The sequence below is a fragment of the Thalassotalea agariperforans genome (assembly GCF_053470345.1).
Map to the genome: position 1 here is coordinate 1 of NZ_JBQMWH010000018.1, position 57,671 is coordinate 57,671.

Consider the following 57,671-nt stretch of genomic DNA (forward strand, 5'->3'; position numbering starts at 1 on the left):
TAAATCGCATTCGTTTAACTTGTTGCTTCGACTGACTTGAAAGCCTTGCCCGAAGCGAGATGCGCATTCTACGCAACTCAGTTTTGTTGTCAACAAGTTTTTGAATCTTTTTTGAAAGAATTTTTTAACAACCTTTCAAAACGTTTTCTAAACTTATCTCTCAGTTAAATCTCTTATTCAGACAACTTAACTGTTCAAAACCGACCTTTCGTCATCCTGACTCGGTCTAATTGGTATTTCCTATACTTAAACCTCTTGGGCTTGTCCCGAAGAAGTGGAGCGCATTTTAGGGAGTTTTCAAAAAGGATCAAGCTTTATTTGTAATTAATTTGAAATAATCGCTCATTTGCTGCTTTTTTACTCAAAACGTTGCTTTATCGAGCTTTTCGAGCAAATAAGATAGTATTATTGTCGATCTATTACGGTAAAGATTGAGTATTTCTTTCAGTAAACGGTATTTTTAAGATCATATATTATCTTTTATGATCTAATCGTTATAATTTATTAAGTACATATAGTAGAGATCTGTTTGTTCAAAGATTTATTTCTTAATATCACACTAAAGTGTTGCACAATGTTGAAAGCTGGGTAACATAGAATTTGCGATTTCTTTATGTAATAAAATAATAATTAGGTTAAATAAATATGAATTCTTCTCAAATATCCAAAGTTGTTATCGTTTCTGCCGTGTTAGCGGCAATTGGCTTTGCTTTAACGTCGACAGTTATTTCTGCTAGTCCTTTAATTGTCGCAATTATGATCTTTGTTTCAAGTTTTGTTGCCGCCAATACAAGCAGCAATACTACTGAAACAAGTGAAGCTGATGCGGATGTAAAAACATTATATGTGGGTAATTTACCTTACCGTGCAAATGAAGCTGCAATCCGTGAATTATTTTCTTCATACGGTAAAGTTCATTCTGTTCGATTAATGAAAGATAAACACACAGGTAAGCGCCGCGGTTTTGGTTTTGTTGAAATATCAGCAAAAGATGCAGACAGCGCCGTTACTGCATTAAACGATCAAGAGTTTCAACAACGTACCTTAAAAGTTCGTGAAGCGAAAGAGCGTCCAGAAAAAACCGACGAAAACTAAACTTTAGTTAATAAATAACTTTATTTTAAAACCGCTAACTAGCGGTTTTTTTTCATTTAAATACTGACGGTTAAATTAGCAAAGTAAATTATTGATTAATATTGCCAGTAAACACTAGACAAATAGAGTACCCGCGCTAAAATCTGCCCCCTTTATTGTTCTTATAATAGGTAAAACCATGTTTAGTCATATTGATCCCACTGTTTATGATCAACAATTACACGAAAAACAACAGGCAATGGTTTCTCTATTTGAGCAATTTAACGGTCCTGATTTTGAACTTTTTAGCTCAGAGCCATTAAACTACCGACAAAGAGCTGAGTTTCGCGTATGGCATCAAGATGATGACCTTTATTACATAATGTTTAATAGTGAAACCAAGCAAAAATTTCGTGTTGATGACTTTCCTGTTGCCAGCCTTCTTATCAACCAAGCTATGAAAGCATTAATTCTCGCGATTAAAGATAATCAAATACTAAGAGAACGTTTATTCCAAGTTGATTTTTTAACGTCATTAAGTGGTGAGTTATTGATTAGCTTGCTTTACCACAAGCAATTAGATGATGTTTGGCAAGCACAAGCGCTGCAATTAAAAACAGCCCTGTCAACAATTGCCCCCGTAGATATTATCGGCCGGGCACGTAAACAAAAAGTGATCCTTGATAAAGACTTTATTACTGAAAATCTTAATGTTGGGAATAACAGTTATATTTATCAACAAGTAGAAAACAGCTTTACGCAACCAAATGCAAAAGTTAATGAAAAAATGTTGTTATGGGCGCAACAAGTTACCCAAGGTATAGGAGGGGATTTAATCGAGCTCTATTGTGGTAACGGTAACTTTAGTATTGCTTTAGCCGAAAACTTTGAGCGTGTTTTAGGAACTGAAATTTCAAAAACCTCAGTTAATTCAGCGCAAGTAAATATCAAAGCGAATAACATAAAAAATATTGATATTGTCCGTATGTCGAGTGAAGAATTTAGCCAAGCAATGAACGGAGAAAGAAAGTTTAGACGTTTAGCTGATTTTGATTTAACTGCTTATAATTACGATACGGTATTAGTAGACCCACCAAGAGCCGGTTTAGATCCTGACAGTGAAGAGTTAGTTAGTCGATTTGAGCGTATTGTTTATATTTCGTGTAACCCTGAAACATTAAAAGATAATTTAGTTACTTTAACTAAAACCCATAAGATTGAAAAGTTTGCTCTTTTTGATCAATTTCCATATACCCATCATGTAGAAACGGGTGTTTATTTAACGCGAAAGTAACCAGTCAGCCAATACTATAAAATACGCGCTAAGATGATTAGCGCTTTTTATGATTAATTCGAGCACTAAATTCAGCGGCACCGCGGGCAATAAACCTAAGTTGCTGAATAATACTTTCAACTAATTGTTCCCTTTCATTACTCTCTATATCAAGAGCGTCTGCCCCAGCATTAAATACAATAGTTACAGCAGCATTGGCTTGTAAATAAGCGATCTCTGGCTCTAATTGATTCGCACGTTGTAAATAATCGGTTAGTTCAAGCGTAAAATAACGGATCTCTCGGCTAACGGCTGCACGAAAATCAGCGGATGTTCCTGAGCGCTCACGTAATAACAAACGAAAAATATTGGCATTATTTTCAATGAATTCCATAAACGTAATCACTGAAATTTTAATAACAGAGCCGCCTTTTTCAATGCGTTGTCGTGCTTGTCGCATTAGTTGTCGAAGCGTTAAACCTGCTTCGTCAACCAGTGTTAAGCCTAGTTCATCCATATCAGAAAAATGACGATAGAATGAAGTAGGTGCAAGGCCGGCTTCTTTAGCAACTTCTCGTAAACTTAAACTCGAAAAACTTCGTTCAGCACTTAGCTGACCTAAGGCAGCATCAATAAGTTGACGACGTGTTTTTTCTTTTTGTTGGGCGCGAATACCACTCATGAGTTAACACTATCCTGAAAATAAAACTAACATTATCAAACGACTTAAATTATTTATAACGTCGATAAGCAGATGATTCAGCAAGTATCATACTCAATCAATGTGCGTTTGTCAGGTTAAGCTAAAACTAAATTAACTGATGAATATTTCACAATGCTGCTTGACTGAATTATTTGGCCAGCTAAAATAGCGAACAAGTGTACACTGAAATTATTATCGTAGAATGAAATGAACAAACCCAAAATATTATGGTTAAACGTGAGTGTTTTTATTATTACCTTTGCCGTTGCGGCTATTGCCGTTCCTTACCGAGCCATTACCCATGGGTTTGAAACCAATGAATTAATAGCTGCCCTGATCTGTTTTATTTATTGTGGTATGTCAATTACCGTTGGTTATCATAGATTATGGTCCCATAAAACCTATCAAGCGCATTGGAGCTTACGTTTAATTTGTGCTTTAGGCGGCGCTTTTGCATTACAAAACAGCGCTTTGCATTGGTCTTCAGATCATCGTATTCATCATAAACATGTTGATAAAAATGGCGTTGACCCTTATTCAGCAAAACGCGGTTTTTGGTTTTCACATATCGGTTGGATGCTAAGAAACTATCAACCCGAGCGTTATAACAACTATGATAATGTTCGTGATTTACAAAAAGATGGTATTGTTATGTGGCAGCATAAACATTATTTATTACTATCTATCGCAATGAATTTTGGCGTACCTATTCTTTTTGGTTTATATACTGGTGATGTAATCAGCAGTTTAATTTTATTAGGCTTTATGCGCTTAGTATTAAATCATCACACCACGTTTTTTATTAACTCACTAGCGCATATTTGGGGTAAACAAACCTATACCGATAAAAATACCGCGCGTGACAATGGCCTATTAGCCTTTTTAACCTTTGGCGAAGGTTATCATAATTATCACCATATCTTTGAAAACGACTATCGTAATGGTATTCGCTGGTATCAATTTGATCCGAGTAAATGGCTAATTAAATTGTGCTCGTTGGTCAAGATCACCTCAAAATTAAGAACAGTGTCTGATGATAAAATTGAAAAAGCCAAATTAGCGATGCTCTTAAAAATTAGCCAAGAAAAATTGACTTCGCACCCTGACGCGGAAAAGCTCTCAGAAAAACTGCAATCGGAATACGATAAGTTGATCATCAAGCTCAATGATTATTATCTGGTAAAAAAAGAACTTTTACTTGCTAAAAAAGAGCAATTGTTAAGTGACGTAGAGCATTCTGAATTACTAAAACAATATAATGAATTGAAAGAAAAATTTAATTCTCAAAAACGCGACTGGCAACTATTAACACAACAGCTCGCTTAATCAGCTCTTTTATCTGACTTTAAACCCCAAATGCGATTGTTATTTATTAATAAAAATAAGAACAATCGCATTTTTTGCTATTCATCATCTAAATATCGATTATTCTAAGCGGATAAAAACTTACCTACACCTTTAAATCCTGCTAAGATTTCTGTCATCAACACGGACCTAAGGTGACACCATTGACTAAGCAAAAGAAAACACCAACTGATACTCCAAAAATTCAATATGATTACGATGCTATCGTCATAGGTACTGGCCCTGGTGGCGAAGGTACGGCGATGGAGCTAGCCAAAAAAGACAAAAACGTCGCGGTTATTGAACGTTATAAATCTGTTGGTGGTGGCTGTACCCATTGGGGCACCATCCCATCAAAAGCATTACGTCAATCAGTCAGCCGATTAATTGAATACAATTCAAACCCGTTATTTTGTGGTGACAATGATGCAAAGCATTTAACTTTTCCTGAAATATTAAACCACGCAGCCTCTGTTATTAGTAAACAAGTTAAGCTTCGTACGGGGTTTTATAATCGTAATCGTGTGACCAATTACACAGGTGAAGCTTCATTTGTTGATGCTCATACTATACAAATAACTAAGCCCGATGGTACCAGAGAACAAATTACAGCCGCACAAATTGTTATTGCAACCGGCTCTCATCCTTATCGCCCAAGTGATATCGATTTTAACCACAGTCGTGTGTATGACTCAGATACCATACTATCGCTAAAACATGATCCTCGACATATCATTATTTATGGTGCTGGTGTTATTGGGTCAGAATACGCCTGTATTTTTAAAGGGTTAGGGGTAAAAGTTGATCTAATTAACACCCGCGATCGCTTATTATCTTTCTTAGATGATGAAATGTCTGACTCACTCAGCTATCACTTATGGAATAATGGTGTAGTCATCCGTCACGGCGAACAAATAGACCATGTTGAAGCGTCTGATGATGCTGTAGTTGTGCATTTAGAATCAGGCAAAAAAATGCGTGCTGATTGTTTATTATTTGCTAATGGTAGAACCGGTAATACCGCTGATTTAAAACTTGAAAATGCCGGTTTAACTGCTGATGGCCGTGGTCAATTAAAAGTTAATAATAAATACCAAACCGAGGTTGACAATATTTATGCTGTTGGTGATGTGATTGGCTACCCGAGCCTTGCCAGTGCTGCTTATGATCAAGGTCGTTTAGCGGCTTCTGCGATGACAGATCACCAAAGTACCGCCAAACTAATCGTAGATATTCCAACCGGTATTTATACTATTCCTGAAATTAGCTCTGTTGGTAAAACCGAGCAAGAACTTACCGAAGCTAAAATTCCTTATGAAGTTGGACGATCACAGTTTAAACACTTAGCACGAGCGCAAATTGCTAATAGTTTAGTTGGCTCATTAAAAATATTGTTCCACCGCGAAACCAAAGAAATATTAGGTATTCACTGCTTTGGCGAAAATGCTGCTGAAATTATTCATATCGGCCAAGCGATTATGGAGCAAAAAAATGGCGGCAATACTATCGAATATTTCGTGCAAACCACCTTCAACTATCCAACCATGGCTGAAGCCTTCCGCGTAGCGGCACTTAATGGTTTAAATCGTTTATTTTAATTTATTATCATTAAAATAAACGAATAAAAAAGCCCTGTTGAAGTTATTTCAACAGGGCTTTATTGATTAGAATCGAAAGCAATAAAATTAATGCGTTGAATTTTTACTTTTGGCTTGTGCTATTAACTCTATCGCCAAAATAGTAACCGGCGTGCCCCATTGCTGAATGGTATTAACACTTGCATTTTCGGCTTTAAAACGAATTTTCGCTCCCGCTTGATAATAAGCTTCAGACAAATTTAACGGCAGTAACTTTTCACCAGTTGCTGAAATAATGCCATAAAATCCGCCTTCAAATTGCATAAAGACCAGTTCACCTTGCTGCCATTGATTTACTTCCCGCATGGGTTCTTTTGTAACTTCTATACTTTTTGTGATTTTTTTCTCAGCTGTAACCGTACTAGCTGTAGCTTCAACATTAGCATTGCTATCTGAAACATTATCGGTTTGGCAGGCGGTTAATAAACCAAGTGAACATAACAGGGTTAATCGTTTTAACATTATCATCTCCACTTTGGTTTTGCAGATTAAAAACTTACTTATGGTAAGGCTTACTTAAGCGATGCACTGACTCAATAAAATGGCCAGCATGTTCAGGATTAACATCAGGATGAATACCATGACCTAAGTTGAAAACATGGCCAGTACCATCCGAACCAAAACCTTTTAAGATAGTAGCAACTTCTTGTTCAATACGCTCAACTGGCGCATATAACATTGACGGGTCCATATTACCTTGAAGAGCCACTTTATCACCAATGCGAGCTTTAGCATCTTCAATATTTATAGTCCAATCAAGGCCAACGGCATCACAACCAGTCGCAGCAATACTTTCTAACCACATACCACCATTTTTAGTAAATAAGGTAACCGGCACTTTACGACCTTCATTTTCACGAGTTAAGCCATCAACAATTTTAGCCATGTATTGTAATGAAAAGTCTTTATAATCACGTGGTGATAACACACCACCCCAAGTATCAAATACCATCACAGATTGAGCACCGGCAGCAATTTGGGCATTTAAATAAGTGATCACAGAATCGGCTAACTTATCTAACAATAAATGAAGTGATTGCGGGTCTGCATACATCATTTTTTTAATTTTTGTGAATGCCTTAGTACTACCACCTTCAACCATGTAAGTGGCTAATGTCCACGGACTACCTGAAAAGCCAATTAACGGCACGCTACCATTAAGCTCTTTACGAATAGTTCGTACAGCATTCATCACGTAACCTAACTCATCTTCTGGATCAGGAATACCTATTTTTTCAATATCAGCTCTTGATTGAATAGGTCGCTGAAATTTAGGTCCTTCACCGGTTTCAAAATATAATCCCAAGCCCATCGCATCAGGAATAGTTAAAATATCGCTGAATAAAATTGCGGCATCTAAAGGAAAACGACGTAATGGTTGAATAGTTACTTCACAAGCAAGTTCAGCATTACGACAAACCGACATAAAATCGCCAGCATCTTTACGAACTTCACGATATTCAGGTAAATAACGCCCCGCTTGACGCATCATCCATACCGGCGTGTAATCAACAGGTTGGCGTAATAAGGCTCGTAGGTAAGTATCGTTTTTTAATTCAGTCATGCTTGCTAGGTCTCTAATAAATTCTGGCTGCATTCTATCACTGGCAAAAACTTTGATCTATGTTGAAGATCAAGTTATGCCCAGAATATTTCAGCGTTTTAATTTTTTGCATCTTAGCAATAAAAATAAGCTATATTAAAAAAGTTAATAAATACACATTATAAGAATAATAACAATATGAAAAGTAAATGGAATTTAGTGATCCACGACTGCTGCCAAAGCACCGTAAATATTTGGGTTGGCACCCTTTTCCCTGACTTACGTAAACCCGAACTTTGTTCGGTAGTATTGTTAGATAATAACCTTCAACAAGTCGCTTGCGCCGATATCACAAGACAAGATTGGTTACGCCCATTTAGCCGAGTGAATGACCGTTTTTATCAATTGATCAACTTTCCCCATTTAAATGCAAATACCACTTACCAAGTACAGTTTATTCGCCGAGCACAGCAAATAGGTAGCATTACTTTAAGCGAAAAAATATTAGCTTCCGGCAGTTTTAAAACCTTACCGGCACAACTGTCACAAACTCAACCTTTTGTTGTGGCAATGGGAAGTTGTTTTTATAACGAAGGTGACAATGGTGATGCCTCAGGTGCTTATACCGAACTTTATTTCAACGGTGATGCTATTAATAAACCTGACGTGAAATTTTTAACGGGTGATCAAGTTTATTTAGATATTGGTTTAGATTCATTATCACCTGTTCCGTGTGAAGTTAGAAAACGCATTGCCGATGATTATGCCGCAACTTGGCAAACACAACGACAAATGTTACGTCACGGCGCCACATGGTTTTTAGCCGACGACCATGAATATTGGAATAACTATCCTTATACTAGCGGGAAAAACCCGTATTTATGGATGTTAACCGCCTTTAACAATATTCGTAGCGCCTGGACTCAAACCGCTAGCAGTGCCGTTAAAAACGTACAACAAATACGTTTATTTCGCAGTTTCAATTTAGCGAATGATCTCTCGGTTTGTTTTGTTGATCTTAGAAGTCAGCGTGATAAAGGCAATAATCCGAAAAAGATGTTACCCAATAAAACCTTTAAACAACTTATTACTTGGGCAAAGTCGTTAACCTCTCCTGGTGTGATTGTATTACCACAGCCATTGTTAGTACATAAAGGTGGTGAATTAGACTGGAATTTAGCTAATTATAGCGAGCAATATCAAACCTTATTACAAGCATTAAGCTTCAGCGGTCATGATATTGTTTGCTTAACCGGCGATGTTCATTTTGGCCGTATTGCCAAAGTAGAGTTTGGTGAGCAAGGGGCAATATTGCATGAGATTATCGCCTCGCCAATGTCAAATTTAACCGGCTTAGATGGTAAAGTTGCGGCCAGCTCCCCTGAAAAGTTACTAAAATTTCCAACAAGCGCTATATCAGGAGTACCAATACGCAAAGTGCAATATGAAAAAAGCTGGGCTGTTGGCACCCAAAAGGTTAAATTTTTACGCTTTTTTTCATATAAAAAAACCAAAGAACATTTTATGACCTTAGCATTTAATAAAACGGCCGATAATAACGTAAAAATATTAGTGCAAGCTTGGCGTATCAGGGAACGTTATAAAAACACAGGTTTGCCAAAAGCCGAGTTTAAGCAACATCATGAAATTATCTTAAAGAAACAAGCTCAGCAATAACAAAAGCTGCTCGTAAATATTGACCACTGCCGCAGCTAACAGTATATTCTGTGTGCTGGCCAATCACTTAATTTCATTAACTTATTGAGCTAATTCTTTTTCTTCTATTGATTGTGGTATGGCTAAAAATGAAAGTCTTTTCAATACTATTACTGTTTATTTGTGCACTGTTAGGTTATTTATTGTTTGCCGACGAACAACTTGATGATGGCATTGCCGATTTAATTCAACAATATAATAACGAGCACCTAGTTGAGAATAACGGCAGTATTTTTCAATTAGGTATGTGGTCAGAGATCAGTGAAGATCCTATGCAAATTGGCTTATGGCGTTTATCACAATACCAAAACGCATTAAAAAAAATGGCCGACGGCTCCCAAGAGCTTGATTATCAAGACTATCCAGAAGAGTTATTAATTAATAACTTATATACGATAGAAAACATTCCCAATTTATTATGCGATTTAAAAGATCCGAACTGTCTCGAATATATTTACCTTAACAGCGAGCTGATCGCTGACATTGTTACGCCTAAAATCCTTTACATTGAACGTTATGATCAACAAATGACATTTAAGGATTTTAGTTTATACGAAAAACCGAGTTATTATTTACCCGTGCCAAGCTTTGGTCCAAGCGAAACTATTTTACAATTAAAACTACTGCAATTAATTGAAGAGTTTAAGGCTGAACAGTATCAATCAACCATACAAGCGCTCACTCAATTAGTTAATTTCCATAAACGTATTCTCGCTCAAACACCTTATATGGTGCCTAAAATTAAAAGCTTAGTGGAACTAGAAATGGTATTAAATACCACCGCTTTTTTAGTCAGCAAAACCCCTCAGCCACAATTAAAGTTATGGCAACCAACTTTAGCGGCATTTGCACCGCTAACAAAAGCACAGTTGTCGATGGATAAACAATTTTTCCATGAGTTTGTCGCTCAAGTAAATGCATTAGCAGACATTAATCTTGACGATTACAACCTTAATGAATACGACGAAAGTTTACCTAAATTTTTGAATTTATTGCCGACAAAAGTGCTCTATAAAAAAAATAAAACCATTAACATGCTGTACCAATGGATGACTTCAAATCAAGGCTTAATGTCATTAGAAAATAATCACATTACCACCAAAGCAAAAAGCAAAATGGAAGATATTTTGACATTTGATTATCAAAATCCAATGGGGTCAATGTTAGCAATTTCGATGGCGCCTAAATTATTAAACCTTGAGCCTTTTCTTTACCAACTTAATGTCAAACAACAAATGCTTAATTATTTATTTTTAGCAAAAATAAAAGCAGAACAACTAACCCCCTTTTTAAGCCCATTCACACAAGATCCCGCTTATTTTTCTGAGCAGCTATTTTGTATTACAACCAATAAAAATAGTGAAAGTGATATTTGTATTAGTCAGCTATAAATAAAATTAGCTGGCTAATTAAGAAAAGTATGATTCGGTAAAAATAAAAAATATTAATAACTTTTTTATCACTATGAACACCATAAAAACAGCTTAGTATTAACTCTCTCAATAGTTAATGCTTGTAATTTTATGATTATTTTTGACGCTAGCCCTTTTTTCTCTAACTATAAAATAGTCATGTCATAGCTAACCTTACTAATTGAAACAACTACCTTTTTATTTCGTTTGTTAAACAATCTTTTTTTATTGAAATTTTAATTAGTCAAACTTGGTCACATATTGATATATCACTCAAGTTATTCCATCGGAAAAACACATCAAAAACAAGCTATTATACGAATATTGTCGTGGTGTAATTGCTCTATTAAAGTTGTTGCTTCATTAAAATAGCTTTGTTATAAAATACCCGCGCTAGAAAAAAGACAACTAAAAAGAAGCTAGTTTTAACTAGACCATACAGCGAGCACTTCAAGCCTTAACTTCGGTTAAGGCTTTTTTATTACCTAAAAAATGGCAATAAAAAAGCAGACAATGCCAATGTAGACTTTGTCTGCTGTTGATATTTACGTTGATAGCCCGTAATAAGGCTAACCCTGCTAGTTGCTTATTCTGACGCTTCTTTTGTTTTTAAAGCTTCCGATAAACCTACAACAATATTATCACCCCATAACTGCATGGCATTTTTCATACCGCCGTACACTACGGTCAACTCTTTTTGCCCTAAACTTTTTTGATAAAAACTCATATACTCAGCCAGTTCCTCATCGCTAACGTCACGGTAAATGTAATACGACATTAACACCATTTGCTGGCTCATCGCTTGTGACATCATGGCACGTACTTGTTTTACTTGTTGCTGAATTTGTTCTTCGCTCACTTGTTTTTCCGGCATCGCTGCTTGCATACCTTTAAACATATTGGCAACAATGCTCACCGCAATATCCGTGGCATTTTCAGCCATTTTAGTTACAGAAACTAACTCTTTTATCGCAGCCATTCTAGCCGGTGTTGGTGGGTTAGACTGTAAACTTGCCATATAGAGCATGAGTTCTTGTTGTAAATCAGGGCTGGTTGCCGCTAATTCTGACGCTTTAATGCGTTTTATCAACGGGGTATTTAACCAAGATAAAATTTGTGTCATTTCTGCCGATGTCATATTGTTTTGAATATATGAGATAAGCTCCTGATTAACTTTTTCTTCTTGCCACGCCTCTAACAATACAGAGATAACGACACGATCTTTTTCAGGATCAGCAGAGGTTAATTGCATTTGTTGTGACATCATTTCGACCTGTGCTGGCATACCTTGAATCGATGCTTTTATGCCCGACAGTTCAAGATATGAATACACTTCACCATCACTTATTTTGCTATCTGCATAAATAAATGGGCTAAAGATCAAAGAAATAAAAAAGAAATATTTAATAAAAGATGAGTTTTTTTGCATTGTTATGTCCTTTAACATGATATTTAATCGGTATTGAATAATACTCAAAACGCAGTGTAATCTATCTAAAAAAATAAGTTGACTACTTTTTACACTTATTCGTAACCAAACATTTAAAAGTGACTAAATTGAAAAAATCCGCGGTAACATTCTCTCTATTTATAGCAATCTGTTGTTTATCATCCTATTCTTTTTCGGCGAATGCCCTTGATAAATTTGCTCACCAAGTCGTTTGCCAACTCGCCTATAATAATTTACCGTCGGCACAACAACAAAAAATTGAGCAGTTGTTAACGTTAATTCCTAATCTGCATCAAAAGTTGATTAATCGCTATAACCATCAAAAATCAAATGCTTCGATCAATTTTGCCAAAGCATGTACTTGGGCTGACGCCATTAAAAAGCTACCCGAATATAATAAATACAAATCGTGGCATTATTTAAACGCGGCAAGAACAGCTCAGCATATTAATCAAAACACCTGCGATAAAAATTGTATTACCCACGCTATCATTATTCATAGCCAACAACTACAACAAGCTCAGCAATGGTCAAAAACTCAGGCATTGATGTTTTTAGGCCATTGGCTTGGTGATATTCATCAACCTTTGCATGTTAGCTTTGCTAGCGATTTAGGAGGTAATAAAGTGAAAATTACCAGTACCAGCAAATGTAATAACTTACATTGGTATTGGGATGAATGTTTATTAAAAAATGAAGGTTTAACTTTTAATGACAAACTTAAGCAATTACAAAAACAGTGGCAACAAACGCCAGCGTTATTATTAAAGCAAACGGTTGACAAAAACGTAACGGCTAGCTGGGCGGACGAGTCTTTTCAAATAATACAACAAGCCAGCTTTCAATATTGTCGTAGCCACGGCATTAGTTGCCTCCCACTAAAGCAAAAGGTGGTGATAAATTCAGATTATGATCAGCACTATTTGCCAATTTATAATGTGCAATTATTAAAAGCGGCCCAGCGCTTACAGTCGCTATTGATGCAGTACCTGTAATAGCATTTATCTATGGACCGTAAATCTAAGGCTAATTTCATTAAATTATTGCTCACTTGTGCAGGTTAAAATATTTAGGCATAAAAAAAGCGAGTATTAAACTCGCTTTCATTAAGTAATTAACAATTAGCTAATTATTTAGCATCACCAACTTTTGCTGGCTCAGCTGCTTTTTGAATTTCTAACAATTCAATTTCAAATTGTAAAACTGAATTACCCGGGATGCGTGGTGGGTTACCATTTGGCCCGTATGCTAGATCTGATGGAATGGTAAATTTGTACTTAGAACCCACAGACATCAACTGTACACCTTCAGTCCAACCAGGAATAACACGGTTTAATGGAAATACAGCTGGCTGACCACGGTCATAAGAACTATCAAAAGTTTCACCATTTAAGAAAGTACCTTTATAGTGTACTGTTACTGTGTCTGTCGCTGCTGGCTTATCGCCTTCGGCTGCCGTTAACACTTGGTATTGAATACCTGATTCAGTTACTTGTACACCTTCAACTTTGGCATTATCTGCTAAAAACTTTTCACCTTCAGCTAATGCCGCTTGCGTTTTTTCTTCATTCAAAGCTTGTTGTTTTTCTTTTAATGACGCTTCCATTGCCATTAATACAGTACGCACTTCATCATCTGTCATTAACGATTTATCCGCTAAACTATCAGTAAAACCGCTGATGATATAAGCTGCATCTAAAGGTAAGCCTAATTCTGCTTGCTTTTCTAAGTTGCCTTTCATGTATGTGCCAATTGAAGAACCTAAACTATACGATTGCTTTTGTTGGTCTGATTCTAAGGTTAATGGCGCTGTTTCTTCTTTTTTAGCTGCTTCTTGACAACCAAAAACTGACACTAAGGCCACTGCTACTAATGTAGGCTTTAAAAAATTCATCTACTTCTCCATTCAAAATGCTTTACGACATTCATTATCAAGCATCTAATAAAATAATTATTGTTATATTGAATATAAAACGTCTTATACTAACCGACAAAGATGGTGATTAAAAAGTCTAAATACAATGTCTCTATGTAAAAAAATATGTCAGTTAATAACTTTATCTATATTTACCAGTCTGTTAACCGCTTGTAGCGATACCAGTTCAACACCAAAAAAACAATTAGTACATGCGATTGAAGGCGCTTATGCTGCCGACATTTCAAATGATGGCAAATTTAGTATCGTATCATCGATTCATCACGGTTTAAGTTATTGGGACATTGAAAACAACGCCTTACTGTATTCATGGTCATTAAAGCAAGATTCTGCCGATAACCTTGTCCTAGCAGCCGACATTAGCGACAATAATAGCCATGTTGTTACCGCAAACCGTGAAGCATTTGCCTTATGGAACACAACAACGGGTGAGTCAGAAGGTTTTTGGCAAGTCAGCGAATCGAACATTCGTGACATTAAAGTTTCAAATTTAGGTAATCATGTCTTAATTGGAAAATCTAACGGTAAAGTGGTTCATGTTACTATTGATACTGGTCGCCGCTTAGAATTTTTAGGGCATCAAGAAAAAATCAATTCCATTGATATGTTACCTAATGGGCGAGTAGCTATTTCAGGCTCAAATGATTTTGTCGCTTATGTTTGGGACACCGCATCAGGCCAAGTAATTTACCGCTTTAATCATCCTAGTAGAGTAACTAAGGTTGCGCTTGATCCCAAAGGACGCTACGCCTTTACTGCCGATAGCAAAAAAGCCGCCCATATTTGGAATTTAAAAACCGGTAAATTAATAAGTACTTTGCAATACCCTAATCGTCAAGAGATTTTTAGCTCGGTACAATTTTCACCTAAAGGTGACTATTTATTAACAGGTGCGCCAAGTAGAAAAGTGAGTTTATGGCAAATAGGTACCGGCCATAGAGTAAAAAGTTGGTTTGTAACCCCGAGAAAAGACATTCGCCCTGCCGGAGCTGTTGTGTACTCCGTCGCTTTTCGTGATAATAACCACATTCTCACGGAAAGCTCTGCTGGCTTTAACGAATTATGGCAAATTAATGACTAAACCAAAATCACCAAACACCGTTGAACTACAAGATATTTGGGCTGAAAAGCTTGAAACACTTGAGTCTCGCAATGCTTTTCAAGACGATGTTATTGAGCAACTTAATAATGAGCTCAGTCTACATCAAAAAGAAATTGCCGAATTAAAATATCAATTAAAGTTAATTGCAAACCGCTTAAAAGAAAATGGTAATGGCCAAGGCGCTTCGAAAGATGAAATAGAGCCGCCACCACCGCACTATTAAGTTATCCTTCAAAAACCCGAATTAATTCACCAAACAATTCGGGTTAACTATTCTGGTTTAAAAACACCAATCACTTGCTCATGCTGACGAACGCTTTTTTCAATGTGCTCTTCTGGCTGAGTCATTTGCTCACCACAGCTAACACAGGTTACTTTTTCAACATTCTGCTCTTTTGTCAGCGCCATGGTATCCATACTTTTACATTTTGGGCAAATTGCTCCAGCAATAAATCGTTTTTTCACGTTATTTCTTCAGTATCAATAATTTTACTTATTTTACCTTGAAACATAGTCCTTGGAAAAGCGACAATAGCGTCAATTACTGTATTGATGAGAAAACGTTGTGATCGCTGCCCAAGACCTCCGCTTAGATAGAGGGACAAAAACCCTAATTGAATCGGCTAACTTTACCATTCACCCTAACCATAAAGTAGGATTAGTCGGTGCCAACGGCTGTGGTAAATCGTCACTATTTGCAGCGCTACTCGGTAATTTACAACCTGATTTAGGCTCACTTACGGTTCCGTCAGGCTGGAAAATTGCTACCGTAAAACAAGAAACGCCAGCATTAAGTCAATCCGCATTAGATTATGTCATAGACGGCGATCAAGAATATCGTCAATTAGAGCAAAAGTTAGCCCTTGCCAGAGCAAATGACAATGGTAATGAAGAAGCGACGATTATTAATCAAATAGATACCATAGGTGGTTACAGCTTAGCGGCACGTGCTGGCGAATTATTGCATGGTTTGGGCTTTCAACAAGCACAACTCAGTTCACCGGTTAAAGATTTTTCAGGTGGTTGGCGTATGCGCTTAAACTTAGCGCAAGCTTTAATAAGTCGTGCTGATTTATTATTACTCGATGAACCTACTAACCATTTAGATTTAGATGCCGTACTTTGGTTGCAGCGTTGGTTAAATCGTTTTGACGGTACCTTAGTATTAATTTCTCATGACCGTGATTTTTTAGATGATGTTATCGGACAAATACTGCACATTGAACACCAACAAGCCAAGCTCTATTCAGGTAACTATACCGCCTTTGAACGCCAGCGTGCCGAACATTTAGCACAACAAGATGCCCAATACCAAAAGCAGCAAAAGGAAGTGGCGCATTTAACCGCCTTTGTTGATCGTTTTCGTGCTAAAGCCAGTAAAGCGAAACAAGCACAAAGCCGTTTAAAACGCTTACAAAAGTTACCTGACCTAGCCCCGGCTCATGTTGACAGCCAATTTACCTTTGCTTTTAAACAACCTGATACTATGCCTTATCCGCTATTGTCGGTAGAAGATGCCGATTGTGGTTATGGTGAAGATGCCGTTATTCTAAAAAATGCTAAATTAATGTTAGTGCCTGGTAGCCGCATTGGTTTATTAGGCCGAAATGGAGCTGGTAAATCAACCTTAATTAAAACCCTCGCTGGTGACATTCAGCCATTAACTGGTAAACGAGCCGCGGCACAAGAGTTAAAAATAGGCTACTTTTCCCAGCACCAACTAGAACAATTACATCCAGGCAGTAATGCCGTTGAGCATATTACTCGTCATCATAAAGAGATGACAGAACTACAAGCACGAAATTATCTCGGTAGTTTTGGCTTCAGTGGTGAACAAGCATTAAGCCAAGTTGACTTAATGTCTGGTGGTGAAAAAGCACGTTTAGTTCTTGCACTTATTGTTGCCGAAAAACCACAACTCTTATTATTAGATGAACCAACTAACCACCTTGATTTAGAAATGCGTCAAGCATTAGTGCTAGCACTACAAGCCTTTGAGGGAGCGATTATATTAATTGCTCATGATCGCTACTTATTAGAATCCTGCGTAGATGAATTCTATTTAGTCGGTAACGGCGAAGTGATAAGTTTTGATGGGGATATTGATGATTACCAACAATGGCTAACAAACGATAAAAAAACACAGTTAAATCCTTCGAAAGATAAAACTGACAGCCAAGTGGACAAAAAACAGCAACGCCAAGCACAAGCGCAGCTTCGACAACAAGCGGCACCACTAAAAAAACAAGCTGATAAATTAGAAAAACAGTTAACACAATGGCAAAGCGAACTTTCAGATATCGAAAATCAATTAGCAGATAACGATATTTACCAAGCGGAAAATAAAGCAAAATTAACCGAGCTATTAAAACAACAAGCCAGCTTAAAAGGCGAGATTGAAGAAATTGAAATGGAATGGTTAGAATTATCAGAAAAAATTGAAGAAATTATGAACTAAAAATTAACTTTTATAGTTAATTACAAAATTATTGCTAAACTTATTTTAACCGCCCTGACAGATAGAGATTTATTATGAAGAAATCAATTTTACTTTCATTAATATTGATAATTACTACGGCTTTTCAAAGTGTTGCTAACGACTTTAACCGAGGGATGTATGAATTAAATCGTGGTGAATTTCATGAAGCCATTAATCAATTCCAACCTTTAGTTGACGACAATTACGCGCCAGCACAATATCAAATGGCAAAAATTTATTTATACGGTTATGGCACCGTTAAAAATAATGACAAAGCCTTAGAGTTAATGAAAAAAGCGGCTGGCCAAAATTACCCTGATGCTTTATTCGCGTTATCGGTAATCTACACCGAAGGGGTTTTAGTTGAAAAAGACCTTAATAAAGCCTTTGAGCTAATGGAAAAAGCGGCAATGAAAGAATTGCCAAGCGCACAATTTAATTTAGGGGTTATGTACGCTCAAGGCGAAGGAACCAAACAAGACTATTACCAAGCAACCCGTTGGTACAAAAAGTCTGCCGATCAAAATTTTGCGTTGGCACAATTTAATCTTGCTTTAATGTATTTTGAAGGCAAAGGCGTAGAAAAAAGTAATTATTTATCTTATGTTTGGAACTCAGTCGCCGCCAAAGGTGGCTATAAAAATGCTGAAAAAAGTCGCGATATCGACGAACGTAACTTATCAGTAGAAGAAATTAAATCTGCCCGTGAAGAAGCAAATTTAATTTATAATAAACTGGTTCGAAAACAAGATTTAGAAGCAAAAATAGCCGCTGATAAACTAACTTTTTAAAAATTTAACCATAAAGTTGACCTAGATCAGAACCTCGCTATCACACCTTATTTATTATCTTAGTTAGAAGAAAATTTAATGATGACAATAAATAAGGTGCTTCCCTATGAACTTACTCAATATGTTATTAACCGATCCTGTGGTTATTTTTGCTTTTACTGGCCTTGCTATCGTATTAGGTATTTGCAGCTTTTATGTTTATTACTTCCTCAAAAATATTGATGAAAACAAATAACAAATGTACATTTTTTGAGCATAGCTTTGCCTTTTTTGTTATACTAACAAAACAGTTCAGTATTACGTAGGTGATCTCAGATGGAAGTTTCCCTCAATCAAGGTGTTACTCAAAGCACAGGTTCGGCAAGTTACATCGATCGTTTAAACGAAAAGCGTGATAAAGAAGAAGAAAAACTTGCCTCAGGTAAACGCATCAATGGTGCTGCGGATGATGCTGCCGGTTTACAAATAACTGAACGATTAACATCACAAATTAATAACGATGTTCAACTGGCCAATAATAATCAAGATCAGCTCAATATTAACAATGTGCAAGATGGCCAGTTATCCGCTATTCAAGAAGGCCTAGCACGAGCAAATACGTTATCCGTGCAATCTGGTACCCCATTGGCTGATCAATCAGCAATTCAAGCAGAGTTTAATCAAATAGCCGAACAAGTAAATACCGTTGCTGGTGAAGCACTAGGTGATGCTAATTTTTTATCGGGTTTAAATGCTGCAGATCCTCAAGCGACTCAAGCCGCATTAGAGAATGCTTATAACCAGCTTGCTGAAACATCTTCATCACTTGGAGCACAAAACAATAGTTTAAGTAGTCAAGTTTCAACTTATCAAACCGCGGTTGTCAATGTTTCCTCTTCTCGTTCCAATATACAAGATAGCGACTATAGCCAAACATCAACTCAACAACAGCAAGCGGGTGTTCAGCTCCAAGCATCAGTGATTAATGCCAAAGATGAAGAAGCGCGAAAAGGCTTATTGGTAAATCAATTAGTTTAGAGTTGTTACCGTAAAAAGATAAAGTTTGCCTATTAGCCAAATGAGTTGCAGACATCGACCACCTCGGTAGTATAAAATTCCTGCTAAATTATTTAATCAATGTTGTGTGTGTTTTACTCCAGTAACTTCAAGCCCGCTTGGTGGCTAAAAAATCCTCATGGTCAAACAATGTTCGCAAAACTGCTGCAAGATAAATCTTCGGCGGTTGAATTTAACGAAACACTGGAATTGCCTGATGGTGACTTTACTGAACTGTCGTGGACAGAATCACCTGAGCAAGCGCTAGAAAAACCTATTGTTGTTATTCTGCATGGCTTAGAAGGCTCTCAAAATAGCCACTATGCCAAAGGCATGCTAAAAGCCATTAAAAGCAGCGGTTACATTGGCGTGTTAATGCACTTCAGAGGTTGTGGTAGTCAACCAAACCGTCAAGCGCGTTCTTATCACTCCGGTGATACTAGAGATATAACCTATTTTACTCGTGAATTAGTTCAACGTTACCCTACGGCCTCACTCGCTTTGATCGGGTTCTCATTAGGCGGTAATGTTGCGGTTCAATATTTAGCACAACAGCCTGACAATCCTTATAAAGCCGCTTGTATTATTTGTGCGCCTCTTGATTTAGCCAGCTGTAGTAAAAAAATTAACCGTGGTGCTTCAAAAATCTATCAAAAGTATTTATTGGGTATGCTAAAAAACAGCACATTAAAAAAACATCAGCTACAACCTATTGCCAATATTTGCCCTCTCAAAGTTAAAAGTATTAACACCATGTGGCAATTTGACGATTATGTCACCGCACCATTAAACGGTTTTATTAACGCAGAAGATTATTATCAACAAGTCAGTGGCATTAAGGTATTAGCTGAAATAAAACAGCCTTGTTTGATTATTCATGCCCAAGACGACCCATTTCTTGACCATGAAAAAATAATCGCAACACCGCCACTGCCTAATAATATTACTTTCGAGATCAGCCAATATGGCGGTCATGTTGGCTTTATTGCTGGCAATAACCCTTTCAAACCAATATTTTGGTTAGAAACTAGAGTTCCAGAGTATTTAACAAAACACCTATGATCATTCCTATTAGCAGTTTATCCGCCGAGATTTTACACAATATTATTGCCAATTATGTTTTACAAGAAGGTACCGAATACGGTTTAGAAGATGTCAGCTTGGATGATAAAATTGCTCAAGTACATCAGCAATTGCTTAATGGTAGTGCGGTACTGGTTTATTCAGAACTTCATGAAACGGTGAATATTCTACCCGCCGAGCAATTTAAAGGGGCATAAACTAAATCATTTAGCCTGCCTTTACAGCAGGCTAAAGCTTATAACGGGTTATTGAGCAATAAAGCTTAGTTGAAAGGTTACCGGTACAGCAAAACTAATATTTGTTAAACTAGCCAATGATTTTAATTTTTCAATACCTGCCGTTAAGCCAAAAGTGCTGGCATTAATAATTACCGGTTGTAATGAATTAACTAATACTTTGCCATCACTTAATTTTGTCACTAACACTTCTGTCGAAACACTTTGGCTGACACCGTGAAGATTAATTTCGCCAGTTAACGCAACTTTTTTGCTTTCACCAAGCTTTAATGTCGCTAATGTTTTTTTATCAACTTCCGTTGAAAATGTTGCTTGGGCAAACTTATCTGTTTCAAACAAATATTGCGTCATACGCTCATTACGAATGGCAATATTAGTTTCAACACTCGCAAGATCAACAGCAAAAGTCACTTTTCCTTGCTCATTAATCTGACCTGATAACGCTTTAAAAGTGTGAACTTCGGCAATCGCTTCTTTTTTAATAGAAACAAAATTTAATTGCGAATTCTCATTATCAAGTTGCCAATGAGCAACACTAGGTAATGATAATAAACAAGTCACTAAAGTTAATAAAATACGCATGATTTTCCTTATATTGTACGTTTAGCACGATGGGGTTTAATAATTTTAGTCCAAGGAAAGTCTTGTGATCCTAAACTCATAAAGTCTGGATTCATCAAGGTTTCCCGCTCATTATAGGTTAATGGTTGAAACTCACTGTCGATAATACTGCCGCCAGCTTGTTCTAAAATACAATGGCTTGCGCCGGTATCCCATTCACCGGTTGGCCCAATACGTAAATAACAATCAGCAAGCCCTTCAGCAATTAAACAATTTTTTAATGAACAACTACCTAAAGGTACATATTCATACTCATAAGTATCGTCAAGGTATTGCCCCATGAGTTGTAATTTCTGTCGACGACTAACCGCGACTTTGACTGGCCGAATTCCATCAAATGGCGAAACAAAAATTTGCTCTATCGTACCATTTGCTTCTTTAAATGCGCCAAGTTCACTTTGTGCATAATAAGTCACTTGGTGATCTGGCGCATGAATAACACCAATAGACGGCCAGCCATTTTCAACCAGTGCAATATTAATTGCAAAATCACCACTTTTGAGAATAAATTCACCCGTCCCATCAATCGGATCGAGCAGCCAATAACGTGACCACTGGTTTCTGACGGCTAATTTAGTTGCCCCTACTTCTTCCGAAATCACCGGAATATCAGGTGTAAACTTAGCTAAATGCGCCATGATAATATCATTAGCAGCAATATCTGCACTGGTGACCGGGCTGTCGTCATCTTTGGTTTCTGCGGTAAAATCACCCGAATGATAAAACTGCATCACTTGTTGACCTGCTTTTTTTGCAGCTTCAAGCGCTATATTTAATAATATTTGCTCAGCCATTAACTACCTCTTAGCCTGTCGACAATTAACATTAAGGCCGCAACACTGCGGGCTTCATTAAAATCTGTTTGGGTTAATAATTGTTTATATTCACTGACCTTCCACGGTACTATTTCTAATGGTTCAGGCTCATCACCGACCAATTTTTCAGGGTACAACTGCTCAGCAATAAAAATATCCATCTTAGCACTGAAAAATGCCGGAGCCATATTAACCTGTTGAAGATGAATTAAATTATCTGCACCATAACCGATTTCTTCTTTTAATTCACGGTTTGCTGCTTGCTCAGCTTGTTCGCCAGCATCAATTAAACCTTTAGGAAAGCCTAACTCATAACTATGAGTACCAGCACAATACTCACGTACCAATAAAAAAGTTTCATCATCAAGCATAGGCACAATCATAACCGCGCCACGACCACTGCCTAACATACGCTCATACTGACGGGTTGCACCATTATTAAAAGCTAAATCAATTTGTTCTATTTTAAATAAACGACTTTGCGCAACTTGTTTATGATTGCTAATAATGGGTAAGATGTTTTTTATTGTCATTGTCTGGCCTTTTTTTAGGCTTGGCTCGATTACTTCGATATACTGCTATATTAAATTGTTTTCATAGGATAAATCTATGCTTGATTGGCAAGAAATCAAAACTGTTTTGCTAGATATGGATGGAACCACAACCGAAATATACCCCATAAAAACGTATGTTCACTCAAAAAATCAAAATAAAGAAGAATAAACTTAACAATTCAAGAGTGACAAAAAGGAAAAAACATATACTTTTATACATATTTACAAGAATAATATAGAGAAAAATCAGACTAATTTTTCGTTAATTATTAGAAAACTTCTAACATTATTCAATTTAAAATGTTAACTTTTAGTTAAGTACCAGCCATTCTCAAATTGACATTGATTGCTTTTCAAAATATGAAAACTAAAAACGTTTAGTTGATAAACGATTTAAATTCTTCAAGACAAATAACTTTCTAAAGCTATAAATATTAAACAAAACATCAAAGCGCTAATATGTCTTGTTAAAACGTAATACATTTTTGATATGATAACTTTCACTTCATAACTTATCGCACTGAAATATTAAATATGATTAATTGGACTGAGATAAACACTGTACTCCTAGACATGGATGGAACATTGCTTGATCTAAATTTTGATACAGAATTTTGGCTAGAACATGTTCCCTTATCGATAGCTAAAAAAAAGAACATCACCTTGGAAGACGCAAAAGACCTAATAATGTCAAAGTATCATTCTGTTTCGGGACAGATAGAATGGTATTGCTTAGACTATTGGCAGAAAGAATTAGACTTGCCAATCCTCGAACTAAAACAAGAGCTTAGTCATTTAATAAAAATTAGAGATGACGTAATTCCTTTTTTAGATGCGTTGAAAGCGGCAGGAAAAAGAATAGTTTTAGTAACGAATGCTCACCCTGATTCGCTTAGTTTAAAAATTGAAAAGACACAATTAGATTCATATATCAATGAATTAATATCATGTCATATTTTTGGTGTAACAAAAGAGAGTCAAAAATTGTGGCAGAAATTGCAAAATCACTTAAATTTCGAAAATGAGTCTACTTTATTTATTGATGATTCCAAACAAATCCTATTAGCCGCACAGGAATTCGGGATTAAATATATTATGGCCGTAGCTAACCCAGATAGTACAACTCCAGCTAAACAGGTTAATGGCTTTATAAATATTGAAGACTATAGAACTTTATTAAACGATATAGCTTAATTAAACTTTAACCGAAACGAGCCTTATTGTGGAAGTAATAGACCACCCACTCCAACAGCGATAAATGATCTCGATGAAATATATAACTCTTGATTTACCTGCGTAGTTCGAAGAAGTTTAAAAGTACCCATGCATTTATAAATGCATGGGTAGCAGTAATTAGGTTAATTTTTTATATTAAGATAAAAAGATTGCCGTATATGAAACAAGCACTCTTGTCCCAACAAAATAACCTATTGCTTTTATTTCATATTATATTTTTGTACAAGCTTTAACACTTCAGTTCCTGCCAATAAAAATGCGCCGGTACCATATAGTTGCGTTTCATTGGGTGATACTTTATCAGGAGCATAACCAACCTGTTGTACGTAACCTAACATGCCATCAGCTCGCTGAACGGCTAAAAGCGATTGCCATCCGAGCTTAACGGTAGCTAAATAGTCGTCTTGTAAAATGCCTTTTCTTATTCCCCAAGCTAAACCTGAAACAAAAAAGGCGGTTCCACTACTTTCTGGTACTGTGTATAACTCACCGGCGGCTAATGAAACTGGCCAGAAGCCGGTATCAAGCTGTAGTTTTTTCAAACTTACTGACATTTTTTGGAATAAGTCTATATACCAATCTCGACGTGGGTCATCATTAGGTAAAAAATCAATTATCTGGGTCAGTCCGGAATAAACCCAACCGTTTCCACGACTCCAAAATATTTTTGCACCATTTGTCTCTCTGCGCTCCAGAAATCTGCTATCACGGAAATACAAATTAAATTCAGTATCTAACAGATAGTCAGTCACTGCTTTGTATTCTCTATCGGCATATTCTGCATACTTATCATCACCCGTCACTTTGGAAAGGTGAAACCATACTGGAGGGGACATAAATAAAGCATCAGACCAACACCAACGTTTTTGACAGTCGTGATCGTAACCCTCCGCAAGTATTTTTCCTTTGGGTATAAAATCTAGCGAGGACGTTGGTGGTGTTTCTAAAATAGCATCCAATTCAGTGATCAAAGGTTTAATAATTGCTGCATCTTGATCTAATTCATGGATATGTAAATAATACTGAGCGATTACGTGATCATCAGCATGGTATCTGCGATCACCAAGCTTCCAGTCTTGTTTCGCACCGTGTTCACGTAAATAATTAAAATATACCGGGTTTTCAGTGATTTCAGCCCATCGTGCAAGTCCAAGAAAGAATGCCCCTTGCACCCAGCCCCGTTTCTCTTCGGTTCGATGAATAAAAGAAGGGATGTAAGATTCAAAATCATCCATATGTTGGAGTTGCCAATCGGCGACCGCATTCATTGAACTAATGATATTTTTTGGGTCATCAATATAAGTAGGTGGTTGTGTAACATCCATAGTTTTCTCTGTACACCCCCCTGCAAAAATTAAGCACGACGCACTGAGTGATAATAATAGTTTATTCATGTTGTATACTCTTTTAAAAATGATCGTTTTATTGGTTAAGAGTTAGATATCTCTTTTCTTTTTGTTTCAAATGTAAATGCAAAAACATGGGCCCCTGAATAAAACACCAGAGGTCGACTGCGCGATATACTGCCCACCAGTTAAAATTACTTATTACTTTCTTTTGCTAGCAATCAGTATTTTCCCCTAACTCTTTTTTAACAAGCTTACACATTTAATTTGGTAATACCACCTTGCCAATTTGCAAAGTATAAGTGAACAAATAATTAAATAAAAGGACTTTAATTCAAGATTTTTGATATAAAAAGAAGTTGAGCATTTGATCTCGTTAAGAGCTGACGCAATTGATTTTTATTAGCGTTAAAAGCGGCTGGTAAGGAGATTGTTTTAGTGACCAATGCCCATCCGGATAGTTTGTCATTAAAAATAGAAAAAACACAGTTAGATCAATATTTTGATGCGTTATATTCGACTCATCAATTTGGTATCACCAAAGAGTTTCAATTATTATGGCACAAGTTACAACAGCATCACGGGTTTGAACTTAACCGCACCTTGTTTGTTGATGATAGTTTGCCTATTTTGCAATCGGCACAAACTTTTGGTTTTAAACATTTATTAGCGGTTGCCAATCCAGATAGTAAAAAAGCCATCAATACTATTGATGGCTTTAATTCAATCACAGATTTTCGTAGCTTAATTCCTGCAATACAGGCGGCAAACTTATAAACTTAAACGATAACGTCCTTGGTTATCCGGTTTGCCAAGAAAGCCTAATGCGGGCTTTATTTTTTCAGGGAACTTATCACCCGGTGTTAAATAACCATTACCGGTCACTTTGCCAACTTGTCGCATGTAGGCGGTGTAACTTAGCCCTAAGTCATTTTTTTCATCTACCGTTAACGTCAGCGCGCCTTGTTCACAACCTAATCTCGCTTTTAAGGTTCCTAGGGTAATATCTTCATTAAAGGCATTTACTTTACCTTTTGGCCAATTAATATTGCCTTGTACCTCATGGCACATTGGCTTACCAAGCTGTAATGCGGCCAGTTCAATATCAACATAGCCTTTCGCGTCAACATCAATGGCTAAATTAGCATTTTTAATAATATCGTTAGCGGCAAGGCTTATTTTAGCATCTTCAACTCTCAGCTCATTATCCAGCACGATTAAGGTCAATTCACCAACGGGACCATGCTGCATTGGATCACCAAAATTAATGTCGACTGTTGGTGTTAAAGATAATAAAGACCAAGCACTTAAGTCGGCACGAACCTTGTTTAGCTGAATTTTATCATGACTAATTTGCTTAAATTGACTCTGCCAAATAGTGCCAGAAACGCCACTAATATTAACATTTTTGGGTAACGTCACTTGTCCTAAAACAAACTGCGCCGGAACTGTCGCGACTAAAAATGTTAAATAAACAACAATAAAAACAACAAAATACAAAAGTACTTTTTTCATTAACCTTTTCCTAAACTTAGTCGACGCACTTTCACCACACCGTTAATATCTGTGCTTGCTAAATCAATGGCCTTGATGATTACACCCTCAGTTATCGCCATTTGTTTTAACCAATCCATGACGTGGTCAAATGGCACTTCATCAATAGTTACCGAAATTTCACTGCCTTGCGGCTGAATACGTGAAATAGAAATCTTATGTTTAGTTGCTGAACGATTAACCACGCTAGACAAGCTAACGTTAGACGAGCTACCTTGGTTTACCTTGGCGTAACTATTATATTCGGCTTTCTTTTCATTCACCCAAACTAATAACTCTTGATAACGTTCGATCTTTTTTTGCTTATCAATAATGCTGTTATTTATTGGTTGCCAAATAAGTTGGTACAAAATAAAAATACCAACAAACGCGAGCATCGCAATAACTAAAGATTGCTCACGTTGATTGAGTGATTGCCACTTTTCTTTCATGATGGATCCTTAATACTAAATGAGCCAACAATTTGATCACCCTGATTATTTTGAGAGCCTTGTGAAACCGTTAATTGTGCTTTTTCTAAGGTTGTTTTGAATAATTCAAACTCTTGATATTTTTTAGCGCTCGCTTGCATTCTAATTTCATTATGTTTGTGATCATATTTTAACGTTTCTGGTTTTAGCCCTTTCACGGCAACAAATGCCGGTGTGATTTTATTCATCAAAGGAAAAAACTTTTCACTGTTGTCACCGCCACTTACCGCTCGTAATTTAAATTGAATAAGTGACTTTATTTTATTCATATTCACTTTTTTATTTTTATTTTCCGCGAAAGTCTTTTGATAACTGTCACTAACTTGGTTTTCCAAGGCAACTAATTGGTTATCAAGTTGATATAAATTCACCAGTTTAGCGGTAAAATTAATCACCAGCGCCGCAATTAAAAAACTAGCCGCTAAGCGCCAATGTTGCCAAAACATCGAGCTTTTTTCTTTTTTAGCGTATTTGTCTTGCAATAAATTAACCGGACAAGTATCGCTAAACTTTGCCATTAAAAATAATGGCAGCTCTTCTGCTTGAGGTTGTAATTCAATATTATCAGGCACTTCAGGCAAGGTTGAATAATTGGCAATAGCCACAGGCTCTACTGCCGACCATTGCTGACTGAGCAAGGGCCATAGATTATGCTCTAAGGTCAGCGCAGGCCATACGCCTTGACGTACTAAAAACTGCTCTCCTAACTGTATTGCAGAATAGGCATCATCATGTACCGGCAAAGTTAACGCATCCGGTAATAATTGACGAGTACTGATATCAGCCTCAGTTAACCATGACAGCCAAGTTTGCATTTGCTCGTCGTCAACCACAGCAACATAACAATTCGCATCATTACCTACGGGTTTATGCTGAGCATAAGCAAAAAATAAATTATCAACATCTTGTGCTAATTCATCTTCAAGCATGTAAGGAACCGCTTGTTTAATCGCTCGTGTTGATTTACTTGGCACATTCAGTTTTTTGAAGGCGACATCACACGCTGGCACTAACACGGTAACTTTGCGTGTTGCTGCTTTTTCAGTAAGCTCAGTTAATTGCGAAACATCGGCTATTTCGCCACTCGCAATGATGGTTTGTTTATCTGCTGAGGTTATCAGCCAATGAATAACATCGTTATATTGGCTACCTAGCCTAATTATTATAGATTCAGCCATTATTCTCTTCCTATGCTACGAGCAATTACTTGAATATGCTTATTGTTTGAAATCCAAATAATTGAATTTAAATTAACATAGCTATTATTAAAGCTCGCCATAGTTTTTAGTTTAAAATACTCACTATCAACAGCAAACTGTTGTTTATGTTTTTCAGTTAAGTTCTTATTTTGCACATTAGATAAAGCAAAAAAGTCGTCGATATTTGTAAAGCCATTTTCTTCTCTTGACGACATAATATCACTAGCATCGGTGCTATTAACATCTAATAACGCTTCCAGTAAAACTGTTTGCTCTTCTGCAAGGGTATTAATATTAATTTTATGTAAGTTGCTATTAGGAATAACACAAACATAATCTTTTAATGCATTAATAATCTCAGGGGTAAAATGCTCAACCATCCGCAGTTCATTCACACTCGCCATATAATGATTAGCTGTTAAATACGGAAACTCTCGACTAGAGTAGTCGCTATCTTCTGCACCTCCAGCACTGGCAATCATAGAGTCTTTATCAAGCCAATCACTTAACGCATCAGCTAAATATTCAGCGGTAAATTCATCAACACCTTCAATATTTAGCGCCCTTAACAAACGCTCAAACGATTGCCTTGCAATCGGTTTACCATTGTCATCTTTATCTGACGACGGTGATGGCGGGTTATTATCTGCCCCTTGATTCTCTCGACTACTATTGATATTTAATCGACCATCTGCATTTTTATCTGACGCTCTTAAGGCATTTAAATTAAAACACGCTTGTAAGTCGAATATTTGGCCGGTTATTTGTCCTTGCTCAACCGGATAACTGGTTTCACCCTGCGCCCAAAATTGGCCTAAATGAGTAACATCCGGTTCATTTTGAAATGTTTTAGATAATACGCTCGTTGCAAAGGCTTCAGCACCTAGCGCATACCAATAGGCTTGCTGGTTCGAGGTAACGTTAACAGTTCTTTGCATTTGCATAATTAACTTACCGGTCATTTTGGTAGCAAGAATTGACGCTAAGGCAACAATCAATAAGACACTGATCAAAGCGACACCATACTGACGTTTCATGACTTATCCACCTTGTGCTGACCCCGTATCATCACCGGCGACTAAAAATTGTCGTCTGATTTTGCCAAAATCCTCTGTTGTTATTTCAACCGCTAATCCTAAGGGCATTTTTCCGGAAATTAATTCTTGCTGCCATTTGTTTTCATAAAAAAACTCAAACACTAAATCAGTAACACCTGCCAATAATGGCCTTACTTTAGGTTCTTCCCCCTGCACAGGATCAACAAAATTATAATAAACCCGTTCTAGTATTTTATCGTTTAAACGGTAAGCAACAGCTTGTAAATCACTGCGTGGTAAAATCAAGCCTGGATTAGTCCAACCTGAACGAATAAAAGCAATGCCGTCAGCATTTGATGAAAAACCACCATTTTGGCTATGAATAAAGTTATTGCTGTTTTCATCACCCGCCATACGAACATGGCGGCGAGCAATTTGGGTTATATCTCGCTCTAATAAAATAAACGCAGTTTGTAATTTATTAAGTTTTGCTATTTTAGCGCGACTGCCTTTTTCGCTTTCAAATACGGTATTAAAAATGGTAAAGCCCGCTAAACTAATAACGGCAAAAATAGCCATGGCTAATAAAAGCTCTAATAAAGTAAAACCACGATTGTGCTGCATTAGTTAACCTTACTGACATAAGTTAATAAGGAAATAATCGCTTTTTCATCTTTTTCATTTTTTCGTACTTCAACCGACAAAGCACGTAAGTCATTATCTGTCGTTTTGATGACTTTTTGTTGCCAAAACCATGTTTGACCTGCCAACTCTTCTTCGCCTTTTTTATTATTTCTTGGCGGCCAACTTTCAGTAAGCTTTGCTTCAACTAATTGGTTAGAAGCAACCCAATTAGCCAACATTTTTTCTTCTAATAAAGACAAGTTAGTAAAGTTAGTGGTTGCTGTTGCTAACAAAGCCACACCGGCAATGGAGAATATTGCCATAGCTAACATCACCTCGATTAAGGTAAAGCCTCGATTAATCATTTGTGTTGATAACATCAAGATTGCCTCGTCATCATAAGCCTGCTTTTTCAGCTATCGCTGCCTCAATTTGTGCGGCGTCATATTCTTCACCATCATATAAGGGGCCGATTACTTTTAAAGGCAGGGTAAATAAACCTATCACTTGATATTCCGTTGCCCGCTCAAGCTCAAATTCTTCGCTAAAAGCAAAACGTAATTTAAACGAAGTAAAATCACCGCCTGACAATAAAAACACTTGCGGAATAATTACCTTTTCTTTTTCTTGGCCACGAAAGTCTTCATCGTCTTGAGCAAATAAACTCGACTCTTCAAGTAATACTTGTTCATTTTCAATTGGCAAGTCATCAAGTTCTAAAGTCAATTCGATCCCTTCAGGTAACGTTTTGCTTTGAAAAACTTCTTGCTCAGGTATAGGACGCCAACTAGTGCCGTCGTAGCCTAAAAATTGATAACTGTCTTTTTCAACAATTAAGCCGAGTTCAATGTTATTTAATAAACCGTATTCGGCGGCAATATTAAAAATGCCCGTAAAACGGGCACTGGCTTGTTCAAGCTGATCTTCAGGCCGGTTATTGAGTGGGTTAAAGGTTACTGCTGACACAATAACCCCAATTAACACCATCACCAGCATCACTTCGATTAACGTGAAGCCTGCTGATTTTTGGTTAAGCTTAACCCTAGCCTGAACGCTTGACTGGAATTTCATAAAGCCGGTGCTTATTGAAACTCTGCTAAATTCCAGTTACCAATATCATCTTCTGTGCCCGCTTCACCATCAGGACCCGGAGAAAAGATATCTAAACTGCTATTCTCGCCTGGGAATAATAAAATATATTCATTACCCCATGGGTCTTTAGGCAAACGTGGAATATAACCACCTTCAGGAAAACGTTTTGGTAACGGTTCAATATCAGTTTCTTCTACTAAAGCTTCTAAACCTTGCTCTGTTGATGGATATTTATAGTTATCCATTTTATAAAATTTTGCCGCGGTTTCTAAAGCAATGACATCAGAAACGGCTTTTTGCATATCCGCTTTGTCTTTATTACCCATTAAATTAGGCACTACCATACTGGCTAAAATGCCTAAAATAACAATAACTACCATCACTTCTAATAAGGTAAAACCTTGATTGTGTTTACTGCTTTTCATTAATACTTCCTATTATCTACAAAGTTTAAAAGTTCGCTGATTGCGATTAATTTATGGCTAGTCACTATATGACCATACAAGGTCGAAATCGTCTCAAATTTCTCGCCACAAATTGTTAGTATTTATTAACCAATCATATTATTTAATTGTAAGGTTGGCTCTAAAATGGCCATCACAATAAATAACACAATCCCCGCCATTACTACCATTAAAGCAGGTTCAAATGCTTTTAATGAAATACTCACTAAGGCTTCAAACTCACGATCTTGGTTATCTGCCGCTCGCCCTAACATATGCTCTAATTCACCACTTTTTTCACCACTGGCAATCATATGTAACATCATCGGCGGGAACAATTTTGTTTGCTCAAGCGAGTGTTTTAAACTTGCGCCCTCGCGCACTTTATCCGCCGCTTCTTTAACTCGCTGTTTAATGTATAAATTATCTAATACTTCACCGGCAATACGCATACTTTCTAAAAGCGGTACGGCACTGGCAGTTAAAATACTTAAGGTACGAGCAAAGCGCGCGGTATTAATGCCCCGAGCAACTTTACCTAGCCCTGGTACATTGAGAAACTTTTGATCATATTTAAAACGAAAATGCGGCTTTTTCAATAATTGCGCAAAACCAAAAATTAAGGCTGCGATCACTAACGCGAGTATCAAGCCGTAATTCTGTAAAAATTCACTACTCGCAATTAAAAATTGGGTAGTACCTGGCAGCTTTCCACCTAAATGCTCAAACTGAGCCACAATTTCGGGCACAACAGCCGTTAACAAAATAACAATCACTGAAACAGCAACAAAGGTCATAATACAAGGGTAAACTAAGGCTTGAATGAGCTGTGAACGTAACTGTTGGCGCTGTTCGGTATAATCCGCTAAACGATTTAAAACGTTATCTAAATGACCTGATTTTTCACCAGCAGCCACCATTGAACGATAAAGATTATTAAACACTTGTGGAAACTCGGCCAAACTTTCTGATAAACCATAACCTTCGGTTACTTTAGTTCGAACAGCCATCACCATGCTTTTTAAATTACTTTTTTCGCATTGCTCGGCAACTGCGGTTAAAGACTCTTCTAACGGTAAACCTGACTCAACTAAGGTAGCTAATTGACGAGTTAACAACGCTAATTCGGTAGTAGATACTTTCGCACGACCAAAACGTTTACTGTTGGCTGCTTTACTTTTTTTCGCTAAACAAGGTGTAACCGCTGTTGGCATTAAACCTTGTTCTCGTAATATGCCTCGAACTTGTCTGGCGGTATCACCTTCGATAATACCTTTTACGTTTTTACCACGGGCATTTACCGCTTGATAATCAAAAGCTGGCATAACAGATTAATCCTCTCGGGTGACACGAAGCACTTCTTCAAGTGTCGTTTTACCGAGCAATACTTTATCAAAACCATCTTTACGAATACTAGGTGTATTAGTGCGAATGTACTTTTCAATTACTTGCTCACCCTGCCCGTTATGAATAAGCTCTCGCACTTTGTCGTCAACCACTAATAACTCATGAATGCCTGTTCGGCCTTTGTAGCCTTTGAAGTTACATTTTTCACAGCCAACGGCGCGATAAATCACCTGCGTATTATCACTTGGCAATGCCATAATGTGACATTCTTCTTCGTCAGGTAAATGGCTTTCACGACAATGTGGACATAAAGTTCGCACTAAGCGCTGAGCTAAAACCCCTAATAAACTCGACGATAATAAAAACGGTTCAACCCCCATATCTTCCATACGAGTAATAGCACCCGCTGCGGTATTGGTATGTAAGGTAGATAATACCAAGTGACCCGTTAAACTGGCTTGGACACCAATTTGAGCCGTTTCTAAATCTCGAATTTCCCCAACCATAACCACATCAGGATCTTGACGAAGTATCGCACGTAAGCCACGGGCAAAAGTCATATCCACCTTGGTATTCACTTGAGTTTGGCCGATACCTTCAATAGCAAATTCGATCGGATCTTCAACCGTTAAAATATTACGTTCTTTACTGTCTATTTGCGTTAAACCCGCATATAACGTGGTACTTTTACCTGAACCTGTTGGACCAGTTACCAATATAATACCGTGCGGTTTATCAATAAGCGCTGAGAAAAGTTGGCGGTTATTATCTGTCATTCCGAGGTCTTGCAAATCAAGACGGGCAGCATTTTTATCTAATAAACGTAACACAACACGTTCGCCATGCCCTGTTGGCATAGTAGAAACACGAACATCTACCGCGCGACCACCAATTTTTAATGAAATACGACCATCTTGAGGAATACGTTTTTCAGCAATGTCTAATTTCGCCATGACTTTAATACGAGAGACTAATAGTGAAGCCAATTTACGATGTGGTTTTAAGACTTCTCGCAAAACACCATCAACACGGAATCGGATTAATAACGCATTTTCAAAGGTTTCAATATGAATATCGGAAGCATTTTCTTTGATAGCTTCACTTAACATCGCATTAATTAACTTGATGATCGGCGCATCATCTTCGTTTTCAAGCAAGTCTTCGGTTTCGGTCATTTCATCAGCTAACGAATACAAATCAACTTCGTTGCCAATATCTTCCATCATTTGCTGTGCTTCAGATGAATCACGTTGATACGCTTGGGTTAGAAGTTTTTCAAACTCCGCCAACGGTTGAATATCAAGTTCAAACGGTGCTTTTAAAATACGGCGTACTTCTAATAATGCGGTTGCAGACACATCCGCCAAACAATGCAATAAAAAACCATCATCCGTAGCTGAAACCGCCACATTAAAACGCTTAGCAAAACTAAATGGCAACCGGAACACACTGGTGTCTTCTAATGATATTTCATCTTCCAACAAATCACTTTCAGCAGCAATGGCTGAAAGTTCAGGAATAGTTTGTGTGTTATCTGTTGTCATTATTCTTGTTCTTTTTGCTGATTTTCGGCTTTTTTCTTAGCATTTTCTTGCATATATTCATCAAACGTCGGTGGTAATGATAAAGCATCATTCCATTCCGGTAATAACGGTAAGTCGTCATCAGGTAGCAATGCTAAGCCTTCTTCTTGACGTAAAATTTCATTGGCGCGCATGTAGTTATATTTATTTTTAGTCAGCTCATTCATCATTTTGCCATCACGTACTATGGTAGCTCGCAAGAACACCATTAAGTTACGCTTACGGGTGGTATTAGAGGTTGATTTAAATAAATGACCTAAAAATGGGATATCACCTAATAATGGCACCTTTTGCACACTTTCTTGTACATCTTCATCAATTAAGCCACCTAAAACAACGGTACCGCCATCGTCTGCCATTACCGTAGTTTTAATTTCACGTTTATTAATAGCAATATCAACACCTGTAGCACCACTTACCGAAGACACTTCCTGCTCAATAGTTAACTGAACTCCTGAACCTTCATTCACTTGTGGGGTAACTTTTAGTTTAATACCTACTTCTTGGCGATCAACCGTTTGAAATGGGTTGGAATTATTACTTGATGACGTTGAGCCAGTAATAATTGGAATTTCTTGACCAACAATAAAATAAGCTTCTTCATTATCTAAGGTAGTGATACTAGGTGTTGCTAGAATGTTTGAATTGGTATCAGCACTGACTGCTTGTACAATTGCACCCCAATCATCTTTCATCACCCCAAACATCATGCCGTTAACACTGCCTAATACTTGTGCAAGAAGACTATAATCACCTTTGGTATCATTTTGATAAAAGCCTTCTTTTATTAAGACATTATCACTATTGTATTCCGCTGGAACATAATCACCTTTAGTAGATTTCGCCGCTTCGGCTCCTGCAGCAACACTACCAATTGAGGCTGGTCCATTATTAAACTGGGTAAAACCGCCTTTTTCTGAAAACCATTGAATACCTAAGTTAACACCGTCAGATTCAAATACTTCAACAATAATCGCTTCAACTAACACTTGCGCACGACGAATATCTAATTGACGAATAACTGCTTCTAATGAACGCAACATATCTGGTTCAGCAGTGATCACTAAGGTATTGGTATCATCATGAGCATCAATGCTGATATCACGTTTTGACGAACCCTTGCGAGAACTAGACGATTTACTGCTGTTTTCTTCGGCAGCAATGGATTCACTCACGCCTTTTAAAACCGGCACTAACTCTTCAGCTTTAGAATATTTAAGATAATAAACTCGGGTATTTCCGCTGGTTTCTAATTCGCTGTCTAAGCGTTCAATTAATGAAGCTACACGTTCTCTAGCTTGACGTTCACCGCTAACAATCACACTGTTGGTACGATCATCAGCAACAATTTTAGGAATTAAAAATCCGGGTGTACTTGACCCTTTAGCATTGCCTGAAGAGCTGTTCATCGCCTCAACAATGCGCACCATTTCACTGGCAGAAGCATATTTTAACTTAATAATTTGTACGGCTTGATCACCAGCGCGATCAACACGTTCAATAATTTGTACTAAGCGATTAACGACCGCCGCGGTACCTGTGATCATAATCACGTTGGCCGGATCATAGTTAACTACGTTACCACCGCCACCATTATCAGAAAGCTGACGTAATAAAGGTACTAACTCACGCACAGTAACATTTTTAACTTCCACTACGCGGGTAACCATCATGTCACCAACACCAGGGTTTTCTTCATTCACTACCGGTATAGCGGCGGTTTTGGCATCTTTATTACGAACAATTTTAATTACATTGTTGTCCATTTCTACGGCAGCAAAACCATACACGTCTAACACGTTTAAGAAAAATTGATAATACTGCTCTTGTGTTAAAACGTCGTAACTACGCACATTAATTTTTCCACGTACGTTGGGATCAACGATCATGGTTTTACGTAAACTTTTACCTACCGTGGTAACAAACTCACTAATTTCAGTATTTTTAAATTGAGGTTGAAATTCAGCCGCTAATAACTGCGCACTAAATAAGCTCGCGGAAAGAGGTAATGCGCTGGCAGCCGCAATGATTGTTTTTTTAGTGATTATTTTTCTAAGATACAAAGCGCGAATAAATGGGCGCATGAAAAAATTCCTCATTACTAATTCTCAATACTAAAAAGTATTTCTGTTACTTCACCATCTCGGTCAACCCATAAGGCAACCTCAGGTTCAGTTTTTAATGCTTGTAACGCTTGAGCGGCATCAAGTGGTGACGTTAAATCAAAACCATTCATTTGAACAGCAACATCGCCTGATTTCAAACCAGACGCTTTAAAAAACTCAGGATTTTTCCCTGGCATTAATAAGTAACCAACGGTTTCACCATTTTGCATCTTAGGTGTAATACGTAAATAGTCTATGATTTTACCGGGGTCACCAACGATAGTCGCTTTAAGATCACTTACTCGCTCACTTAATGCTTGGTTATTGCGATTATCAACAACACTGCTCGATTGACTTGTGGTTTTTACTTTTGCCTGACTTGGTGACGTAGCAACATTTTTATTATATTTAATGCCATCTAACATTAAGGTTTCTAATTTACCCGCATGTTTTATGATCACGCGATCAAAATAAACCTGCTCTAATATCGCTCTTGTGCCTTCAATTTTATCGCCAATACCTAAGGTATTTTGTTTACCGCTATTTTCAATAACGGCGACGGCAATATCTTTATCATTACTAGCGACAACACCCGACAAAGTTAAATTCAATTTAGTTTCAGGCGCATCTTTTACTTCATCGCTTACTTGGTTAACCGGTCGCGCTGATTTTTCAGTGTAATTTCCAAACAAATTTAACGCTTTCAATTCTGCAATATCAACCGTATTTTTAGCTTCTGTTCGGGGTTGATTTGTTGTTGACGAAAAAGTTTGCTGAGTAGGATTTTCAGGTGCCGCAATTAACCAAGTCAACTCGGCTGATAAATACGCAATATAACCTAACAAAATAATTGCGACCATTTGGGCAATTTTTTGTTGGGGAAGTTTGGCAACAAAAGCTAAACTGGATGAGATGTTATTAGGTAACTGCATGTTTTAAAATTATAATTATAGAAAGCATTATTATTAGCCTACAGATAATACTTGACCTACCGCCAAGCAACAAGCTATCTACACTTATTTTTATTAAATTTTGTAACATAGTACGACACAAGTAGAGAAAATTCGGGCTTTATGCTAACTTTACGGCAATTTCAGCGTGTTCATTTCGAGTAAATAAAATGCCGCAAGTTCCCCCAAAAAAATCAGAAAATAGCTATCGCTTAGATAAGTGGCTTTGGGCTGCACGATTTTATAAAACGCGCGCTATTGCCAAACAGATGATCGATGGCGGCAAGGTGTTTTATAATGGTCAACGCACTAAGTCAGGTAAGATCGTTAACCTTGGCGATACCATAAAAATTCGTCAAGGTTTTGATGAAAAAGAAGTAAAAGTTATTGCGCTTGCGGATAAACGTAAAGATGCCACTTTTGCCATGACCTTATACACAGAAACAGCAGATAGTATTAAAACCCGAGAAAAAACCGCACTTGCTCGTAAACAAGGGGTTTTATTAAGCCCAGCAAGTGATAGCAAACCCGATAAAAAACAACGTAGACAGATCAGACAACTTAAAGAAAGGATCTAATATCCATGTCACACACCGATGTATTAAATCGCTATTTATTTGATAACAAGCATGCCCGTGGCGAGCTTGTACAGTTAGAGCAAAGTTTTCAGAAAATTATTGCTAATCATACCTATTCAGACGGTGTTAAAACCTTATTAGGAGAATTGTTAGCCGCCACCTGTTTGTTAACCGCCACCTTAAAATTTAAAGGTGAAATATCGGTACAATTACAAGGTGATGGACCGTTAGCTTACATGGTAATTAACGGTAACGACCAACAAGAAATGCGTGGTATTGCTAAATTAGAACAAGAAACCGATGCCTGTGGTTTACAAGGCTTAATTGGCAAAGGAGTTATGGTAATAACCATTCGCCCTGATCAAGGTGAACCTTATCAAGGGGTGGTTGCTTTAGAAAAGCCAACACTAGCCGAATGTTTAGCTAACTATTTTGAAAGCTCTGATCAAATTCCGACTACTATTTGGTTATTTACTGATTTAGCTCAGCAAAAAGTCGCTGGTAGTTTAATTCAATTATTACCCGATGGTAATGATAAAGCGCAACAAGTTGCCGACTACGAGCATTTATGCCAACTAACAAATACCATAAAAGCGGAAGAAATTTTTAGCTTACCAGCGCAAGAATTATTATATCGTTTATATCATCAGGAAGAAGTCAGAATTTTTGAACCACAAGCGGTCAATTATCAATGTACTTGTTCCGAAGAAAAATGTTTTACTGCCATCAGTCAATTCAGTGTTGATGAGTTAAAAAACATTCTTGCCGATGAAGGCTGTGTCAGCATGACCTGTGACTTTTGCTTAACTACTTACGCGTTTGACGAACAGCAATTAGCGGGTGTGTTAAACAAAACCAAACATTAAAAATTCACTTATCAAAAAAGGCGTTAACTGCAACAGTTAACGCCTTTTTTTGTTTTTATTCTTAATTTCAGATTGGTTACTTTTTCACTAACATCTCTTCAATTTCTTCAATGGTTTTCCCTTTGGTTTCAGGAATAAGCTTGGCCATAATGACAAAACCAATTAAACAGAAGCTACCATAAACTAAGAAGGTTAAGGTTGCCCCTAAGTTTTCTAATTGCCATGGGAAGAAGGTAGGTACAATAATACCGCCAAAAATTGTCGCCACTAAGGCGCTTGACGTAATCGCAATAGCTCGTACCTTAGTTGGGAAAATTTCAGAAAATAATATCCATAAAATCGGCCCTAACGAGAAGTTATAAGAACAAACAAATACCACAATACCAATCAGCACTAACATGCCTTGAATATCTGTTGCGGCAAATAATAAATCAGTTTCAATTAAGGTAAAGTTACTTTGACCGATAAGGTTAATAACCGCAGCTTTAAATTCAATATCGCTACCATATTGAATACCAACAATAGAGCTTAACGTTGTAGTATCAATAGTAGTGGCTAATTTACTCAGCGCGTCGGCAGTAATTGTATAAGTAGCATCATAAAAGCCATAAGTGACTAAGGCCATACTGACAGTACATGCGATTAAACCGCCTAATAAAATCAACCGACGACCTAATTTATCAATTAACACTAAGCCAATGACAGTGAAGAAACAGCCAATTAAACTCACCCAAATAGATTGTACAAAGGCATCGGCACCACCACCAACTTGTTGAAAAATCATCGGCATAAACGATAATACAGCATTCATACCAGAAAGCGCTTGTATCGCAGCCATTAATACACCTATGACTAACGCGACACGAATACCTTTACCAAAAAGCAGTTTTAACTGTTCCATGTACGACAAAGAATGATCGGTATTTTCTAAACTATGAACAATTTGTTGATACTCATGTTCTATTTTATCTTTTGGAATTAACTTCTCTAATACTTTATGTGCTTGCGCTTGTTTATGGTTTAACACTAACCAACGCGGGCTTTCAGGGATCAAAAATAACAAAGCAAACCAGATCAATGCCGGTAATATTTCTATACCTAACATCCAGCGCCATACCGTTTGTTGATTTAAGCCTATATCTGCTGCCCATTGTGCACCACTGCTAGCAATATCAACAAAATAGTAATTTAAAATAGTTGCCGCCAAAATCCCTAGCACAATATTAAGTTGATTTAAGCCAACTAATTTACCTCGAATATTCGCCGGCGCAATTTCACCAATATACATAGACGCTAAACTAAGCGAGGTAAAGGCTAAGCCACCAATTAAACGCGCACTAAACAACCAAAAATAACTTGGCGCTAAAGCAGAGCCGACAGCTGAAATAACATATAACGCGGCAATAATTTGTAGCGTTTTTTTACGACCTAGGCGTTCACAAAAAAAGCCGGCCACTAATAACGCAATGAGTGCGCCGTAATTAGGTGCCGCAGCAATATTGCCTTTTTCTAGTGCCGTTAAACCAAATTCAATAGAGGTATACTGGAAAGTACCTGATATCAGCATGATATCAAGACCAAAAATAAAACCGCCTATTGAAACAATAAAAGCGTAAAACAGAGCATTTCGACTTGATTGATACATTCAAATTTCTCTTAAAATTATTATAAATAAGTACGTAATCGCAATGGTCTATTGTCAATGAAGTTGTTCAAGATGACAACACCTTTGCTTACGTTAATTTGTTAATTGTAGACAATATAAGATTAAATTAGACAATTAGCCAGTACTATTTTTTATCGAGAGGTGCTGAAATAACGATAAGGCGTTAAGAATAGGAAGCAAAAAACAGCCCTTATAAAGGTTAATTCAATGATTAAATCAAAGCTAAAATAACACAAAGCTAATAACTAACTTCATGAAAGACTGATATTTTTATTTAACTTGAACTCAGGGTAACAACTTGCTTTCTAGCAGTTGCTTTCTTTATTACGGCATTAAATTAACTTGAGATTTTGTTCCGGGGAACATTATTCAAAGGTAAAAGTACTCGTGCTTGTAAGCCGCCATCAGGATGGTTTTTCAAAATAACTTTACCACCATGGCTGTCTGTTATCCGTTTAATGATCGCTAAACCCAGACCTGAGCCTTCGGTACCACGTGCGGTATCACCTTGAGTAAAGGGTTGAAACAAACGGTCAATTTCAGCTTCGCTAATGCCGCTACCTTGATCAAGCACTTCCATGTAAACGTAACCTTGCTCAGCTAGGCCAGTACTTACTTTAATATCACCATCGGTATAGCGTAAGGCATTTTGGATCAAATTAGCTAATACACGTTTAATCGCAATGTATTTCACCATGATCACAGGTAAGTTGGTATCAGGGGTAAACGTAAACGCTCTGCCATGCACTTTTTCCGCGTGCACAACCTCTTCAACCAACATATTAAGATCTAGCGCTTCTGGGGCATTTTTATCCGGTCGAATATAATCAATGAATTGGTCAATAATGGCATTCATATCGTCGATATCATTTTCGATACCTTCTTTTAAAAACTCATCTTGGCAAGACATCATTTCAGACGCTAATCGAATACGGGTTAATGGCGTTCGTAAATCATGTGAAATACCGGCCATTAATAAGTTTCGATCATTTTCTAACTCTTCAATGCCTTTTGACATCCGGTTAAATGCTTCAGTTACCGCCACAATTTCACTGGTACCTTGCTCTTGTAACGGTTTAGGGAATTCACCACGGCCAACTTCTTGTGCCGCAATTTGCAGTGCTTTTAACGGCCTATTTAACTGCCGAACAAACAGCCAACCACCAATAACACTTAAACTTCCGATCACCATCAACACTAAAACTAGAGGCGATAAGTTACTTTCTTCAACTCCTGACAGCGGAATTTTCACCCACAAACTGGGGGCTTGGGGTGGTCTGATCCAAAAAAGATATTGATCGCCTTGAGAAATACGCACTTCCGCAGGCCCATCTAATAACAATGACATTTCTTCTGAACGATGGGGATAATATAACGCTTCCGCTAAACCAATTTTTAGTGCGTCACGCTCGCGATAAACACCTATACCTGTTTCTAAATGAAACGCTTCCGCCATCGCTGGACTAATCGAGGAATCATCAACATCAATAAATACCACGCGAATTTGCTTCGCCAAAAGCTCATTCATTTGTTGCGAATAAGGCTGAATAATATAGAGCGCTATTGAAACATACGAGACAACTTGATTAAGCATTAACAACATGCCAATCAATAATACCGTTTGCCCGAAAGCACTGCGTGGCACAATTTTCATTAAACGCTCAACTGCTGAGTAGGTGTTATTTGATTACGCAACATCTTTACCATCAGGAACAAAAACATAACCTAAGCCCCACACGGTTTGTAAATAGCGTGGTTTGGTTGGATCTTCTTCTAACATGCGGCGTAACCTTGAAACTTGTACGTCAATACTACGTTCAAGTGCCGAATAATCTCGACCACGGGCTAGATTCATTAACTTATCACGTGAAAGTGGCTCTCTCGGATGAGTAATTAACGCTTTTAACACGGCAAATTCACCGCTGGTTAAAGGCATGTTTTCTTCGCCCTTGCGCATCTCACGGGTAGCAAGGTTGAGTTGGTAATCACCAAACTGAATTATATTTTCTTCTAACGAAGGTGCACCCGGTGCTTCTTGCACTCGACGTCTTAACACTGCATTAATACGTGCTAATAGCTCACGTGGGTTAAACGGCTTAGGCATATAATCATCAGCACCAATTTCTAAACCGATAATACGATCTACTTCATCACCTTTAGCGGTTAGCATGACAATCGGAATATCATTGTTTTGCTTACGTAATCGCTTACAAATCGATAAACCATCTTCGCCTGGCAACATTAAGTCGAGCACTAATAAGTGAAAATTTTCACGTGCTAACAAACGATCCATCTGCTCAGAATTTGCCGCACTTCGCACAACAAAGCCTTGCTCAACCAAATAGCGTTCAAGTAATCCACGCAAACGCATATCATCATCAACCACTAATATTTTTTGAGTTTCTTGTCCCATTGTTTTCACCATTGCACTCGTTTGAATAATCTCAATATATGATAAAAAAATGCAGATTGAAAAAGATTAACCGTGAATATCTTCGGGTAATTGTTACAAAGTATGAACTTATTGATATAACAGCGCAATTTTTTAGATGTAATTGTAAGGACTTTGTAACATTTACCGTGGCAAGCGCCGCTATTCTCTTATTTTAAATAATCAATGGCTTGTAATGTCGTGCACTGGGTAAAACTTTTTTGTCGTTCTTGATAACTGAGTGTCGTAAATGCCGCAGTTACTTGGGCGAGTTTTTCTTGTTGCTCAGCTTTCGGTAAATAAGCAAATTGTTCGGTAAAGCAGCCGATCAAACCAAAATTAATCGCCTGATCAGATTGAATACTTTGCCCGGCTAAACAGGTAATTAACTTTTCAGCTAATTCATTTTTATCCATCCCTATAATAAGGCTTTTAATCGGCATACCAACACGCCCTTGATGACGAGCTTGATCACAACCATAAAAAATATCAGCAACAGCCACTATCGGTATTAATTGTTGATGTTGATCGGCAAACTTTTCTTTTAGCCAGCGTTTATGTTCATCAGCCATTTGCTGGGAGCCATAGGCAGGCAAAAACAAACTGATTAATAATAGACACGCCATTAATTGTTTAACTGCGCTTGCTACAACAGTGCGCAGCTTATCTTTAATTGTCATCATAAAAACACCACTCAATCTTGTCGTCACAACCTAATACCACTCCGTATAAGCTCAGGTTATGATAATAAAAAAGGCCGAATAATCGACCTTTTTACAGCTAATACTCATTAATAACTCAAAGTTAATTAATCCGCTTGCTGAATAATATGAACATCGCGTTGTGGGAAAGGAATTGTGATCCCTTCTTGATCAAAGGCTAATTTCACTTTTTCTGTTAAGCCAAAATAAACCGGCCAATAATCTTCAGATTTCACCCAAGGACGCACTAAAATATTAATTGAACTGGCTGCATGCTCAGCAATAAAAATATCCGTTTCAGGATCTTTTAAAATACGCTCATCAGCTGCAACAATATTACGTAAAATCTCTTTTACTCGAATTAAATCATCGCCATAACTAACCCCAAAGGTTAAATCGACACGGCGAGTTTCTTCGGCAAAAATATTTTTTACACAACCATTTGATAATATCGCATTTGGCATAATAACGCGTTGGTTATCTAAGGTTAACACGATAGTATTAAAAATTTGAATTTCTAATACACGGCCAACAAACCCTTGCGCTTCAATGACATCGCCAGACTTAAACGGTTTAAATAATAGAATTAACACACCGCCAGCAAAGTTAGCTAAGCTACCTTGTAAAGCTAAACCAATCGCTAAACCTGCGGCACCTAACATAGCAATTAAAGAAGCTGTTTGAACCCCAATCATCGATGCAAATATGATGATCAAAATGCCTTTTAAAACAAAGCTAATAATATTAACTAAAAAATTGTGTAAGGTTATTTCTACTTTACGCTTATCCATTGCCACTTCAGCAACACGAATAATACGTTTGATCAGCCATTGGCCAACAATCCAAACAACAATCGCCAGCAATAAACTGGTGGCAAACTGAACACTGTTGTCAGCTAATAACTGTAAATAATGCTCTGCCGTTTCTACTTTGTCGCTCACTATTTGACTAGCGGCTTCAACTGATTCGCCAACAGCTGAACTTTCTTCTGGTGCCATAATGTTTATCCTTAAGTTATGAATTCATAAAAATGTGTTAAACCACAAACAGTTTAATGAATTTATCTTAAAACTAACAAGAATTTTTAATGAAAAATCGAAGAAATTATAACCTTAACAGTGAGATAAACTATTGCAGTTGAACTTTGATACCAAGCTCAGCCAAATATAAGTTTTCTTGTAACAACTCATCTTTAATTAATGGATGGCTATCGAGCCACAGCGCGGGGATTTCTAACGTTAAAGTTTGTTCAAAAACAGAAACGGAAAATGGTGGTAAAACGTCGTCGTGACGTCTGCGAGATAAAATTACCGATAAACGTAAAATCATCAATAATTGCTGTGCTTTTACAAAACTAACAGCAGCTTGTTCTTTCAGTAATTTTACGTCAATATCCGCTTTATAACTTTTAACTAATGCCACCACTAATTGGCGATCAGCTTGATCAAAGCCAGGTAATTCAGCATGTCTTAAAATATAAGCGCCGTGCTGTTGGTGGTATTTATAAGCTAATAACAAGCCCACTTCATGCAAAGCACACGCGGTCATTAATAACTGGTAGCTATTATCTCGTTCTAATTGCCATTCGGCACTGAGTAAATCAAACAATAAATCCATTTGCACCGCAATGCGTAAACTTTGCTGTTGATCGATATGAAAGCGTTCAGCTAATGAATGAATGGTACGTTGGCGGATCATTTGATTTTTCATGTCCGGCAACATTTCATATAACAAACCTTCACGCAATGCGCCGCTTGAAAGCTGCAATTGTTTGATCTCTAACGATTCAAATAGCGCAATCAATATTGCTAAACCACTTGCGATAACCGGTTGTCGTTCAGCTTGCAAACCATGAATATTAATGGTTTTAACACTTTGGCAAGCGATTAACTCAGCTTGGAAATCATGTAAAAAAGCTAAAGTAATAATGGCCGGTTTTTGTCTTGCCATTAATACTTCAGATAATGCCTGCATAGTACCTGAGCCTCCCAAAACCGACTCCCAGCCGATCGCTCGGTAACTTGGTACTTCCGGTGCTAACATGGTTTTCGCGGCATTAATGGCTTGCTGAAAATTATGCAAATTCAATAAGCCATCAGCAAAATACGCATTGTTGAAAGTAACACAACCTAAATTTAGGCTCTGTACTTTTTTTGCGCTAAACTCTTCACCAACAATTAATTCAGTACTGGCGCCACCAATGTCTAAAACTAACCGTTTACCTTCACAATTACTGGTGTGGGCAACGCCTAAATAAATAGTTTCGGCTTCTTGGATACCCGATAATAAATTAATTTTACGATTAAGAATTTTTTCTGCGCGCGCTAAGAATTCATCGGCATTTTTGGCAATACGTAAAGTGGCCGTGGCGACCACTTTAATGTTTTGTTCGGGAATATCTTGTAGTCGTTCAGCAAAAAAACTTAAACACTCTAAACCACGCAACATGGCTTCTTCGCTTAAGACGTTTTCGCTATTTAAACCGGAAGCTAGCCTAACCTTACGTTTAACTTTATCTACCGTTTGCACACTTTCAGCAAGCAAACGGGTAACCAGCATATGAAAACTATTCGATCCTAAATCGATAACCGCATATAAAGGAGATGAAGCCATAAACAATTAATTCCTACGGTGACCACCTGAACGACCACGGTTTTGCCCACCATTATGCGGTTTATGACGACGTGGACGCGGTTTAGGTTTGGGTAAATCTGTTAATAATGAATCTCGATCATATTTACTGACCGGTAAGCTATGTTCAATATATGCTTCAATGGCAGGTAAATTAAATACCGAGTCTTCACAAGCAAAGCTAATGGCATGACCGGTTTCACCTGCTCGGCCAGTACGACCAATACGATGAACATAATCTTCACAATCATCAGGTAAATCATAGTTAAAAACATGGGTTACGCTTGGAATATGTAAACCACGTGCCGCAACATCAGTTGCCACTAAGATATCTAATTGCCCGCTAGTAAATTGCTCAAGAATTTTTAAACGCTTTTTCTGGATAACATCACCCGTTAACAAGCCTACTCGAATGCCATCAGCTTCAAGATGAGCATGGACGTTTTCACAACTATGTTTGGTATTAGCAAATATAATCGCCTTGTCTGGCCATTCTTCTTCAATTAAGGTTTGCAATAACGCCATTTTATCTTCGTTTGATGGATAAAACAGTTCTTCGGAAATACGTAAATTTGTTTTTTGCTCTGGCGCAACTTCCACACTTTCGGGCTCATTCATGTGCTCAAAAGCTAATTCTTTTACTCTAAAAGATAAAGTCGCAGAAAATAGCATGCTTAAACGCTCAGTTGGCGCTGGCATTTTTCTGAACATATACCGAATGTCTTTTATAAAGCCTAAATCGAACATGCGATCGGCTTCATCAAGCACTATCGCTTCAATATGATCAAGCTTATATATGCCTTGTTTTAAGTAATCAATTAAGCGGCCACAGGTTCCTATTAAAATATCTACGCCAGCTTCAAGTTCTAAACGTTGACTTTCATAACCTTCGCCCCCATAAACAATACCAAGCCGTAAACCGGTAGATTTTGCCATTTCAAGCGCATCACGATGAATTTGAATAGCAAGCTCTCGCGTTGGCGCCATAATCAAAGCCCTAGGCTGATTATGTTCAGGTGCAGGTTGTTTTAATAAGTGGTGAAATGTTGCTGCTAAAAAAGCAATTGTTTTTCCTTCGCCTGTTTGCGCTTGTCCAGCAATATCTTTACCTGCTAATAAAATAGGTAATGATTTTTCCTGAATAGAAGTGCAGTTGTGAAATCCCATGGCATGAAGCCCGGTAACAACTTGTGGAGCTAAACCAAGCTCGGCGAATTTAGTATCAGTTAAATGTGTTTTTTTCATGGCGCTAGCTTAACACCATAAAGCGGCAATAAAAAACAATATCTCTGATCCGCTATAGGATAAGTTCCCTTTATCTTTAATAACTTTAGATTTTTAAATAAAAAAAGAGTTATATAGCGACGATAGAATCTTTATTACGATGCGGTTATAATCCAAATCAATTGGCAATAGTGCCTTAAAAAATTAGTACTTATATAAGTACATTTAGTACAACGGAGAAAGAAATGAGCGATAAAATAGTTCAGTTAACAGATGATAGTTTCGATACAGATGTAATTAATGCATCAGGCCCTGTATTAGTTGATTTCTGGGCTGAATGGTGTGGACCTTGTAAAATGATAGCTCCATTACTAAATGATATTGCTGAAGAATACGAAGGTAAAGTGACTGTTGGTAAATTAAATATTGACCAAAACACACTGACACCACCTAAATATGGTATCCGTGGTATTCCAACCTTATTATTATTTAAAGATGGCAGCATTGCTGACACTAAAGTAGGTGCGTTATCAAAAACTCAATTAAAAGAATTTTTAGATAACAACTTATAATAAATACTAAAGCCTACAATTACGTAGGCTTTTTTATGACATTTTATTAAATAAATGGTTAAAAATTAACGACTCCCTTTACCATTTAAACTTTTAGTGCTAACTTTAGCATTCAACGAAGAATACTTTTCTGATAAACAACACCCTATTCAAAATTTTTGGCATTACGCCGAGCAAAACCTATTCAATGAATAAGAATACTCAACTATGAATCTTACCGAACTTAAAGAAAAATCAATTAACGAATTAATCGCGCTAGCCGAGTCTATGAAATTAGAGCACCTTGCTAGACACCGTAAACAAGACGTCATTTTCGCTATTTTAAAAGCTCACGCTAAAAGTGGTGAAGATATTTTTGGCGGTGGCGCCTTGGAAATTCTTCAAGACGGTTTTGGCTTTCTTCGCTCGGCAGATTCATCGTACTTAGCTGGCCCTGATGATATTTATGTATCACCGAGCCAAATAAGACGTTTTAGCCTACGTACGGGTGATACGGTTCACGGGAAAATACGCCCACCGAAAGACGGCGAACGCTATTTTGCCTTATTAAAAGTTAATGAAGTTAACTTTGACCGACCAGAAAACTCTCGCAATAAAATCTTATTTGAAAACTTAACTCCTATACATCCAAACGAACGCTTAACCATGGAACGTGGTAATGGTTCAACAGAAGATATTACTGCTCGTGTTCTTGATTTAGCCGCTCCTATTGGTAAAGGTCAACGTGGTTTGATTGTTGCCCCACCAAAAGCCGGTAAAACCTTATTATTACAAAACATCGCTCAAAGTATTGCCCACAACCACCCTGAATGTGAATTAATGGTATTACTTATTGATGAACGTCCAGAAGAAGTTACTGAGATGCAACGCCTAGTTAAAGGTGAAGTTGTTGCTTCAACATTTGATGAACCTGCTAGCCGTCACGTACAAGTAGCTGAAATGGTTATTGAAAAAGCTAAACGTTTAACTGAGCACAAAAAAGACGTGGTTATTTTATTAGACTCAATAACCCGTTTAGCACGTGCTTACAACACGGTTATTCCTTCATCAGGTAAAATCCTAACCGGTGGTGTGGATGCTAATGCCCTACATCGTCCAAAACGCTTTTTTGGTGCAGCTCGAAACATTGAAGAGGGTGGTAGCTTAACAATTATTGCAACTGCACTTGTTGATACTGGCTCTAAAATGGATGAAGTTATCTATGAAGAGTTTAAAGGTACCGGTAACATGGAATTGCACTTAAGCCGTAAAATTGCGGAAAAACGTGTTTTCCCTGCTATTCATATTAATCGCAGTGGTACTCGTCGTGAAGAATTGGTTACTAAACCAGACGAGTTACAAAAAATGTGGATACTACGTAAAATTGTTCATGAAATGAGCGAGACAGATGCCATGGAGTTTATGATCGATAGATTAGCCATGACCAAAACTAATGATGAATTTTTTGATTCAATGAAGCGTCAATAACGCCAATTGCATTTACCAAAAAAAGCCAGCTTCAAGCTGGCTTTTTATTATCATAAATATCAATTAATTATCCTAAACGACGCTTAACCATTAACAACAGAAATAATAAAGAAAGTATTGAGCCTGCTCCACCTCCTGAAGATGATGTACTTACTTCTTGGTCAGGATCTGGCGTAGGTTCTGGCTCAGGTGTAGGTTCAGGTGTTGGTTCCGGTGTAGGTTCAGGTGTTGGTTCTGGCTCAGGCTCCGGAGTCGGCTCCGGTTCAGGAGTAACAACAGGCGCACTACTTGGATCACTTTGGCATTCAACACAATTATCTAAGATTGCGTTCACACCTGCAGTCCAATGAATGCCGCCTAATTCATAAGCGCCAATATCCACCATAGGACCCGCATAAGGTTTGGCAAAGTCTGTAATAATTCGGCCGCTATCTATTAACATTGAATTATTTTTTGGCATAAAGTTTAAGTTTTCAGTATCAACTAATTCATTAACACTAGGTTCAATTAAATTACTATCTAAGTCATAAGCCGGATCAACAAGCCAGTCACCAATACTACTGTAATTATTCCAAACCCGATTATTCTTGCGCTCATAACCATTAATCCATTCCCCCATGGCCTGACCGACATTGATAAAGCTATTGTGATAAATATTATTATTCCAATTAGCCCAATTTAACTGTACGCCAGACCAAGTGACATTCCAAACCACGTTGTGATCAACCTGATAGCCTTTACTGTTATTGTCTAAGTAAATACCGGCTGTTCGTCCATCAGCATACGCTGGCCCGACAGAATCATGGAACCAGTTATGATGAATGTGCGTGTTTTTATCTTCTTCATTACCAACAACATAAAAAACACCACCATCATTATTAATTAAGCCAGCATAAGAAACATCGTTGTAAGCAAACTCACTATTTTTACTGGGTAAAAACACGCCATCTCTGCCGGTATAAGCTAAAGTATTCTTTAAAATAATGGCGTTATCTGCCGTAACACGAATAGGACTTGCATGAATGCCTAAGGTATCAAAATAACGGATAGTATTTTCTTCAATGCGGGTATTTAAGCCTCGGCCACCCCAACCATGCACATAAATGCCATTCAGTGAGCCATGCTCAATGGTATTGCCTATAATCTTACTATTAGTACCAATTACCTCTACCGAGCCGTCACCCACTTGAGCATTAGTATTATCAAGTTCATCAAGTCGTTGCAGGCCATGTTGCACATTACTATTTTTTAAGGTGTTATAATCGCCTTCAATTCGAACATTACCGCCAAACACATGAATATTATCAACCGTAATGTAATCACCCACTAAATCGATAGCTTCTTTGCGAGTGGCAATTTCAATAGCCGTATCTGCTGGCATTTCGCCATCAGCTGTTTGTAAATAAAGTAATTTTTGCTGTGCATCATAAAACCATTCATTGGCTTGATCGAGTAAACTCAATTTGCCAAAAACAAAATAGCGACCATAGTTGTTATGACGTAGAATCGTTGGAGCATGTGGATTAAACGGCCACTTTTGGTCATTAATTGCTTCAAACGAAATATTGGTTGTGCTTGAGCTGGTAATTTTTCTGGTCCAGCTTGTGCCTGAATGCGCACCTAAATACCAAACATAACCGCCAGTTAAATCGGTATTTGGAATGCCGGAAGAAGAAAAGCTTGATGTTGTACCTTTACTATTAATTTCAACCGCATCAATAGTAAAAATATTATTGTCGGTATCATTTGGCCAACGAGCAAGTTGCAATAATTGAACCTCAGCTTCGGTATTTAAATAAACCTGCCGAAACTCCTCATCTATTGCCATATCAACACTTGCTTGGTAGATATCGCCTTGATAATTCGACCAGCCAGTAACTACTTCTGTGCCGACAATTTTGACCTCTTCTCCTTCTTCAGCCTTAATGATAATTGGGCTTTGCTCTGTACCACTTTCATTAATACGTAAGGTTTGTCGATAAGTGCCTTCTTTTATTATTACCGTATCACCGGCGGTAATTACATCATTAACTTTGTTAAAACTCGCGTAGGGAGCGTTACTGGAACCGTCATTGTTATCATTACCGTCAGTCGCAACATATATCGTCTTTGCAAATGATAGGCTAGGAAAAATAACCATACTAGTAAGGATGATCGCGGATAATATCGGTATATAGCGTCGATATTTATAGCTGATAAATTGGTACATACAACCCCTAAAAACTTCAATTGTGAATTTGTTTTTTTATATTTAAACAATACATCAACAAGAAGATATTGGCAATTGTTAACATTCCTTTGATAGAAATAGTTGTCTATGGAATGAATTTAAGAGGCACTTTGAAATAAAAGGGGGGTTTATACGGATTGGTATTAGATTAGTTCAACCAATAAATAAGGGCAGATCAACACTATGCCTACCCTTAATAAAGCCATCACTTAACATACATATGAGCTTATAAACTAACGTAATAAATTGAAGGTGCTTTTGATCACTTCAACCGTTTTATCCATTTCTTCGCGGGTTAACGTTGGATGAACCAAAAACATTAAGCTGGTGTCGCCTAATACCTTAGCATTAGCTAGCGCATGTTTAGGTCGATAACCGGTATTATCAAATGCTTTTTCTTTATAAACTTCTGAACAACTACCACTAAAACATGGCACACCTTGCTCGGTGATTTTTTCTATTATGCTATCTCGAGTTATACCTGTTGGTAACTTGTCAGGCTCAACAAAAACATAACATTTATAGAAGGCATGCTGAATGTTATCGGGTATTTTAGGAACCCGAATAAAGTCAAACCCTTGGCAAGCTTCAAATATATTTAAGGCATTGGCTTGGCGCTGCTTTTGCCACGCTGTCATTTGTGTTAATTGATAACGACCAATAGTTGATTGCATTTCAGTTAAGCGCCAATTGGTACCAAACGACTCATGTAACCAACGATAGCTGTTGCCATGCTCTCGTTCATACACCGCTTCATACGATTTACCATGATCTTTAAACGCCCACGCTTTACGCCAAATAGTTTCATCATTGGTTGTTAACATGCCCCCTTCGCCACCTGTGGTCATAATTTTATCTTGGCAAAATGACCAAGCACCAATATGACCAATGCTGCCAACAGACTTTCCTTGATATTTAGCACCATGTGCTTGGGCACAATCTTCAATAACCAACAAATCGTGCTCACTGGCCAGCGCCATAATAGGTGCCATATCACAAGGCCAACCGGCTAAATGGACACAGACAATCGCAACCGTTTTATCCGTCATTACCGCTCGAATGGTATCAGCATCAATATTTTGGCTATCTGGATTAATATCCGCAAACACTGGCGTTAAACCCGCTGTAACAATAGAGCTAGCGGAAGCAATAAAAGTACGTGAAGTAACAATAACCTCACCACCTTTGGGTAAATCTAAGCTGGCAAAAGCTAAGTCTAACGCTAATGTGCCATTAGCAACTGCCACGGCATATTGGCAATCGCTGAATGCGGCAAATTCTTTTTCAAATTCACGCCCTTCAGTACCTGTCCAATAATTCACTTTATTTGATTGTAAAACGGCGCTAACAGCAGCGATTTCTTGCTGAGAAAAACTAGGCCACGGGGAAAATGGAGTATTAAGCATTCAGTTTATTCTTTTAATTAGTTACAAGTAGATGATTATATTTATTTAAGCTTTTGGCTATTGCTAAAGTTTTCGAACCGGATTACCAACATAAACGCCAGCTTGTTCAAGGCTTTTTATTACGACACCACCAGCGCCCACTTGGCAGTTCGCGGCAATATGCAAATATTGAATAACAATACTACCAATACCTAACCATGATAATTCGCCAACAGTGACACCACCAGCTAGGCTGACATTGGGTGAAATATGGCTGCCATTGGCGACCTGGCAGTCATGATCAACACTTGCGGAGGTATTGATAATACAAGCTTCACCGATAATGCTATCAACATTTATCACTGCACCTGCTAACACAACTGAGCCTAAACCAATGCTCGCATATTGACTAACAACCGCTTGCGGATGAATTAAACAAATAACGTTAGCGCCACCGGCAACTAAACTATGATGGGTATTTAGCCTTAATTCATTGTTACCAAAAGCAACAATAAAATCGGTTCCTGCTAAATAATGCTGCCAAAATTCAACTTTACCAATAATTGACCAATGACTGCTAACTTGTGACGCTTCATCTTGCTCATCAAAACAGTCATCTAAAAAAGCAATATCATCATATTGCTTTAACTGCTCGGCGCAATCGGCCACTACTCGACCATGACCGCCAGCACCAATAATTAACAAACGTTTATTGCCGTTTTTAGGTAATGCTTTTGTCATCTTATGAGCCTGTAAATTTAGTCATTGTTACTTCACCTTCCGCACTAATATCGGCTTTAACCAGTACTTTTTTTACCGTTAAACATAGTATCTTAATATCTAGCCAAAAGCTGCGGTTTTCCACATACCAAACATCCAGTTCAAATTTCTCTTCCCATGATAAGCTGTTGCGGCCGTTAATTTGTGCCCAGCCCGTAATACCGGGCTTAACATCATGGCGTTTAGCTTGGCGCTGATTATAAAGCGGTAAATATTCAACCAATAATGGCCGAGGCCCAACCAAGCTCATATCACCTTTAAGCACGCTCCATAACCCAGGTAATTCATCTAAGCTGGTACTACGAAGTTTCAAACCAAACGGCGTTAAACGTTCATTGTCAGGTAAAGGTTCCCCTTGTTCATCAATAGCATCACGCATTGAGCGAAACTTTAACATTTCAAATATTTTGCCATTTAAACCAGGGCGCTGTTGACGAAACAAACACGGGGAGCCGAGCTTTATATTGACCAAAATAAATAAAATCAACATGATGGGTGATAACACTAACAAAGCTGAAGCCGATACAAAAATATCAAATAATCGTTTTAACATTTATTGATTTACCTCAATAACAAATTCTTGATAGAAAGCTAAAAATGCCGCCACTAATAATACTTCATCAAAGGTTTGTTCAACACGTACGCGGGCATCTTGTCGCATTTGTTTAATTACTTCGGGATTATTAAGTACTTGACTCATTAAACGATAAATATCCGCTTGTTCGCGTACTTGATGCAAATAGCCCGAATAACCATCTTGTACCGCATCAGATAAACCATAAATATTTGAAGCAATAGCGGGTAACTGACAAGCAGCAGCCTCAATAATAACATTACCAAAGCCTTCACGATGTGAAGGTAAAGATAAAATATCAGCAAATGAATAATACTCGTGAACATTGGCTTTAAAGCCTAAATAGTGAATATGCTCATTGCCTGTTAACAAAGGAGCTAGGTTTTCTTCATCACTACCAATGATCACTAATTTAGCGGTTAACAAGTGATGCGATTCAGCAGTTAATTGATTAAAAGCTGCGATCAGTTCCGGCACACCTTTGTCGACTTTTAAACGGCCAACAAACATAAAAATGAAATCATTATCGCTAAAACCATGCTCCGCTCTTAACTTAGATCGTGTCTGGGCAGAAAAACTAAAACGTTGTAAGTTAACCCCTGAAACCGAGCCTTTTAATAACACTCGACTATTATTTTTAGTTAACAGCTTTTCAGCAATTAAAAAGCGCTGCTGTGATGGGCTATCCACTAAACAATAAGTCGCAAGCGAGGCTGTGATTTTATCTAAACTTTTTAAGAAAAAACGCGCTAAACCAGTTTTGGTTGCCCACACTTGGCCAGTAAAGGTATGAAAACGATATTTAATACCGGCAAAATAGGCGCTAATTTGGCTCAGCAAACCTGCTTTGGGTGTATAAGAATGCACGACATCAAAAGCTTGCTCTTTAAACAAACGGTGTAAACTAAACAGCGATTTAATATCTGCAAATATTTTAGGGTCACGATGAATTGTGACATTATGGACAGTGATATTATGGTTTAAACCACGAATTGTTTGTAACTCCCCTTGTTCATTATAATTTAAAGGACAAATTACATGCACTTGATGTTGCTCTGCTAAGCCATGTAAATAGGCTAATAAAAAGGAGCTAATGGTTTCAGGTGAAGCCACTACAAAAGCTATTTTACTCATTAAAAAACGACCTTAATTTATCGAGTTCTTGTTGTAATTGTTTGATCATTATTGGGTCTTGTTTGGTTTGTTTATTACGTAAGTTCTGTAACTTTTTCACGTTTTTAACGATATTTAATCCACTAACAACTGCTATTTTAATTATTGTTAAGCCGGTAAATTGAATTTTTTCACGCCAAGTTAAATATGAAAAATAGTGCTGGTAAATTAAATTAAATTGATTCTTATAAGCCAAAATTGCTTTTTGTGAAGAGACACTACTTTCTTCTCGATAAAAATACACTGGCGCTTGCAAATAACCGACCGCTAAATCCCCTTTGATACTGGCATCAAGCCATAATTGATAGTCTTCCATTAATTTGGCATCAGGGTTGTAACGATTACGTTGGTACCAAGATTTTCTCGCTAAAATAGTGGCATGAGCAATATTAACTCGGCCAAATATAGTATCGCTGATCGAGCAATTGCTATTTTTAGCAATACTTGGCACTCGGTAGCCAACCACTTGGTTATCATTTGTTATCGAGCAAATTCCCGTAGAGACAAGGTTAATGCTGTTATCAGCTTCTAACATCGCCACTTGCTGAGCCAATTTATCAAAATGAATTAAATCATCAGCATCCATACGAGCAATATATTCACCTCTCGATAAATCAATTAATTGATTAAGTCTTGCCGGTAAACCTAAATTTTTACCATCGCTTACTACCCGCACTCTTGGATCGGTAAAACTTAACGCAATAGTTAATGAGTTATCTTTCGAACCATCATCTAATAAGATCAATTCAAAATCATCAAAGCTTTGATTAAGTACCGATTGAATGCTTTCACGAAAAACTTCACCGGGGTTATAAAACGGAATTCCAATACTCACTTTCATATTATTGTCCAATTAACATCATGTCAGTGAGCCATGACCATAAAAGCGATAAGGCACTAAATTACTAAACGCTGACGTAGTTAAATAAAAATACATAAACATCACAACAATGGCCGCCATCATTAAAAAATAGCGTGTACCGGAGTCTTTAAAGCTAAAAATAGTCATCGGGATCAAAAACACATTCAGTTGAATAAAATAAATACTCATTCGTAAAAAGCCTGACGGGTCAATTTGTAAAATAATCGACAACGCACTAACCATCACACCAAGCAAATAAAGCGTTAATAAAATATCAAACGGTCGGCTAGCTAATACGCTTTTATGCCAAAATCGGCATAATACAAACCAAAATAATAATAGAATATTGACGGTTGAAACGACCGCGCCACCAACGGTATCTTTTTTATCTGCATAGGTGGCGTAACGTTCGTCAACACTCGCGGCAATGCTGACAAACTTTTCAAACGACAATAACAACACAACAAAAACAAATAAAATTAGCGCCACTTTACGCGGCTTAATATCATCCTTAAACAAGAAGTATAAAGGCAAACAAATAATCATCGACTTATGAAACAAAAAGCCAATAAAAATAGACGCTAAAAACGCAATCGGCTTTTTATCAATAATAAACAAGACAGAAATAGAAAAAATGGCAATGGCAATCGCTTGGCGCATGCCATTAAGCTGGAAAAAGTAAGGACCAATAAGTAATAAACAAATAAAGGATAAAGTTCTTAAATTAAAACGTTTTAAAGC

The 57,671-nt window shown here is 37.4% G+C and carries 57 protein-coding genes (1 of these 57 running past the window's edge); 21 read left to right on the forward strand and 36 right to left on the reverse strand.

The window, feature by feature from the left end:
• The first annotated feature begins 645 nt into the window (after positions 1–645).
• Both ACSLUO_RS16110 and trmA read left to right on the forward strand, forming a co-directional pair.
• Positions 646–1,095: an RNA-binding protein gene (locus ACSLUO_RS16110; protein WP_448250082.1), complete on the forward strand. Its 450-nt coding sequence runs from the start codon at positions 646–648 to the stop codon at positions 1,093–1,095.
• Positions 1,096–1,273: 178 nt separating this feature from the next.
• Positions 1,274–2,368 (forward strand): tRNA (uridine(54)-C5)-methyltransferase TrmA, encoded by a 1,095-nt coding sequence (gene trmA, locus ACSLUO_RS16115; RefSeq protein ID WP_448250084.1) that lies wholly within the window; start codon positions 1,274–1,276, stop codon positions 2,366–2,368.
• Positions 2,369–2,405: 37 nt separating this feature from the next.
• Here trmA and fabR read toward each other — a convergent pair whose 3' ends face one another.
• Positions 2,406–3,029: an HTH-type transcriptional repressor FabR gene (fabR, locus tag ACSLUO_RS16120; RefSeq protein ID WP_448250085.1), complete on the reverse strand. Its 624-nt coding sequence runs from the start codon at positions 3,027–3,029 to the stop codon at positions 2,406–2,408.
• A 228-nt stretch (positions 3,030–3,257) separates the two neighbouring features.
• On the opposite strand from fabR, the gene ACSLUO_RS16125 reads away from it, so the two are divergent.
• Complete coding sequence (locus ACSLUO_RS16125; protein ID WP_448250086.1) at positions 3,258–4,376, forward strand: acyl-CoA desaturase; 1,119 nt, start codon at positions 3,258–3,260, stop codon at positions 4,374–4,376.
• A gap of 182 nt (positions 4,377–4,558) precedes the next feature.
• Positions 4,559–5,992, forward strand: a complete 1,434-nt coding sequence (sthA, locus tag ACSLUO_RS16130) for a Si-specific NAD(P)(+) transhydrogenase (RefSeq protein WP_448250088.1) — start codon at positions 4,559–4,561, stop codon at positions 5,990–5,992.
• 87 nt (positions 5,993–6,079) lie between these two features.
• Here the strand turns inward: sthA and ACSLUO_RS16135 are convergent, their stop codons facing one another.
• Together ACSLUO_RS16135 and hemE are read right to left on the reverse strand one after the other, a co-directional pair.
• The gene (locus ACSLUO_RS16135; RefSeq protein ID WP_448250090.1) at positions 6,080–6,493 is read right to left on the reverse strand and encodes a hypothetical protein; all 414 of its coding nucleotides are present in this window, start codon (positions 6,491–6,493) and stop codon (positions 6,080–6,082) included.
• Between the two features lie 34 nt (positions 6,494–6,527).
• A complete protein-coding gene (hemE, locus tag ACSLUO_RS16140) occupies positions 6,528–7,595 on the reverse strand; it encodes a uroporphyrinogen decarboxylase (RefSeq protein WP_448250181.1) in 1,068 nt (355 codons plus the stop codon).
• A gap of 177 nt (positions 7,596–7,772) precedes the next feature.
• On the opposite strand from hemE, the gene ACSLUO_RS16145 reads away from it, so the two are divergent.
• Entirely contained in the window at positions 7,773–9,251 is a 1,479-nt protein-coding gene (locus ACSLUO_RS16145; RefSeq protein WP_448250092.1) for an alkaline phosphatase D family protein, read from the forward strand.
• A gap of 128 nt (positions 9,252–9,379) precedes the next feature.
• A complete protein-coding gene (locus tag ACSLUO_RS16150; protein ID WP_448250094.1) occupies positions 9,380–10,681 on the forward strand; it encodes a hypothetical protein in 1,302 nt (433 codons plus the stop codon).
• Between the two features lie 607 nt (positions 10,682–11,288).
• On the opposite strand, the gene ACSLUO_RS16155 is transcribed toward ACSLUO_RS16150, so the two are convergent.
• Positions 11,289–12,131 (reverse strand): DUF2059 domain-containing protein, encoded by an 843-nt coding sequence (locus tag ACSLUO_RS16155; RefSeq protein ID WP_448250096.1) that lies wholly within the window; start codon positions 12,129–12,131, stop codon positions 11,289–11,291.
• 128 nt (positions 12,132–12,259) lie between these two features.
• Between ACSLUO_RS16155 and ACSLUO_RS16160 the strand changes: the two genes are divergently transcribed.
• Positions 12,260–13,147: a S1/P1 nuclease gene (locus ACSLUO_RS16160; protein ID WP_448250097.1), complete on the forward strand. Its 888-nt coding sequence runs from the start codon at positions 12,260–12,262 to the stop codon at positions 13,145–13,147.
• A gap of 134 nt (positions 13,148–13,281) precedes the next feature.
• Here the strand turns inward: ACSLUO_RS16160 and fkpA are convergent, their stop codons facing one another.
• Positions 13,282–14,046: an FKBP-type peptidyl-prolyl cis-trans isomerase gene (gene fkpA / locus ACSLUO_RS16165; protein WP_448250099.1), complete on the reverse strand. Its 765-nt coding sequence runs from the start codon at positions 14,044–14,046 to the stop codon at positions 13,282–13,284.
• Between the two features lie 127 nt (positions 14,047–14,173).
• Here fkpA and ACSLUO_RS16170 point away from each other — a divergent pair, with 127 nt between their 5' ends.
• Positions 14,174–15,169 (forward strand): WD40 repeat domain-containing protein, encoded by a 996-nt coding sequence (locus ACSLUO_RS16170; RefSeq protein WP_448250101.1) that lies wholly within the window; start codon positions 14,174–14,176, stop codon positions 15,167–15,169.
• On the forward strand, positions 15,162–15,413 hold the full coding sequence (locus tag ACSLUO_RS16175; RefSeq protein WP_448250102.1) for a SlyX family protein: 252 nt from the start codon (positions 15,162–15,164) through the stop codon (positions 15,411–15,413). The genes ACSLUO_RS16170 and ACSLUO_RS16175 overlap by 8 nt, the downstream gene beginning before the upstream one ends.
• 47 nt (positions 15,414–15,460) lie before the next feature.
• Here the strand turns inward: ACSLUO_RS16175 and ACSLUO_RS16180 are convergent, their stop codons facing one another.
• The gene (locus ACSLUO_RS16180) at positions 15,461–15,655 is read right to left on the reverse strand and encodes a YheV family putative zinc ribbon protein (RefSeq protein WP_448250104.1); all 195 of its coding nucleotides are present in this window, start codon (positions 15,653–15,655) and stop codon (positions 15,461–15,463) included.
• A gap of 100 nt (positions 15,656–15,755) precedes the next feature.
• Here ACSLUO_RS16180 and ACSLUO_RS16185 point away from each other — a divergent pair, with 100 nt between their 5' ends.
• The 6 genes from ACSLUO_RS16185 to ACSLUO_RS16210 all read left to right on the forward strand — a co-directional run bounded on the left by ACSLUO_RS16185 (position 15,756) and on the right by ACSLUO_RS16210 (position 20,775).
• Positions 15,756–17,648, forward strand: coding sequence for an ATP-binding cassette domain-containing protein (locus tag ACSLUO_RS16185; protein WP_448250106.1), 1,893 nt, complete (start codon positions 15,756–15,758; stop codon positions 17,646–17,648).
• 74 nt (positions 17,649–17,722) lie between these two features.
• Entirely contained in the window at positions 17,723–18,460 is a 738-nt protein-coding gene (locus ACSLUO_RS16190; RefSeq protein WP_448250108.1) for a tetratricopeptide repeat protein, read from the forward strand.
• A gap of 106 nt (positions 18,461–18,566) precedes the next feature.
• Positions 18,567–18,695 (forward strand): hypothetical protein, encoded by a 129-nt coding sequence (locus ACSLUO_RS16195; RefSeq protein WP_448250110.1) that lies wholly within the window; start codon positions 18,567–18,569, stop codon positions 18,693–18,695.
• A gap of 80 nt (positions 18,696–18,775) precedes the next feature.
• Positions 18,776–19,477: a flagellin gene (locus tag ACSLUO_RS16200; protein WP_448250112.1), complete on the forward strand. Its 702-nt coding sequence runs from the start codon at positions 18,776–18,778 to the stop codon at positions 19,475–19,477.
• 99 nt (positions 19,478–19,576) lie between these two features.
• Positions 19,577–20,557 carry a hydrolase gene (locus tag ACSLUO_RS16205; protein ID WP_448250114.1) on the forward strand — a complete coding sequence of 327 codons (981 nt, stop codon included), beginning with the start codon at positions 19,577–19,579 and terminating at the stop codon, positions 20,555–20,557.
• Complete coding sequence (locus ACSLUO_RS16210; RefSeq protein WP_448250115.1) at positions 20,554–20,775, forward strand: YheU family protein; 222 nt, start codon at positions 20,554–20,556, stop codon at positions 20,773–20,775. The genes ACSLUO_RS16205 and ACSLUO_RS16210 overlap by 4 nt, the downstream gene beginning before the upstream one ends.
• 48 nt (positions 20,776–20,823) lie before the next feature.
• Here the strand turns inward: ACSLUO_RS16210 and ACSLUO_RS16215 are convergent, their stop codons facing one another.
• The 3 genes from ACSLUO_RS16215 to nudE are packed head-to-tail and all read right to left on the reverse strand — an operon-like array spanning position 20,824 to position 22,783.
• Positions 20,824–21,396 carry a YceI family protein gene (locus tag ACSLUO_RS16215; RefSeq protein WP_448250117.1) on the reverse strand — a complete coding sequence of 191 codons (573 nt, stop codon included), beginning with the start codon at positions 21,394–21,396 and terminating at the stop codon, positions 20,824–20,826.
• An 8-nt stretch (positions 21,397–21,404) separates the two neighbouring features.
• The gene (cysQ, locus tag ACSLUO_RS16220; protein WP_448250119.1) at positions 21,405–22,229 is read right to left on the reverse strand and encodes a 3'(2'),5'-bisphosphate nucleotidase CysQ; all 825 of its coding nucleotides are present in this window, start codon (positions 22,227–22,229) and stop codon (positions 21,405–21,407) included.
• Positions 22,229–22,783, reverse strand: coding sequence for an ADP compounds hydrolase NudE (gene nudE, locus ACSLUO_RS16225; protein WP_448250121.1), 555 nt, complete (start codon positions 22,781–22,783; stop codon positions 22,229–22,231). Before nudE ends, cysQ begins: the two co-directional genes overlap by 1 nt.
• 555 nt (positions 22,784–23,338) lie before the next feature.
• On the opposite strand from nudE, the gene yrfG reads away from it, so the two are divergent.
• Positions 23,339–23,998: a GMP/IMP nucleotidase gene (gene yrfG / locus ACSLUO_RS16230; protein ID WP_448250123.1), complete on the forward strand. Its 660-nt coding sequence runs from the start codon at positions 23,339–23,341 to the stop codon at positions 23,996–23,998.
• Between the two features lie 242 nt (positions 23,999–24,240).
• Here yrfG and ACSLUO_RS16235 read toward each other — a convergent pair whose 3' ends face one another.
• Complete coding sequence (locus ACSLUO_RS16235; RefSeq protein WP_448250125.1) at positions 24,241–25,434, reverse strand: glycoside hydrolase family 88/105 protein; 1,194 nt, start codon at positions 25,432–25,434, stop codon at positions 24,241–24,243.
• Positions 25,435–25,824: 390 nt separating this feature from the next.
• On the opposite strand from ACSLUO_RS16235, the gene ACSLUO_RS16240 reads away from it, so the two are divergent.
• Positions 25,825–26,163, forward strand: coding sequence for an HAD-IA family hydrolase (locus ACSLUO_RS16240; RefSeq protein WP_448250127.1), 339 nt, complete (start codon positions 25,825–25,827; stop codon positions 26,161–26,163).
• Here the strand turns inward: ACSLUO_RS16240 and gspN are convergent.
• The 12 genes from gspN to gspC form a co-directional block, all read right to left on the reverse strand.
• Positions 26,158–26,901: a type II secretion system protein N gene (gspN, locus tag ACSLUO_RS16245; protein WP_448250128.1), complete on the reverse strand. Its 744-nt coding sequence runs from the start codon at positions 26,899–26,901 to the stop codon at positions 26,158–26,160. The genes ACSLUO_RS16240 and gspN overlap by 6 nt on opposite strands.
• Entirely contained in the window at positions 26,901–27,371 is a 471-nt protein-coding gene (locus ACSLUO_RS16250) for a type II secretion system protein M (RefSeq protein WP_448250129.1), read from the reverse strand. The genes gspN and ACSLUO_RS16250 overlap by 1 nt, the downstream gene beginning before the upstream one ends.
• Complete coding sequence (gspL, locus tag ACSLUO_RS16255) at positions 27,368–28,588, reverse strand: type II secretion system protein GspL (RefSeq protein WP_448250130.1); 1,221 nt, start codon at positions 28,586–28,588, stop codon at positions 27,368–27,370. The genes ACSLUO_RS16250 and gspL overlap by 4 nt, the downstream gene beginning before the upstream one ends.
• Positions 28,588–29,646 (reverse strand): type II secretion system minor pseudopilin GspK, encoded by a 1,059-nt coding sequence (gspK, locus tag ACSLUO_RS16260; RefSeq protein ID WP_448250131.1) that lies wholly within the window; start codon positions 29,644–29,646, stop codon positions 28,588–28,590. The genes gspL and gspK overlap by 1 nt, the downstream gene beginning before the upstream one ends.
• Positions 29,647–29,649: 3 nt before the next feature.
• Positions 29,650–30,270: a type II secretion system minor pseudopilin GspJ gene (gene gspJ / locus ACSLUO_RS16265; protein ID WP_448250133.1), complete on the reverse strand. Its 621-nt coding sequence runs from the start codon at positions 30,268–30,270 to the stop codon at positions 29,650–29,652.
• On the reverse strand, positions 30,270–30,650 hold the full coding sequence (gene gspI / locus ACSLUO_RS16270; RefSeq protein ID WP_448250135.1) for a type II secretion system minor pseudopilin GspI: 381 nt from the start codon (positions 30,648–30,650) through the stop codon (positions 30,270–30,272). Before gspI ends, gspJ begins: the two co-directional genes overlap by 1 nt.
• Before the next feature lie 16 nt (positions 30,651–30,666).
• A complete protein-coding gene (gene gspH, locus ACSLUO_RS16275) occupies positions 30,667–31,341 on the reverse strand; it encodes a type II secretion system minor pseudopilin GspH (RefSeq protein WP_448250137.1) in 675 nt (224 codons plus the stop codon).
• Positions 31,342–31,352: 11 nt separating this feature from the next.
• Complete coding sequence (gene gspG / locus ACSLUO_RS16280) at positions 31,353–31,787, reverse strand: type II secretion system major pseudopilin GspG (RefSeq protein WP_448250139.1); 435 nt, start codon at positions 31,785–31,787, stop codon at positions 31,353–31,355.
• 125 nt (positions 31,788–31,912) lie between these two features.
• Positions 31,913–33,130, reverse strand: coding sequence for a type II secretion system inner membrane protein GspF (gspF, locus tag ACSLUO_RS16285; protein ID WP_448250140.1), 1,218 nt, complete (start codon positions 33,128–33,130; stop codon positions 31,913–31,915).
• Positions 33,131–33,136: 6 nt separating this feature from the next.
• A complete protein-coding gene (gspE, locus tag ACSLUO_RS16290; protein ID WP_448250142.1) occupies positions 33,137–34,696 on the reverse strand; it encodes a type II secretion system ATPase GspE in 1,560 nt (519 codons plus the stop codon).
• On the reverse strand, positions 34,696–36,819 hold the full coding sequence (gene gspD, locus ACSLUO_RS16295) for a type II secretion system secretin GspD (protein WP_448250143.1): 2,124 nt from the start codon (positions 36,817–36,819) through the stop codon (positions 34,696–34,698). The genes gspE and gspD overlap by 1 nt, the downstream gene beginning before the upstream one ends.
• Positions 36,820–36,836: 17 nt before the next feature.
• Positions 36,837–37,772: a type II secretion system protein GspC gene (gene gspC, locus ACSLUO_RS16300; RefSeq protein WP_448250145.1), complete on the reverse strand. Its 936-nt coding sequence runs from the start codon at positions 37,770–37,772 to the stop codon at positions 36,837–36,839.
• A 188-nt stretch (positions 37,773–37,960) separates the two neighbouring features.
• Here gspC and hslR point away from each other — a divergent pair, with 188 nt between their 5' ends.
• Positions 37,961–38,368, forward strand: coding sequence for a ribosome-associated heat shock protein Hsp15 (hslR, locus tag ACSLUO_RS16305; RefSeq protein ID WP_448250147.1), 408 nt, complete (start codon positions 37,961–37,963; stop codon positions 38,366–38,368).
• 5 nt (positions 38,369–38,373) lie between these two features.
• Positions 38,374–39,234 carry an Hsp33 family molecular chaperone HslO gene (hslO, locus tag ACSLUO_RS16310; protein WP_448250149.1) on the forward strand — a complete coding sequence of 287 codons (861 nt, stop codon included), beginning with the start codon at positions 38,374–38,376 and terminating at the stop codon, positions 39,232–39,234.
• A 76-nt stretch (positions 39,235–39,310) separates the two neighbouring features.
• Here hslO and ACSLUO_RS16315 read toward each other — a convergent pair whose 3' ends face one another.
• The 7 genes from ACSLUO_RS16315 to rhlB all read right to left on the reverse strand — a co-directional run bounded on the left by ACSLUO_RS16315 (position 39,311) and on the right by rhlB (position 47,908).
• Positions 39,311–40,879: an MFS transporter gene (locus ACSLUO_RS16315; protein WP_448250151.1), complete on the reverse strand. Its 1,569-nt coding sequence runs from the start codon at positions 40,877–40,879 to the stop codon at positions 39,311–39,313.
• Between the two features lie 358 nt (positions 40,880–41,237).
• Complete coding sequence (gene envZ / locus ACSLUO_RS16320; protein WP_448250153.1) at positions 41,238–42,554, reverse strand: two-component system sensor histidine kinase EnvZ; 1,317 nt, start codon at positions 42,552–42,554, stop codon at positions 41,238–41,240.
• A 33-nt stretch (positions 42,555–42,587) separates the two neighbouring features.
• Complete coding sequence (gene ompR / locus ACSLUO_RS16325) at positions 42,588–43,313, reverse strand: osmolarity response regulator transcription factor OmpR (protein ID WP_448250155.1); 726 nt, start codon at positions 43,311–43,313, stop codon at positions 42,588–42,590.
• 188 nt (positions 43,314–43,501) lie between these two features.
• Positions 43,502–44,014, reverse strand: coding sequence for a hypothetical protein (locus tag ACSLUO_RS16330; RefSeq protein ID WP_448250157.1), 513 nt, complete (start codon positions 44,012–44,014; stop codon positions 43,502–43,504).
• A gap of 125 nt (positions 44,015–44,139) precedes the next feature.
• Positions 44,140–45,030: a mechanosensitive ion channel family protein gene (locus tag ACSLUO_RS16335; RefSeq protein ID WP_448250158.1), complete on the reverse strand. Its 891-nt coding sequence runs from the start codon at positions 45,028–45,030 to the stop codon at positions 44,140–44,142.
• Positions 45,031–45,160: 130 nt separating this feature from the next.
• Positions 45,161–46,645 (reverse strand): Ppx/GppA phosphatase family protein, encoded by a 1,485-nt coding sequence (locus ACSLUO_RS16340; protein ID WP_448250159.1) that lies wholly within the window; start codon positions 46,643–46,645, stop codon positions 45,161–45,163.
• 6 nt (positions 46,646–46,651) lie between these two features.
• On the reverse strand, positions 46,652–47,908 hold the full coding sequence (gene rhlB, locus ACSLUO_RS16345; protein ID WP_448250160.1) for an ATP-dependent RNA helicase RhlB: 1,257 nt from the start codon (positions 47,906–47,908) through the stop codon (positions 46,652–46,654).
• 224 nt (positions 47,909–48,132) lie between these two features.
• Between rhlB and trxA the strand changes: the two genes are divergently transcribed.
• Positions 48,133–48,459, forward strand: coding sequence for a thioredoxin TrxA (gene trxA / locus ACSLUO_RS16350; RefSeq protein WP_448250163.1), 327 nt, complete (start codon positions 48,133–48,135; stop codon positions 48,457–48,459).
• Between the two features lie 207 nt (positions 48,460–48,666).
• Complete coding sequence (rho, locus tag ACSLUO_RS16355; RefSeq protein ID WP_448250165.1) at positions 48,667–49,926, forward strand: transcription termination factor Rho; 1,260 nt, start codon at positions 48,667–48,669, stop codon at positions 49,924–49,926.
• 67 nt (positions 49,927–49,993) lie between these two features.
• On the opposite strand, the gene ACSLUO_RS16360 is transcribed toward rho, so the two are convergent.
• The 7 genes from ACSLUO_RS16360 to ACSLUO_RS16390 form a co-directional block, all read right to left on the reverse strand.
• Complete coding sequence (locus tag ACSLUO_RS16360) at positions 49,994–52,135, reverse strand: right-handed parallel beta-helix repeat-containing protein (protein ID WP_448250166.1); 2,142 nt, start codon at positions 52,133–52,135, stop codon at positions 49,994–49,996.
• A gap of 254 nt (positions 52,136–52,389) precedes the next feature.
• The gene (locus ACSLUO_RS16365; RefSeq protein ID WP_448250167.1) at positions 52,390–53,562 is read right to left on the reverse strand and encodes a DegT/DnrJ/EryC1/StrS family aminotransferase; all 1,173 of its coding nucleotides are present in this window, start codon (positions 53,560–53,562) and stop codon (positions 52,390–52,392) included.
• A 63-nt stretch (positions 53,563–53,625) separates the two neighbouring features.
• Entirely contained in the window at positions 53,626–54,282 is a 657-nt protein-coding gene (locus ACSLUO_RS16370; RefSeq protein WP_448250168.1) for an acetyltransferase, read from the reverse strand.
• A gap of 1 nt (position 54,283) precedes the next feature.
• The gene (locus tag ACSLUO_RS16375; RefSeq protein ID WP_448250169.1) at positions 54,284–54,874 is read right to left on the reverse strand and encodes a sugar transferase; all 591 of its coding nucleotides are present in this window, start codon (positions 54,872–54,874) and stop codon (positions 54,284–54,286) included.
• Entirely contained in the window at positions 54,875–56,029 is a 1,155-nt protein-coding gene (locus ACSLUO_RS16380; RefSeq protein WP_448250170.1) for a glycosyltransferase family 4 protein, read from the reverse strand.
• Positions 56,022–56,909 (reverse strand): glycosyltransferase family 2 protein, encoded by an 888-nt coding sequence (locus tag ACSLUO_RS16385; protein ID WP_448250171.1) that lies wholly within the window; start codon positions 56,907–56,909, stop codon positions 56,022–56,024. Before ACSLUO_RS16385 ends, ACSLUO_RS16380 begins: the two co-directional genes overlap by 8 nt.
• A gap of 18 nt (positions 56,910–56,927) precedes the next feature.
• Positions 56,928–57,671, reverse strand: partial view of an EpsG family protein gene (locus ACSLUO_RS16390; protein ID WP_448250172.1) — the 3' portion only. It continues 339 nt past the right edge of the window; the window shows 744 of its 1,083 coding nt (coding positions 340–1,083); its start codon lies beyond the right edge, outside the window — the gene reads right to left on this strand; it ends in the stop codon at positions 56,928–56,930.

Coding starts and splice junctions, on each gene's coding strand:
- ACSLUO_RS16110 (WP_448250082.1), top strand. CDS start 646: ATGAATTCTTCTCAAATATCCAAAGTTGTTATCGTTTCTGCCGTGTTA.
- trmA (WP_448250084.1), top strand. CDS start 1,274: ATGTTTAGTCATATTGATCCCACTGTTTATGATCAACAATTACACGAA.
- fabR (WP_448250085.1), bottom strand. CDS start 3,029: ATGAGTGGTATTCGCGCCCAACAAAAAGAAAAAACACGTCGTCAACTT.
- ACSLUO_RS16125 (WP_448250086.1), top strand. CDS start 3,258: ATGAACAAACCCAAAATATTATGGTTAAACGTGAGTGTTTTTATTATT.
- ACSLUO_RS16135 (WP_448250090.1), bottom strand. CDS start 6,493: ATGTTAAAACGATTAACCCTGTTATGTTCACTTGGTTTATTAACCGCC.
- hemE (WP_448250181.1), bottom strand. CDS start 7,595: ATGACTGAATTAAAAAACGATACTTACCTACGAGCCTTATTACGCCAA.
- ACSLUO_RS16145 (WP_448250092.1), top strand. CDS start 7,773: ATGAAAAGTAAATGGAATTTAGTGATCCACGACTGCTGCCAAAGCACC.
- ACSLUO_RS16150 (WP_448250094.1), top strand. CDS start 9,380: ATGAAAGTCTTTTCAATACTATTACTGTTTATTTGTGCACTGTTAGGT.
- ACSLUO_RS16155 (WP_448250096.1), bottom strand. CDS start 12,131: ATGCAAAAAAACTCATCTTTTATTAAATATTTCTTTTTTATTTCTTTG.
- fkpA (WP_448250099.1), bottom strand. CDS start 14,046: ATGAATTTTTTAAAGCCTACATTAGTAGCAGTGGCCTTAGTGTCAGTT.
- ACSLUO_RS16170 (WP_448250101.1), top strand. CDS start 14,174: ATGTCTCTATGTAAAAAAATATGTCAGTTAATAACTTTATCTATATTT.
- ACSLUO_RS16175 (WP_448250102.1), top strand. CDS start 15,162: ATGACTAAACCAAAATCACCAAACACCGTTGAACTACAAGATATTTGG.
- ACSLUO_RS16190 (WP_448250108.1), top strand. CDS start 17,723: ATGAAGAAATCAATTTTACTTTCATTAATATTGATAATTACTACGGCT.
- ACSLUO_RS16195 (WP_448250110.1), top strand. CDS start 18,567: ATGAACTTACTCAATATGTTATTAACCGATCCTGTGGTTATTTTTGCT.
- ACSLUO_RS16200 (WP_448250112.1), top strand. CDS start 18,776: ATGGAAGTTTCCCTCAATCAAGGTGTTACTCAAAGCACAGGTTCGGCA.
- ACSLUO_RS16205 (WP_448250114.1), top strand. CDS start 19,577: ATGTTGTGTGTGTTTTACTCCAGTAACTTCAAGCCCGCTTGGTGGCTA.
- ACSLUO_RS16210 (WP_448250115.1), top strand. CDS start 20,554: ATGATCATTCCTATTAGCAGTTTATCCGCCGAGATTTTACACAATATT.
- ACSLUO_RS16215 (WP_448250117.1), bottom strand. CDS start 21,396: ATGCGTATTTTATTAACTTTAGTGACTTGTTTATTATCATTACCTAGT.
- cysQ (WP_448250119.1), bottom strand. CDS start 22,229: ATGGCTGAGCAAATATTATTAAATATAGCGCTTGAAGCTGCAAAAAAA.
- nudE (WP_448250121.1), bottom strand. CDS start 22,783: ATGACAATAAAAAACATCTTACCCATTATTAGCAATCATAAACAAGTT.
- yrfG (WP_448250123.1), top strand. CDS start 23,339: ATGATTAATTGGACTGAGATAAACACTGTACTCCTAGACATGGATGGA.
- ACSLUO_RS16235 (WP_448250125.1), bottom strand. CDS start 25,434: ATGAATAAACTATTATTATCACTCAGTGCGTCGTGCTTAATTTTTGCA.
- gspN (WP_448250128.1), bottom strand. CDS start 26,901: ATGAAAAAAGTACTTTTGTATTTTGTTGTTTTTATTGTTGTTTATTTA.
- ACSLUO_RS16250 (WP_448250129.1), bottom strand. CDS start 27,371: ATGAAAGAAAAGTGGCAATCACTCAATCAACGTGAGCAATCTTTAGTT.
- gspL (WP_448250130.1), bottom strand. CDS start 28,588: ATGGCTGAATCTATAATAATTAGGCTAGGTAGCCAATATAACGATGTT.
- gspK (WP_448250131.1), bottom strand. CDS start 29,646: ATGAAACGTCAGTATGGTGTCGCTTTGATCAGTGTCTTATTGATTGTT.
- gspJ (WP_448250133.1), bottom strand. CDS start 30,270: ATGCAGCACAATCGTGGTTTTACTTTATTAGAGCTTTTATTAGCCATG.
- gspI (WP_448250135.1), bottom strand. CDS start 30,650: ATGTTATCAACACAAATGATTAATCGAGGCTTTACCTTAATCGAGGTG.
- gspH (WP_448250137.1), bottom strand. CDS start 31,341: ATGAAATTCCAGTCAAGCGTTCAGGCTAGGGTTAAGCTTAACCAAAAA.
- gspG (WP_448250139.1), bottom strand. CDS start 31,787: ATGAAAAGCAGTAAACACAATCAAGGTTTTACCTTATTAGAAGTGATG.
- gspF (WP_448250140.1), bottom strand. CDS start 33,130: ATGCCAGCTTTTGATTATCAAGCGGTAAATGCCCGTGGTAAAAACGTA.
- gspE (WP_448250142.1), bottom strand. CDS start 34,696: ATGACAACAGATAACACACAAACTATTCCTGAACTTTCAGCCATTGCT.
- gspD (WP_448250143.1), bottom strand. CDS start 36,819: ATGCGCCCATTTATTCGCGCTTTGTATCTTAGAAAAATAATCACTAAA.
- gspC (WP_448250145.1), bottom strand. CDS start 37,772: ATGCAGTTACCTAATAACATCTCATCCAGTTTAGCTTTTGTTGCCAAA.
- hslR (WP_448250147.1), top strand. CDS start 37,961: ATGCCGCAAGTTCCCCCAAAAAAATCAGAAAATAGCTATCGCTTAGAT.
- hslO (WP_448250149.1), top strand. CDS start 38,374: ATGTCACACACCGATGTATTAAATCGCTATTTATTTGATAACAAGCAT.
- ACSLUO_RS16315 (WP_448250151.1), bottom strand. CDS start 40,879: ATGTATCAATCAAGTCGAAATGCTCTGTTTTACGCTTTTATTGTTTCA.
- envZ (WP_448250153.1), bottom strand. CDS start 42,554: ATGAAAATTGTGCCACGCAGTGCTTTCGGGCAAACGGTATTATTGATT.
- ompR (WP_448250155.1), bottom strand. CDS start 43,313: ATGGGACAAGAAACTCAAAAAATATTAGTGGTTGATGATGATATGCGT.
- ACSLUO_RS16330 (WP_448250157.1), bottom strand. CDS start 44,014: ATGATGACAATTAAAGATAAGCTGCGCACTGTTGTAGCAAGCGCAGTT.
- ACSLUO_RS16335 (WP_448250158.1), bottom strand. CDS start 45,030: ATGGCACCAGAAGAAAGTTCAGCTGTTGGCGAATCAGTTGAAGCCGCT.
- ACSLUO_RS16340 (WP_448250159.1), bottom strand. CDS start 46,645: ATGGCTTCATCTCCTTTATATGCGGTTATCGATTTAGGATCGAATAGT.
- rhlB (WP_448250160.1), bottom strand. CDS start 47,908: ATGAAAAAAACACATTTAACTGATACTAAATTCGCCGAGCTTGGTTTA.
- trxA (WP_448250163.1), top strand. CDS start 48,133: ATGAGCGATAAAATAGTTCAGTTAACAGATGATAGTTTCGATACAGAT.
- rho (WP_448250165.1), top strand. CDS start 48,667: ATGAATCTTACCGAACTTAAAGAAAAATCAATTAACGAATTAATCGCG.
- ACSLUO_RS16360 (WP_448250166.1), bottom strand. CDS start 52,135: ATGTACCAATTTATCAGCTATAAATATCGACGCTATATACCGATATTA.
- ACSLUO_RS16365 (WP_448250167.1), bottom strand. CDS start 53,562: ATGCTTAATACTCCATTTTCCCCGTGGCCTAGTTTTTCTCAGCAAGAA.
- ACSLUO_RS16370 (WP_448250168.1), bottom strand. CDS start 54,282: ATGACAAAAGCATTACCTAAAAACGGCAATAAACGTTTGTTAATTATT.
- ACSLUO_RS16375 (WP_448250169.1), bottom strand. CDS start 54,874: ATGTTAAAACGATTATTTGATATTTTTGTATCGGCTTCAGCTTTGTTA.
- ACSLUO_RS16380 (WP_448250170.1), bottom strand. CDS start 56,029: ATGAGTAAAATAGCTTTTGTAGTGGCTTCACCTGAAACCATTAGCTCC.
- ACSLUO_RS16385 (WP_448250171.1), bottom strand. CDS start 56,909: ATGAAAGTGAGTATTGGAATTCCGTTTTATAACCCCGGTGAAGTTTTT.